Here is a 56,779-nt window from a genome sequence, read left to right as displayed (position 1 = left end):
GAGATCGCCGACCGCCACGGCCTGCCCGCCGACATACGGGAGACCGTCCGGCTCGTGTCGATGGTGCTGCCCTTCCGGGTCAACGAGTACGTCCTGTCGCAGCTGATCGACTGGGACCGCATCCCGGAGGACCCCATGTTCCAACTGGTCTTCCCCCAGAAGGGAATGCTGACCGAACAGAACGAGCGGGATCTCGCCACCCTCTCCGCCGACCCGGCCCGGAAGGTCGCCCTGCGCGCCCTGGTGCAGCAGATCCGCGGGCGGCTCAACCCGCACCCCTCCGGGCAGAAGGAGCTGAACGTCCCCACCCGCGAGGGCGTCGAGATCCCCGGACTCCAGCACAAGTACCGCGAGACGGTCCTGTACTTCCCGAGCCAGGGCCAGACCTGCCACTCGTACTGCACCTACTGCTTCCGCTGGGCCCAGTTCGTCGGTGACTCCGAACTGCGCTTCGCCGCCCCCGACCCGCGCGGTCTCGTCTCCTACCTGGAGGCCCACCCGGACTCCTGCGACGTGCTCGTCACCGGCGGCGACCCGATGGTGATGTCCACCGCACGGCTGCGCACCCACCTGGAGCCGCTGCTCTCCCTGGAGAGCGTGCGGACCATCAGGATCGGTACGAAGTCCGTGGCGTACTGGCCGCAGCGCTACGTCACCGACCCGGACGCGGACGACGTCCTGCGGCTGTTCGAGAAGATCGTCGCCACCGGCCGCAACCTCGCCGTGATGGCCCACTTCAGCCACCCGCGCGAACTGGAGACCGACCTCGCGAAGCGGGCCGTCGCCCGCATCCGGGCCACCGGCGCGCTGGTCTACTGCCAGGCGCCGCTGATCGCCAAGGTCAACGACGATCCGGACGTGTGGAGCCGGATGTGGCGGGCGGAACTCGCCGCCGGCGCCGTCCCGTACTACATGTTCGTGGAGCGCGACACCGGCCCGCACGACTACTTCCGGGTCCCCCTCGCGCGGGCGGCGGAGATCTACCGGGACGCCTACGCCACCCTGCCAGGACTGGCCCGCACCGTCCGGGGCCCGGTGATGTCCGCGACCCCCGGCAAGGTGGCCGTGGACGGGGTCATCGAGAGGGACGAGGGGCTGTTCTTCCAGCTGCGCATGGCGCAGGCCCGCGACGCCTCGCTCGTCGGACGCCCCTTCCTCGCCCACTACGACGCCGACGCCGCCTGGCTGGACGAGCTGCGCCTCGACCGCTCGGTGCCCGCCGACATCGCCCGCGCGATCGCCGGACCCGCCTGGTCGCGCGAGCCCGAACTCTTCGGCAGCCGGGCCGCGGCCGGGGTGGGGAGCCAGGCATGAGCGGCATGCGGATGTCCCCGAACCTGGCGCTCAACCAGCTGGTCGCGGAGCGGCAGGCGGCCGGCGAGCGGATCGTCCACCTCGGCTTCGGCGAATCCCGGCTGCCCGCCTTCGCACCGCTCGTGGAACGCCTCGCCGCGGGAGCCAGGCGCAACGCCTACGGTCCGGTGGCCGGTTCGCCCGGCGTACGGGCCGCCGTCGCCGGGTACTTCGACCGGCGTCGCCTGCCCACGACACCGGACCGGATCGTGGTCGCCCCGGGCAGCAAGCCGCTGCTCATGGCCGTCGACCTGACGGTCCCCGGCGATGTGCTGCTGCCCCGCCCGGCGTGGAACACCTACGCCCCGCAGGCCCGGCTCGCCGGCAAGCACCCGATCGCCGTGCCGATCCCCGAGGAGTGCGGCGGGGTCCCGGACCCCGCCCTGCTGCGCGAGCACATCCGGGCCGCCCGGACCCTCGGCCACGACCCGCGGATCATGGTCCTGACCCTGCCGGACAACCCGACCGGCACCCTCGCCCCGCCGGCGATGATCCGCGAGCTGTGCGCGATCGCCGAGGAGGAGGACCTGCTCATCGTCTCGGACGAGATCTACCGGGACGTCATGCACGACCCGGACGCCCCCTACCTCAGCCCCGCCGAGGTGGCGCCCGCCCGCACCGTCGTCTGCACCGGCCTCAGCAAGTCCCTGGCCCTGGGCGGCTGGCGCATCGGCGCGGCCCGCTTCCCCGAGGGCCCGTGGGGCGAGCGGATACGCGCCGGGGTCGCCTCCGTGGCCAGCGAGATCTGGTCGACCCTGCCGGGGCCGATGCAGGAGGTCGCGGAGTACGCCTTCGGGGAGCCCGAGGAGATCCGGGAGCGGCTGCGGGCCAGTGCCCGGCTGCACGGGGCCGTCGCCCGCGAGGTCCACCGCATCGTCGTCGGCGCCGGGGCCCGCTGCCGGCCGCCCACCGGGGCGTTCTACGTCTACCCGGACTTCGAGCCGGTCCGCGAGGAGCTGGGCAAGCACGAGGTGACCGACTCGGCGTCGCTGTCCCGGCGGATGCTGGACCTGGGCACCGCCGTCCTCGCCGGGCACCTGCTCGGCGACGAGCCCGGGGCGCTGCGCTTCAAATGCGCCACCAGCATGCTCTACGGCGAGAACGCCGAGCAGCAGGAAACGGCGCTGGCGGCCGATGACCCGGTCGCGCTGCCCCATGTCCGGTCGGTGCTCGACCGTATCGAGGAAAGCTTCCAGCACCTCTTATGACGTGTATGGCGTGTACGGCGTGTGTGACGTGTATGACGCGTCCTGCAACGGGAGCGGCCCGACTCGGATATTGAATCCTTGTCGGGCCGGGCGGTGGGTCCGCTTTCTCACGCGGCGGTTTCCGTCTTGGTTATCAGAGTATTCCAGAGGATGTCCGGGCTGGCGAAATTCTCCAGCTTGAGCGCGTCATCCAGGAAGCGCACGCAATAGGCGCTCTCCAGTGCGGCGAGCAGCTCGACCGTGCCCATCGAGTCCAGTCCGAGGTCCTTGAGCCGGGAATCGTCGGACAGTTTTTCGCCCGGCGAGAGATAGGGCAGGAACGGGCGGATGACGGCCTCGAAGGTTTCGTCCCAGGTGTGATTCGTGAGTTCTGGCATAAGGGAATGATGAGGGCGTCCGCCGACGGCTGTCAATGTGTCCCCGAAATGTGCCGGGAAATGAGGAGGGGAAATGGAATCAATGGCGTCACAGGCGCTTCACGCACGTTTCCTGCGGGGCCTGGAGAAATCCCCGGGCGGGGTGGCCGTCCGTGTGGGCGGGGACACCGTCGACTACACGACGGCCCATGAGACGGCCCTGGCCTGGGCGGGCGCGCTGCTGGCCGCCCCCGGCGGACCGCCGAAGGCCGTCGGCATCCTGACCGGCCGCAGCACCATCGCGTACGTCGCCATCCTGGCCAGCCTGTACGCGGGGCTGCCGGCGGTACCGGTCCCCGCCGACTTCCCGGCCGGGAAGGTCGTCGCGATGCTCGGCGCGGCCGAGGTCTCCGCCCTGGTCGTGGACGAGGAGGGCGCGGCGCTGCTGGCCGGGGGTACGGGAGCGGAGCTGGGCGGCCTGCCCGTGCTGGCGCCCCACCTCGGGGAGGACGGGGCCCGGGTGCTCGCCGAGGGCACCGGGCTGCGGGCGCTGTTCGCCGGCCCGGACACCGCGCTGGCGGAGCCCAGGAGCGCGGCGCCCGAGGACGTGGCGTACATCCTGTTCACCTCGGGCTCCACCGGCCGCCCCAAGGGGGTCCGGCTCACCCACGGGAACATGGCGCACTACTTCGCGCTGATGGACGCCTGGTACGACTTCACCGCCGACGACGTCTTCTCCCAGGCCGCGGGCCTCAACTGGGACTCCGCGGTCTCGGACCTGTGGTGCGCCTGGGCGGCCGGTGCCCCGCTTGTATCGGTCCCCCCGCACGCCTACCGCGACCTGCCCGGATTCGTCTCCGAGCACGGCATCACCGTGTGGTTCTCGGCGCCGAGCGTGATCTCGCTGTCCCGGCGCACCGGCCGGCTGCTGCCCGGGACGATGCCCTCGCTGCGCTGGACGTACTTCGGCGGCGAGGCCCTGCAGTTCGAGGACACCGACGCCTGGCAGCGGGCCGCGCCGAACTCGGCGGTGATCAACGTCTACGGCCCGACCGAGATGACGATCACCACCCACCGCCACCGCTGGTCGCCCGAGGAGTCGACCCGGCTCGGCGTCAACGGAGTCGTCCCGCTGGGCCTGCTCCACGACGGCCATGCCGAGCTGCTGCTCGACGAGCGGGGCGAGGAGGCGGCGGACGAGGGCGAACTGTGGCTCGCGGGCCCGCAGTTGTCGGCCGGCTACCTCGACCCGGAGGACGGGGCCGGCAAGTACCTGGAGCAGGACGGCGTGCGCTGGTACCGCACCGGGGACCGGGTGCGCCGACTGGCCGGCGGTGAGCTGGTCTACCTGGGCCGGATGGACTCGCAGGTCCAGGTGCAGGGCTACCGCGTCGAGCTGGCCGAGGTGGAGCACGCGCTGCGCGCCGCGTCACCGGTCTCCGGGGCGGTCGTGGTCGGCGTACCGGTGGCGAACAGCACCGAACTGGTCGCCTTCTACCTCGGTGAGGAGCGTGCGCCGAGGGAGTTCCACCGCGACCTGGCACCCGTGCTGCCGCCGCAGCTGATCCCGCGCCACTACCACCGCCTGGACGAGTTCCCCCTCAACACCAACAAGAAGACCGACCGGCTGGCGCTCACCGCGCTCGCGGCCGAACGGCACGGCACGAAGGCGCCGGAGCCAGCGCCGGTGACCGCCCCCGCGCCCGCCGCGTGAACCCGGACCGGTAGCCCGAGGGCCGTCACGGCCCCCAAAGACCCCACAAGCATCACCAGAACGACAAGAACCACCGGCACCACAAGCATTACCAGCACCACAAGAACCACCAGCACCACCAGCAACGACAGCACCACCAGCACCACCAGCACCATCGACACCACCATCACCACCGTCCTCAGGAGGACAGTCAGTCATGTACTCAAGACCCTGGTCGCCGCGGAAGACGGCCCGCAGGTTCACTCTGTTCGCCGCCCTGGCGATGGCGGCCACCCTCGGTATGGCTCCGTCCAACGCCTGCGCGCCGAAGGCCGAGTGGCCGACCGGCGGGCACGACCTGAGCAACAGCCGCTCCGCCTCCCAGGAGCGGGCGATCACCAAGAACAACGTGAGCCGGCTGAAGGCCAAGTGGACGTTCGCCACCCACGGAGACGTGTCGGCGACCCCGGCGGTCGTCGGCGGTGCGGTGTACTTCCCCGACTGGGGCGGCTACCTGCACAAGGTGAACGCGAAGACCGGCAAGAAGATCTGGACGCACAAGGTCTCCGAGTACACCGGGAACCCGGACTCGGTCTCCCGGTCCAGCCCGACGGTCGTGAACGGCAAGGTCTACATAGCCGACTGGACCAAGGCCGTCCTGATGGCGGTCGACGCGAAGACCGGCAAGAAGGTCTGGACCCGCGAGATCGACACCCAGTACGCGGCCGTGCTGACCCAGTCGCCGGTCGTGCACAACGGGGTGATCTACCAGGGCGTCTCCTCCCGTGAGTCCGAGGGCGCCTACGACCCCACCTATCCCTGCTGCACCTTCCGCGGCAGCGTGAACGCGATCTCCGCGGCCACCGGCAAGGTGCTGTGGCGGCAGTTCACGACCCCGGACAACGGCGGCACGACCGGCGGCTACAGCGGTGTCGCCGTGTGGGGCACCCCGGCCCTGGACCCGTCGACCAACACCGTGTACTTCACCACCGGGAACAACTACACCGTCCCGCAGTCCGTCTCCGACTGCCAGACGGCCGGCGGCACCCCCGCCGAGTGCTACCAGGACGACAACTACGTCGACACCGTGCTGGCCCTGGACATGACCACGGGCCGCATCAAGTGGCACACCGGCGCCAAGCGGTTCGACGCCTGGAACACCGGCTGCCTGCCCGGTCTCCCGCCCAACAACTGCCCGCCGAACCCGGGCTACGACTACGACTTCGGTGACGGCGCCCACCTGTTCACCATCAAGGGCCCGAACGGCCGCCCCCGCAAGGTGATCGGCGCGGGTGAGAAGAGCGGCGAGTACTGGCTGATGGACGCCACCAACGGCGAGGTCATCTGGAGCGCGGCGGCCGGACCCGGCGGACACGTCGGCGGCATCGAGTGGGGCACGGCCAACGACGACAAGCGGATCTACATCGCCGAGGCCAACTTCAACAGGCTGGACTACCAGCTGGCCGACGGCACCACCACCACGCGCAGCTCCTTCGCCGCGCTCGACCCGCAGACCGGCGAGATCATCTGGCAGGTCGAGGACCGTACCGACGGACTCGCCTGGGGCGCCCTGACCGCCGCCAACGGCGTCGTCTTCGGCGGCTCCACCAGCGGCCACATGTACGCGCTGGACGCGGCGACCGGCGCCTACCTGTGGGAGTTCGTCGCCCCGTACTCCTCCAACGCGGGCCCGGCGGTCGTCGACGGCACCGTCTACTGGGGCAACGGCTACGCCCGGTTCGCCGACGGCGCCGGCACCACCGGCAGCAGCACCGAGGGCACGTTCTACGCCTTCACGGTGGACGGCAGGTAACGGACGGACGGAAGGGGCCGGTGCCTTCGCGGGCACCGGCCCCTTCGTCGTACGAGCCCCGAGTTCCGTCGTACGAGCCCCGAGTTCCGTCGTACGAGCCCCGAGTGGGTCAGGCCGCCACCGGCATCCGCCGCCGCACCGGCCGCATCGCCGACCTGGGCGTCACCGGCACCACCTCGAAGTTCCGTGTGGTGCACGCGACCCGGGTGAACAGCCCGTCCGCGCCGGACACGCAGAGCCGGCCCACCCCCGCCGCCTTCAGCGAGGCCACCACGTCCGGCCACCGCACCGTACGCACGAAGCCGTCGAGCAGCATCCCGCGCACGCCCGCACCCGTGGTCACCGTACGGCCGTCCTGGTCGGCGATCACCGGCAGCCGCGGGTCCGACCAGGTCAGCCCGGCGAAGATCTCCTCGTCCACCCGGTCGCGCAACCCGTCGAAGAGGTACGAGTGCATGGGCGGCTTCATCGTGTACATCGCCATCCCGCCGAGCGAGCGGATACGGCGCTGGAGCCAGTCCAGGACCGATTCGTGGACGGTCAGCATGGTGAAGTCGTGGTCCACGACACAGGCGATGTCGCTCCACTCGCCGCGCTCCTCCAGCTCCCTGCGCAGCTCCGACACGCCCTCCTCGTCCACCCGGGCGATCGACTGGGTGACCAGGGCGGGGTGCTCCCGGGCGAAGTAGTCCTCCATCGTCTCCGCCAGCCGGGCGGTCATCGTCACGGCGTCGCCGAAGTCGAGGACCCCGGAGTGGACGGCGGCGGCGCGGGCGCCGAAGCTCGGCCCCGTCACACAGGACGGGTCGATCTCCAGCCGCTCACCGGCCCAGCGCGCCAGGGCCAGGCAGTTCACCACGAAGGAGATCTGGCCGTAGAGGGAGTAGTCGCCCTCGGTCTCCTGGTAGCGGTCGGCCAGCCGGTAGCCGAGGGCGTCGTCCGCGAGCGCGTACAGCTCGCGCGCGTACGGGTTGACCAGCATGAAACGGGAGACCTCGGAGAAGGCCGTCGGCTGCATCCCGGGGAAGACGAGCGCCGTCCGCGTCGCCGGGGCGGGTTCGGTGTGAGTGTCCATGGGCCGAGGGTCACCCGTACCCCCTCCCTCGGGGCCACCCCTGCCACCCCCTGAGTTGGGGGGCGTGAACGGGGCGCGCAAGCGAACCTTAAGGGCCTTTGCGGAGGATCGGCGGGAACGAGGGCCGCACCATCCACGGGCCCGCAGACGCGAGGGGATGCCGCGGATGTCAGAGTCACGCTTCGCCACCTTCACCGAACTGCTCCGCGCCCGGACGGCCGAACTCGCCGACGAGGACGTCCACGTCTTCCTCCGGGACACCGCGGACGGCCCGGTGGCCGAGCACCTCACCTACGGAGAGCTCGACCGGGAGGCGAGACGCATCGCGGCCTGCCTCCAGAGCTACGGAGTGACCGAACAGCCCGTGCTGCTCGCCTACTCCTCGACCGTGGAGTTCCTCAAGGCCTTCGCGGGCTGCCTGTACGCGGGAGCCGTCGCGGTCCCCGTCCCGCTGCCGGGCGAGGCCGGCCGCGACAAGCGCCTCAACCGCACCACCGCCGTCCTCAAGGACACCGGCGCGGCCGTCGTCCTCACCGAGACCTCCGCCGCGCCCGAGGTCGCGCTGTGGCTCGCCCGCAACACCCGCTCCACCGCCGAGTGCCTGGTCACCGACGTGGCCGAGATCGGCGACCCGGAGGTCTGGCGGCCCGTCGCCGCGCGCCCGGACGACCTGGTCTTCCTCCAGTACACCTCCGGCTCGGTCTCCGAGCCGCGCGGAGTGACGGTCTCGCACCGCAACCTCCTCGCCAACCAGGCCACCCTGCGGAACCTGCTGCACACCACCCGCGAGGACGTCTTCGGCAGCTGGCTGCCCTACTTCCACGACATGGGCCTCGTCGCCCACCTGCTGCACCCGGTCTACCTCGGCAGCCACAGCGTCCAGGTCACCCCGCTCTCCTTCGTCAAGCGCCCCCTGCGCTGGCTCCAGGCCATCGACCAGTACGGCGTCACCGTCGGAGGCGGCCCCAACTTCTGCTACGACCTGTGCGTCCACCGCGTCAAGGACGAGCAGATCGCCGCCCTGGACCTGTCCCGCTGGCGGCTCGCCCTCAACGGCGCCGAGCCGGTCCGCGCCGAGAGCCTGGACGCCTTCGCCGAACGCTTCGCGCCCGCCGGCTTCCGCTCCGAGGCGCTGCGCCCCTGCTACGGCCTGGCGGAGGCCACGCTCGTCGTATCCGGCGGCGAGCCCGGCACCCCGCACGTGCGCAAGGAGTTCGACACGGCGGCGCTTGAGCAGGACCGGGCCGTCGGCGCCGACGGTACGGAGGAGGGACGCCGCACCCTCGTCGGCTGCGGTGTCCCCGTGGACATGGACGTACGGATCGTGGACCCGCTGACCCACCACGAGCTGCCGCCCGGCGCCGTCGGCGAGATCTGGATGCGCGGCTACAGCGTCGCCCGCGGCTACTGGCGGCGCCCCACCGAGACCGTGCGCACCTTCCGCGCCAGCCTCAACGACGAGGAGAGCAACTTCCTGCGCACCGGCGACCTCGGCATGCTGGTCGACGGGGAGCTGTTCGTCACGGGGCGGCTCAAGGAAGTCATCATCATCAACGGCCGCAACGTCTACCCGCAGGACATCGAGTGGGCCGCCCGGACCGTGAGCCCCGCCCTGACCTTCGGCGCCGGGGCCGCGTTCTCCGTGGACGCCGGACGCGAGCACCTGGTCCTGGTCCAGGAGGTGCGCGGCGTCGGCAGCACCGAACTGCGCACCGTCGCCCAGAAGATCCAGGCCCTGATCGGCCAGGAATTCGAGATCCCGGCCGGCAACATCCTGCTCGTACGCCCGGGCGCCGTCCGCCGCACCAGCAGCGGCAAGGTCCAACGCACCCTGATGCGCACGCTCTTCCTCGACGGTGTGGTGCGCGGCGAGTACGAGGTGCTGACCCCCGACGTGTGGGCGCTGGCCCGCGCCGAGGACGTGCTGTTCGGGGGCGATCTGCTGCGGCCGGAGGGAGCCGACGGGGGAAGGCGGTGGTGACGACCCTGCCCACCGGCCTGACCGCCGACCCGCGCACCGGCCTTCCCGCCGAGCCTTCCGCGGCGCCCGAGGTCGCCGCGCGGCGGCGTGAGAGCGCCGTCCGGGCCCGGGTCGCCGAACTGGAGGACCTGCTCGGCGACCCCTCCGACCCGGCCAACCCGGCCGGCTACACCGCGCTCCTCGAAGCCGACCGGGCCGCGGTGCCCTTCGCCGAGGGGGAGGCGCTGCTCGACCGGTTCGGGATCGTCGACGAGTACGTGCCGCGCTCGCTCGGCGGCCGGCTCGACGCGATGGACACCCTGGTGAGGGTCATGCGCCCGGTCATGCGCCGGGACGTGGGTCTGGCCATCGGGCACGGCATGACCACCTTCATGGCCGCCTCCGACGTCTGGACGACGGGCAGCGACCGGCAGCGGAAGTGGCTGGCCGGGCTGCTGCGCAAGGGCGGCCGGGCGGCCATCGCCCAGCACGAGACCGCGCACAGCAACGACTTCGTCCGCAGCCAGGTCACCGCCCGCCGCAGCCCCGGCGGTTACCTGATCAGCGGCGGCAAACCGCTCGTCAACAACCTGGAACGGGCCGGGGCGCTCGTCCTGTTCTGCCGCACCGACCCGGCCCCCGGCAGCCGCAGCCACTCCGTGCTGCTGCTGGAACCCGGGCAGCTGTCGGACGCCCGCGCGGCCGTCACCGCCCGCAGGACCCCCGTCGGGCTGCGCGGCTGCCGGTTCGCCGGGGTGGAGTTCGACGACTGTCCGGTGCCCGACTCCGCCCTGCTGGGGCCCGAGGGCAGCGGCATCGAGACCGCGCTGCGCTCCTTCCAGATCAGCCGCACCGTGATCGCCGGGACCGCCGTCGCCGCGCTCGACACCAGCCTGCGCACCGCCGTCCGCATCGACCGCGAGCAGTCCGGCGGCTGGCAGGGCCGGGGCATCGACGGCAGCCGCACCGGCGCCGCCCTCACCAACGCCTTCGTCAGCCTGCTGCTGTACGACGCGCTCGCGGTGGTCGCCGCCCGCGCCCTGCACCTGCTGCCCGCCGAGACCAGCGTCAGCTCGGCGGCGCTCAAGTACCTCATGCCGCGCGTCCTCAGCGAGACCATGTACGACCTGTCGATCGTCCTGGGCTCCGACTTCTACACCCGCGAAGGCACCCTGGGCATCTTCCAGAAACACGTCCGGGACGTGCCCGTGATGAGCCTCGGCCACGCCGGGACCGTCGCCTGCCAGGCCACCGTCATCCCGCAGATGCCCCGGCTCGCCCGCCGCTCCTGGTTCATCGAGGACGAGGCGCCCGCCGGGCTCTTCCGGCTGGACGGGGACCTGCCGCCGCTGCGCGCCGACCGGCTCGCCCTGGCCTGCGGCCGGGACTCGCTGAGCGCGTCGCTGCTCGCCGTCGCCGCGCGCATCGAGGGCCACGGCCCCGTGGAACGCGCCCTGCGCACCCTGGCGGGCCTGCTGGTCGAGGAGTTCCGGGACGTGCGCGGCCGGGTGCTCAGGCTGGAGGCGGCGGGCGGGGCCAGCAGCGCGCAGCCCGCGAAGTTCGCCCTCATGGACCGGTACACGCTGCTGCTGGCCGCGGCCGCCGTGCTCGGTGTCTGGGACCAGGCGCGGTACGGCCCCGACCCGTTCCTCGCCGACCCGTCCTGGGCCGCCGCCGCGCTGCACCGCATCTGCCGCCGGCTCGGCACACGTGTCACCGACCTCCCCCCGGAGTGCGAGACGCGCATCCGGCACGAGGTCCAGCTCCGCTTCTCCACCCGGGCCAGCTACGACCTCTACTCGACCCCGATTCCGGGTTGACCGAAGGAGTCCGCCATGACCATCCCCACCGGCCGGCACGCCGTGGCCGCCGACACCGCGAAGGCCGACGGCGTGTACGAGTGGCTGTCGGCACGCCTCTCGCTCTACCTGCGGCGGGCACCCGAGACCATCGACCCCACCGTGCCGCTCGCCGAGTACGGCATGGACTCGGTGGCGGCCCTCAGCCTCTGCGGCGACCTGGAGGAGGAGTTCGGGCTCGACGTCGAGCCGACCCTGCTGTGGGACTTCCCGACGGTCACGAGCCTGGTGCGCCATCTGACCGCCGTGCTGCCGGACGCCCCGGTGGACGCGGTTCCCGTGCGGGACCCGCGCTGATGGGGGACATCGCCGTCGTCGGTATCGACTGCACGTTCCCCGGAGCGGCGGGCGTGCAGGCGTACTGGGACCTGCTGACGGGGGGCAGGGCCGGCATCGGCCCCGTCCCCGCACAGCGCTGGGAGGCGCGGGAGCACCCCGCGGTCGGCGACAGCGGCGGTTTCATCGACGACGCCGATGTCTTCGACAGCGACTTCTTCTCCATCACCCCGCGCGAGGCCGCCGCCATGGACCCGCACCAGCGGCTGCTGCTGCCGTGCGCCTGGCGGGCCCTGGAGGACGCGGGCCGCGCCCCCGGCGACCTCGCGGGCACCGGCACCGGCGTGTTCGTCGGCGTGATGGGCGGCGAGTGGGGCCGCCTCACCATGAGCGACCTCGCCCGCGTCACCCCGCTGCTCGGCGCGGGCAGCAGCGCCGGGATGGCCGCCAACCGGATCTCGTACCACTTCGACCTCACCGGGCCGAGCCTCGCCGTCGACACGGCCTGCTCCTCCTCGCTCGTCGCCGTCCACCTCGCCGCCAACTCCCTGCTCGCCGGGGAGTGCGACACTGCGCTCGCCGGTGGCGTCAACATCGTGCTGTCGCCCTCGCTGGGCCTGGTCTACGGGCAGCTCGGGCTGGCCGCCGCCGACGGGCGCTGCAAGCCGTTCAGCGCCGACGCGGACGGCATCGGCCGCAGCGACGGCGTCGGCCTGGTCGTGCTGCGCCGGCTGGAGGACGCCCTCGCCGACGGATCACGGATCTACGCCGTGCTGCGCGGCAGCGCCGTCAACCAGGACGGCCGCAGCAACGGGATGATCGCCCCCAACCGCTGGTCCCAGGAGCGCGTCCTGAACGCCGCCTACAAGCGGGCCGGTGTCAGCCCCGCCGAGGTCGCGTTCGTGGAGGCCCACGGGACGGGGACCGTGCTCGGTGACGCCATCGAGTGCGCCGCCCTCGGTTCGGTGCACGGCGTCCCGCGCGAGGCGCTCTGCGCGATCGGCTCGGTCAAGGGCAACCTGGGCCACACCGAGGGCGCCGCCGGTATCGCCGGGTTCATCAAGACCGCGCTGGCCCTGCACCACCGCATCGTCCCCGCCAGCCTCTTCGCGGAGCGCGAGAACTCCCGGCTGCGCCTGGGCGAGCGCGGCCTGCGGCTGATGAAGTCGGCCACCCGGCTGCCGCGCGGCGAGATCCTGGCCGGGGTCAGCAGCTTCGGCATAGGCGGTACGAATGCCCACGCCGTCCTCGCCAGCGCCCCCAGGGCGCCGCGCGCCGTCCCCGCCCGGGCCCGCGCGGACGCCGGGGCGGCCGGGGTCTTCACGGTCAGCGCCGACACCCCCGAGGCCCTGCGCCGCAACCTCGCCGCCCAGGCCGACGCGCTCGCCGCCCGGCCCCGGGGCGGGGCGGCCGCCCTGTGCCGGAGCAGCAACCGCGTCAAGACCGGGCTGCCGCACCGGTTCGCGGTCACGGCGCGCGACACCGGCGCACTCGTGGACGCGCTGCGCCGGGCCGTGGAGCAGCGGACCCCCGCGCCGGGCGAGGTGCGTCCGGCGGGCGACCGCCCGTGGGGCCGGCCGGTGGTGGCGTTCCTCTTCACCGGCCAGGGCAGCGAGTTCCCCGCGATGACGGCGGGCCTGTACCGCGAGTCCCCGGCCTACCGCCGCCACCTGGACGAGGCCGACCAGGCACTGGCCGTACACCTGGGCGCCTCGGTGCGCGAGGCGATCCTCGGCGGCGAGGAGTGGGCCGGCCGGCCCGAGCTGGTCCAGCCCGCCCTGTTCGCCGTCGGCTACGCCCTCGCCCGCACCCTGACCGGGCTGGGCGTCATCCCGGCCGCCGTGCTCGGCCACAGCCTCGGTGAGTACGCCGCAGCCGTCACGGCCGGGGTCCTCGAACCGGACGAGGCCGCCCGGCTCGTGGCCCTGCGGGCCCGGCTGACGGCCGCGCTGCCCGAGGGGGGCTCCATGCTCACCGCCGCCGCCGGTGCGGACGTGGTGGCCCCGGTCCTGGCGGCGGAGCCCGAGGTGGTGGCCGGTGCGTTCAACGGGCCGGCCGACACCGTGCTCTCGGGTCCTGTGGATGCGCTGGCCCGGGTCGGCAAGAAGCTCGCCGGACTCGGGGTGCGGACCAGGGAGCTGGCCTCCCCGTACGCCTTCCACTCACCCCTGATGGCCCCGGTCGCCGCCGGACTGCGCGCCGGTCCCGTGCGCTGTGCGCCCGCCGCGCTGCCGGTGGCCTCGACCCGGTACGGGCGGATGCTGCGCGAGGAGCCCATGGACGCCGGCTACTGGGCCGGTCAGACCGAGGAGCCCGTGCTGTTCGACGCCGCGCTCGGCGCACTGGTACGCGACATCGCCCCGACCCACCTGATCGAGATCGGCCCGCAGCCGCAGCTCACCCGGATCGCCGCCCGCGCCGGAAGCCTGGGCGGCGCCGAACTCCTGCACCCCGCACCGGGCCCCGAGGGCACCGGCCGGGACCTGGCGGAGACGGTCGCCGCCCTGTACCGCTGCGGACTCGACCCGTCCTGGGACGAGTTGTACGCGCCGGGGCACCGGGTGACCGAACCGCTCGCCCCGTACGTGTTCTCGTCCGCGCAGCGCTACTGGGACCGGCCCCCGACACCCGCCGCCCCCGAGGTCGAGCGGCGGCCCGTGTCGGAACCGGGCCCCGTGGTTTCACGTGAAACAGGCGGCGAGGACCCGGTGCTCGACGCCGTGGTCGAGGCCGTCACCGAGGTCGGCGGCTACCCCGTGGAACGGGTGGTGCGCGAGGCCCGTTTCCACGAGGACCTGGGCTTCGACTCGGTGATGATCATGCAGCTCAAGAACCGGGTGGAGGCCCGGCTCCCGAGGGTCGGAGAGGTGTCGGTCCAGCAGATGCTGCCGGCGCTGCGCTCGGTCGGTTCGCTGGCCGAGTTCCTGGACGGCGTGATCATGGCGAGGTCGGCATGACGGATGTCCATATCGCCGCGACCGGCACGGCGCTGCCCGGCGACCCGGTCGACAACACCACGCTCGCCAAGATGCTCGGCGCCAGCAAGGAGTGGATCGACCTCTTCGTCGGCACCCGGACCCGCTACTTCGGCTGGGACCCGGCCACCGGCCAGGTGCACGGTTCGCTGGCCGACCTGTGCGCCGAGGCCGCCGCCCAGGCCGTGCAGGCGTCCGGGCTGGGCCTCGCCGACATCGAGTTCCTGGTCCTCGCGACCGCCACCCCCGACACGCTGCTGCCGACCACCGCGACCGAGGTCGCCGACCGGCTCGGCCTCGACCACCTGCCCGTCTACCAGATCCAGGCCGGCTGCTCCGGCGCCGTCCAGGCCCTCGACCTGGGCCGCAGCCTGATCCTGGGCGGCCGGCACGCCGGGCTCGTCATCGGCGGCGACGTCACGCACCGCTTCCTGTCGCCCAGGCAGGACGCGGCGAAGATCCCCACCGGGGAACTCGTCAACTACGTCCTGTTCGGAGACGGGGCCGGCGCCGCCGTCCTCACCGCCGAACCGGAGGGCGAGCGGATCGCCGTACGGTCCGTGCTGAACTCCTGGACCGGACGCGGCCGGCGCCCCGGTCAGCTCCTCGACTGGTACGGCACCACCGACCGCGACTCGGACCGGCCGATGCTCGCCGAGGACTACAAGGCGATCGAGGAGCACGTGCCGCCGATCGCCTCGGAAATCCTCTGGGAGCTGCTCGGCGGCCTCGGCTGGAGCCTGGACGACATCGGCTTCCTGCTGCCGCCCCAGCTCTCCGAACGGATGACCGCCCGCATCGTGGACCGGCTGCCGCAGAGCCCCGCCCGGACGATCTCCTGCGTCGCCGACACCGGCAACACCGGCAACGCTCTGCCGTTCCTCCAGCTCGACCGGCTATTACCCGAACTCGGGGAAGGCGACCGGGCAGTGGGCCTGTGCGTGGAATCCAGCCGGTGGATCAGAGCCGGGTTCGCCCTGGAGAAGGTATGAGGTGGGGATGACCACGGGACTGGACCAGCTGCGCGACCTGCGTAGACGCGGTCTGCTGGAGAAGGCGTACGACCAGGTCGCGACCGCGCTCGCCCAGGAGGAACCGGGTGGCGCACGGGCCGACGCCGCGGCGGCGGGACGGCTGCTCGCCGGCCTCGACCCCGGTGCCGTACTGAGCCACCACCCGGCGACCCCGGTCGTCACGGTCGCCGTCACCGGCCAGTCCACGGTCGGCCAGGTGCTCGACCCGCTGCGGGGCGAACTGGCCCGCCACGGACTGCTCCTGCGCCCGGTACTGGGCGAGCACGGCACGTATCTGCGCGACCTGACCGACCCCGCCGGGGAGCTGCACGCGGCCGGGCCCGACCTCACCCTGTGCCTGCTGGACGCCGAGACCGTCTTCTCGCAGGTACCGGGGGTGTGGCGGCCCGAGGACGTGGAGGTGGCTGCCGCCGACGTACTGGCCAGGTGCGCCACGCTCGCGGACGCGGCGCCGGGCACCCTGGTCCTCAACACCCTGCCGCTGCCGTGGACGTACAGCAGGCAGCTCATCGACCACCGCTCCCGGGCCCGGCTCGGCGCGGTCTGGCGGGAGTTCAACGCCCGCCTCCTGCGGCTCACCGAGCGCTCGCCGGCACCGGTGGTCATCGACCTCGATCCGCTGGTGGCCGAGGGCGGGCCGGTCACCGACCCCGGCCTGGCCCGGTACGCCAAGGTGCAGCTCGGCGCGCCCCTGCTCGCCGGGTACGCCCGCGAGGTCGCCCACCTGGCCCGCGCCCTGCGCGGCGCGACCCGCAAATGCCTGGTGCTCGACCTCGACCACACCCTGTGGGACGGGGTACTCGCAGAGGAGGGGCCCGACGGCATCGCCGCCGCGGGCACCCTGCGCGGGGAGGCCTTCGGCGCCTTCCAGACCTGCGTCAAACAGCTCGCCTCCCAAGGCGTGCTCCTCGCCGTGAGCAGCAAGAACGACCCCGACGAGGTGACGCGGGTGCTCACGGACCACCCCGATCTCGTGCTGCACGAAGGGGACTTCGTCGCGGTCAACGCCAACTGGGAGCCCAAGGACGGAAACCTCGCCGACATCGCCCACCAGCTGGACCTGGGCACCGACGCGCTGGTCTTCGCCGACGACTCACCGGCCGAGCGGGCGCAGGTGCGCCACGGTCTGCCCGAGGTGGCCGTGGTGCCGCTCGACGGGGAGCCCGCGACGCATGTGGCGCGGCTGTTGGCGGACGGCTGGTTCGACGCGCCGAGCCTGACCGAGGAGGACCGGGCCAGGACCGGCGAGTACCGGGCCCGCCGGGAACGCCGGGAGCTGCATGCGGGCGCGGGCTCGCACGAGGAGTTCCTGCGCGCCCTGGACGTCCGGCTGGAGGTCGGCCCGCCGCAGCCCCACGAGGCGGCCCGGATCGCGCAGCTGACCCTGCGGACCAACCAGTTCAACCTGGCCGGGGGCGGTCTCACCGAGGCGGCCGTGGCCGAGGTGGAGGCCGACGCCGCACGGCAGGTGCTGGTGGCCCGCTGTGCGGACCGGTTCGGGGACAACGGCCTGGTCGGCGCCGCGCTGATCACCGAGTCCGGGGGGCGGTGGCACCTGGACAACCTGTGGCTCAGCTGCCGGGTGCTCGGCCGGGGCGTCGAACACGCCTTCCTCGCCGTACTGTTGAGTAGAGCCAGGCGCCTCGGACTGAACGCGGTGGGCGCCCGCTACGTACCCACCGCCCGTAATCACCGGGCCCGGGACCTCTATCCGTCCTGTGGGTTCGCCGCCCGTGAACTGCCCGAGCCGGGGGAACGCGGGGACGGGGCATCGGAGTACCGCCACGACCTGACGGTGCTGCCGGAGATCCCCGGCCACATGTGTGTCACCGAGTCCGGAAAGGCACCCCGATGAGCGCCGTAGACCTGGTGGGCCTCGACGCGTTCCTGCGGCTCGTGGGCGACGACCTGGGCCTGGACGTGGAGGGCCCCGCCGGAGCGGACCTGGCCCTCACGGACGTGCCCGGCTGGGATTCGCTGAACCTGCTCCGGCTGGTGGCCCTCCTGGAGGAGTCCGGCCACCACGTTCCGGTGCACCGTCTGCTGGAGGCGCGGAGCCTCCGGGACATTCACACCCTCGTGAAGGAGTACGCATGACCGCCCCGGGCAGCCTCACGCTCGGTTCACCGCTCGGTGAGCCCGTCGCCGTGATCCCCGGAGGCGACTCCTGGAACAGAGTCAGGGACGACCTCGCCACCCACGGCAGCGCCCTGGCCTACGCCTGGCTGAAGGACCTGGAGCCCGCGGTGCCCGCGGGCGACGACCTGCGCGAACTGCTCGGCCGGGACTGGACGCGCTACCTCGACCTCACGCACTCCGACGTACGCAACCGGTACGTCGCCTCGCGGATGCTGCTCAAGCACGCGGCGGGGGCCGTACTCGCCAGTGAACCGGCCGACCTGGAGCTGGCGTACGGGCCCACCGGCCGCCCGTATCTGCGCGGCTGCGACCAGATCGACATCAGCCTCAGCCACACCGAGGACCTGCTGCTCGTCGGGCTGACCACCTGCGGGCTGATCGGCGTGGACGCCGAGCGGGCCGACCGCGACATGTACGGCGGCGGGCTCGTCCGGCACATCTGTACGCCGTACGAGGCGGTGCTGCTGTCCGGGATGCCGGAGAAGGAGCGCAACGGCGCCCTGGTGCGGCTGTGGACGCTGAAGGAGGCCTACAGCAAGGCGATCGGGCAGGGCATGCAGTTCCGCTTCACCGAGTTCGGCTTCGGACCGGACGGCCGGCCCGTCCGTGTGCAGCGGCCCGACGGCACGGCGGGCACCGGCGAGGAGTGGGCCTTCCGCACCTTCCCGCTGGAGGACGGTTACGTGGTCAGCGCGGCGGTGTACGACGCGGGGTTCGGCAAGCTGCAGGACGCCCATGTCACGACGATGCTCGACCAGGACTGCGTGGACGCGATCACCCAGGCGCTGGACGAGGAGGAGGACACCGGCGCGTGAGGTGCGGTGCGGCGGTGCCCCGGTCAGAACGGCCGCGTGGCCCTGTCGCCGGTGAGCATTTCCTGCCGGGCGGCGTTGTACCCCGCCTGGAACCGGCTGGTGGCCTCCAACTGCTCGGTGATCTCCGCGATATGGCGTCGGCAGGTGCGTACGGACATGCCGAGCCGGCGGGCGACCATCTCGTCCTTGTAGCCCTTGGTCATCAGCCGGATGATCGACCACTTCAGCTCGTCGGTGGAGGTGGGGGAGCGCTGCGACTCCACGACGTACGGGGACGCGCCCTCCCACAGGTATTCGAAGACGGAGCAGAGGAACGCCACGAGGGTGGGCTCGCGGACGACGGCCGCGCCCGGGGTGCTGCCCTCCTGGGCGGACCGTTCCGGCAGGAAGGCGACTTCTCTGTCGTAGATGATCAGCCGGTCGATCACCTCGTCGGCGGTCCGGACCTCCGCGCCCTGCGTCGTGACGTCGCGGACGTAGGAGCGGGTGGGCAGGTCGTTGCGCGCGGTGTGCTGGTAGATGGTCCGGATGCGGACCCCGCGCGACAGGATGGACAGGGCGCTCGCCCGGGCGTCGTTGAGGATGTCCGCCCGGCGCGCGCCGCCCGGCTGGACGGTGATCAGCTCGCTCTTGCAGTTCTGCCCGAGGTGGTCCAGCAGGGCCTGGATGCGCGACGGGTCGCTGATGACGTCGAACGCCTCCAGGTGGTTGCGCACCCGGCGGCCCTCGAAATACAGCGGGGTCAGCGACATCAGCTTCGCGCGGACCTCGGTGACGGCCTGCTGGAGGTCGCGGATCTGGCGCTCGGCGGGGCCCACGAGGGAGGCGGCGGCGGCGTCGGGCGTGACGGGGGTCAGCTGGTGCGAGTGACCCGGCACCGACTGGAGCAGCCGGACCCCTGACAACACGCTCTCGACCCGGGCGACCTCGTCGTGCGTGAGCGACAGGTCCTTGGCAATCCGTTCCCGGTCGAAGCGGCCGCACTCGACGGCGAGACCGTATGCCGCAGCGCTCACGTCATCCAGTTCGGCAAAGCCCGAATCTGCGTACTCCCCTTGGAACACGCCAGCCCCCACTGGTCGGTGTAATTGCTGCAACGTAACTTTACGCCAACGTGAAGCACTTGGCGCGAATGATCGGTATCCGAGACTCTTTTCCCGTAGCCGGGGGCCTCCAAAGGCGGAGGTTTCGGGTGAAGGAGTAGGCAGAGGGAAGTCTCATTCGTCGACCGAGGGGAGTCGCAATGGCAAGCTATGGCAAAGAATCTATGGTTCTCTTGACTTTGCTGATGGGTGTACTTCTGGCCGTTTTGGGGGGGCAGTTCATGTCGGGCCTGTCGCAGGGGACGTCCGTCCGCACCGGCGTGAGCGCGGCGGGCACGGCCTCGACGGGGCTCCTCCAGGTCAACCTGGACAGGCCGCAGGACGACCGCTGGGACTGACCATCCCGCCGGTCGCGACGACTCAGCCGATGCTCCCCGCAGCGCACATGCGGGGAGCATCGCCGTGTGCGGCCCCGGCCGGCCTGCGGGCGGGCACGGCGATGGCGCTCACCAGCACCCCGTTCTGGGCGGACCAGCGCCCGCTGAACGTGGTGGGACCGGCCGGGGAGAGCTCGTCGGGGCCCGGCAGCAGCCGGGCGTGGAAGGTCTCCTGCGCCGCGTCCATGCTCACCAGCGCGTCGGTGAAGTCCAGTTCCTGCCCGGTGAGCGGGAACCATGCCTTGTACACGGCCTCCTTGACGGAGAACAGCAGCCGGTCCCAGGCGATGCCCGGCACCGCCCACTCCAGCTCGCGGGTCCGGCGCAGCTCCTGCGGCAGCGCGATCGACTCCAGCACCCCCGGCCGCAGCGGCGCGTTGGGCTCCGCGTCGATCCCCACCGACAGGAAGTCCCGCTCACGGGCGAGCGCCACGCCCCGGAAGCCCGTGCAGTGCGTCATGGACCCCACCACCGAAGGGGCCCACTGCGGAACCCCGCGCCGACCCGGCAGTACGGCGGCCGGTGCCACCCCGAGCGCCCCCATCGCCTGCCGGGCGCACCACCGCACCGTGCCGAACTCCAGCCTCCGCTTGGGGACGGCGTTGCTGATCAGGGACTCCTCCTCCGGGAAGAGGAACACGTCGGCCGGGTCGGCGGTGGCCTCGGCGGTGGCGACGGTCGAAGGCAGGAGCTTCGTGAGCACGGCAGGTCCTTCAGGTCGGGGCGTCGGGTGGACGCTTCCCACGCTCCCGCCGCCGCCCCGCACCGGCCGGCGCGAAGGCCCCCGGCCGGCCGGACCGGCCCGCTGAACCGGCGTTTCCTGCCAGCCCGCTGCCATCCGCGCACCCGGGCCCGGCCCGCCTGCGGGCCTGCTGCCACCGGGCGGCACCCCCCTTGCCATGGCCCTGCTATCCGTCCGCCCCCTGGTAACGTCCCGTCAACTGAGGGGTCGGGGCGGGGTGTTCGCGGCGGAGCCGGCCGTCCAGCCTGGGTGAATGGCGCACGGAAACCTCATGGGCATCAGCGATCTCCATGTCGCATTCCCGGAGAACCGCCGGATCGTCGAGGGGCTGTATCCCGACACCCCCGCCGACTGGCTCATCGTCGCCGGCGACGTGGGGGAGTCCCCCGACGATCTGCGGTGGGTGCTCGATTTGCTCACCCGGCGCTATGCGGCGGTGATCTGGGCACCGGGAAACCACGATCTGTGGACGCTTCGCGATGATCCTGTGTCGCTGCGTGGAGACTCTCGGTATCGGAGATTGGTCGAAATCTGCCGCTCGTACGGAGTGCACACCCCGGAAGACCCGTACCCGGTCTGGTCCGGACCGGACGGCCCGCTGGTCGTGGCCCCCCTCTTCCTGCTGTACGACTACAGCTTCCGCACGCCCACCGCCGCCACCAAGGAACAGGCCCTGGAACAGGCGTACGAGGCCGGCGTGGTGTGCACCGACGAGTTCATGCTGCACCCCGACCCGTACCCCTCCCGCGAGGCCTGGTGCCGGGCCCGGGTCGCGGCCACCGAACAGCGCCTGGCCGCCTGCGACCCCGAGCTGCGCACCGTGCTGGTCAACCATTTCCCGCTGGTCCGCACACCCACCCGGATACTGCGGCACCCCGAGTTCGCCCAGTGGTGCGGCACCGAGCTGACGGCCGACTGGCACACCCGCTTCCGGGCCGCCGCGGTCGTCTACGGGCACCTTCACATCCCGCGCACCACTTGGTACGACGGAGTGCGCTTCGAGGAGGTCTCCGTCGGCTACCCCCGCGAGCGGCGCCAAAGGGGCCAGACACAGGTCGGGGCCCGCCGTATCTTTCCGGCCGTCGCAGGGGATTGCTGACTGGCAGGTTCCGGACACCGTGAGAGCGGCGGACCGGACCCTAGACTGAAGCTGGATTGCTTCTCAAGCACTGCTCGATCGGTCCTGTATCCGGTTGCATTCCATTTTATTTACCAAACGCCGGAACATGGGCATGGGGGATCTCATGGTGTTGTTCCGTCGCGCCGAAGAACTATCTCTACTGGAAAAACTGATCGAAGGGTGCGGGGAAGGGAATTCCGGACTGCTCCTCATCGAAGGGGCGGTCGGCTGCGGGAAAAGTGAATTCCTGGAAACCGTGGCGGTAAATTCCGAGAAACGTGGCGGAATCGTGCTGCGGGGAATGGCCACCGCCGAGGAACGGCGCCATCCGCTGGGCGTGCTGCGCCAGCTGACCGCCGACGCCCCGGCCGGCGCCCTGCCGCCCCTCCCCTCCTCGCCCGCCGAGGCGGGCCGGGTCGGGGCCATGCGGCAGTTCGCCTCCGCCGTACGCGAGCTGAGCTCCACCGCGCCCGTGGTGGTCTGCGTGGACGACCTGCACCACGTCGACGAGCTCTCCGGCCGCTACCTGCTCCACCTCGCGCGCGGCACCCGCGAGGCCAAGGTGCTCCTCGCCCTCACCGAGTCCGTCCACGAGCACGGCGACGACCCGCTGCTGCGCACCGAACTGCTGCGGCTGCCCCACTTCTCGCGCCTGCGGCTGGAGCGCTTCACGCCCGAGGCGGTCCGGGCGATGCTCCCCGACCGCACCGAGGCCGAGACCGCCCGGCTGCACCGGGCCGGCGGCGGCAACCCGCTGCTGCTGCGCGCCCTGCTCCAGGACCCCGGCGCCCACCCCGGCGAGGCCTACACCCAGGCGGTACTCGCCTGCCTGCACCGCTGCGGACCCGCCACCACCGCCCTGACCGAGGCCATCGCCGTACTCGACGCCCTGGCGGGCGCCCCGCACGTCGCCCGCCTCGCCGGCACCACCGAACCCACCGCCGCCCGTGCGCTCGCCGCCCTGGAGGACGCCGGACTGCTGAGGCGCGGGCGCGGCTTCTGCCACCCCGCCGCACGGGCCGCCGTCCTCGAACGGATGGAGCCCGACGCCCGCCGCGCCCTGCACCGGGAGGCCGCCCTGCTGGCCCGTGCCGCCGGCGCCCCCGACACCGTTGTCGCCGCCCAGCTCCTCGCCGCGCGGCACACCGGGGAGGACTGGGCCCTGCCCGTCCTGCGCGCCGCCGCCGACCAGCTCGCGGCCGACGCCGCCCTGGACGAGGCGACCGCCCTGCTGACGCTCGCCCGTGACGGGTGCGCGGACGATGCCCGCCGCACCGAGCTGAGCGTCCGGCTCGGCGTCGTCACCGGGCGCACCGACCCGGCCGCCGCCGAACTCCATCTGGCCGAACCCCTGGCCGCCCTCGCCGCCGGCCGGCTGGAGCCGCGCGCGCTGGGCCCGCTGGCCCGCACCCTGGCCGCGCAGGGCCGCATCGACGAGTCGACGGAGGTGCTGGAACGGCTCGCGGCCGGTGAGGGCAGGCACCCGGGCGCCGAGCGCAGGCACGGCGACATCCCGGGCGACGACCCGCTCGACGGGCTCTCGGCGTTCCCCCAGTGGGGCGCGGCCGGGCGTCGCGGCGCCGGCGCGCCCAAACCGCACCCGGCGGGCCGCGCCGTCCGGGGGGCCGTCCACCCGGCGGCCCTGTGGGCGCTGCCCGCCGAGGCCGAGGAGGGGGCCGCCGCCCAGGCCGCCGAACTCTTCCTGCGCGGCGCGACCCTGGCCGAGGGCATGGTGGAGCCGGCCGTGCAGGCCCTGCGCACCCTGCTGTACCTGGAGGGTGCCGAGCGGGCGCTGCCGTGGTGCGAGACGTTCGCCGGTCAGGCGGCGGAGCGCGGCGCCACCGGCTGGCAGGCGGTCTTCGCGGGGCTGCTGGCCGAGGGCCGGCTGCGTCTCGGCGATCTGACCGGCGCCGCCGGCACGGCCGAGGAGGCCCTGCGCGCGGTGCCCGCCCGGGGCGGCGGGGTGCAGCTGTGCGCGCTGACGGCGACCCTGGTCCGGGCCCGCACCGCGATGGGGCGGCCCGAGGCGGCTGCCGCCGTGCTGAGCCGGCCCGTCCCCGACCGGCTGACCGGCAGCATCCACGGCCTGGCCTATCTGCGGGCCCGGGGCCACTACGCGCTGGCCACGAGCCGCTTCCACGCGGCGCTCGGTGACTTCCTGGACATCGGCCGTCACATGAAGCGCTGGGGCCTGGACCGGCCGAGGGTCCTGCCGTGGCGGGCCGACGCGGCGGAGGCGCTGCTCAGACTGGGCGAGACCCACCAGGCCGACCGCTTCCTGGCCGACCAGATGACCACGCGCGACGCCAACGACCCCTGGGTGCGGGGGATGTCGCTGCGGCTGCGGGCCTCCCTGCGCGAGCCGAAGGAGCGGCAGGCGATGCTCACCAAGGCCGTGGACGACCTGCACCGCTCCGGTGACCAGTACGAACTGGCCCGCGCGATGAGCGACTTCGGGCAGGTCCTGCGGGTGCTGGGGGAGCCGGCCCGCGCCGCCATGGTCAACCGCCGGGCCTGGCACGTGGCGAAGGCGTGCGGGGCCGAGGCCCTGTGTGTGAAGATCCTCCCCGGCCACACCGGCGAGGCCCCCGAGGCGGCGTCGGCGGCCGAGGCCCCGCACGCCGACCTGGTGGCGAGCCTCAGCGAATCGGAGAAGCGGGTCGCCCTGCTGGCCGTGCACGGCCACACCAACCGGGAGATCGCGCAGAAGCTGTACATCACGGTGAGCACCGTCGAGCAGCACCTCACCCGCGTCTACCGCAAGCTGGAGATCCCGGGCCGGCAGGCGCTCCCGGTCGACTTCCACCTGGGGGTGGCGGAGTTCATCTGACGGCATGGCAAGGTCGTAGCAGTCCGGCGCCGTGGTCCACCCGGCCATGGCAGGCAACTGGTATGCCCCGACCCCACATTCGCCGTGCGGACCCCCTGCCCGCGGGCCGAAGAGGTTCACCGGGGGCGGTGCCTGGAAGGTCGGTCATGAGGCCGTAGCCCACCAGGGAGGGCACCATGACCACCACACCCACGCATGGCCGGCCGGGGAGCGCGGCGACCCCGGGACAGCTGCGTGACGCCATGCTCGACCGGGTCGAGGAACGGCTCGCCCGCCTCCTCGCGGACGAGTCCCGGAGCCGCCGTACGGCCGATCCGCGCAGCGCGGTGCTGGTGGCGGGCGTGGCCGAGCTGGTCCAGGCCGGGGCCGAGCGGGCCCACCCCGTCATCTGCCTCACCGGCTACCTCGCGGCCGGCGGCGACCCGGCGGGCGAGGACGTGGTGGCCGCCTGCGCCGCCCTCGAACTCATCGACACCTGCCTGATGATCCGGGACGACGTCCGCAAGAACGCGACCCTGCGGCGGGGCATCCCCACCCTGCACATCAGCCACGCCGCCGAACACGAACGCAACGGCTGGCGCGGCGAGTCCCGCCGCTTCGGGGAGGGCACCGCCGTCCTCGCGGGCGACCTCGCCGTGGCCTACGGGGACCGCATCGCGGCCCGGCTGCCGTACCCGGCCCGGGAGTTGTGGGACAGCCTGCGCACCGAACGCACCATCGGCGCGCACGCCGAGGCCGCCGCCGCGACGGAGTACCTGGACGACGCCTGGCCGGGGCAGTGTCTCGACGGCTGCGGCGACGGCTGCGCGGCAGGCTGGTACGGGCTGCGCCACGCCCTGCTGATCGGCGCCGCTCTCGCGGGCCGGGACGATCTGCGCGAGCCGTACGAGGGGTACGCGCGCGCCCTGCACGCGGCCTGGCGGATTCGCGGATTCCTGCGGGGCGGGCCGGGCTTCGACGGCGACGCCCAGTTCCTGCGGGACATCTTCTTCGACGCGGAGGCCCGGGAGAAGGCCGAGGAGACCATCGCCGGGCTCCTCGCCCGCGCCGACGCGGCGGTGGCCGCCGCCCCCGTCTCCCCGCGCTGGCGCACCGAACTCGTCGCCTTCGCCCGCCGGGTGGCCGGCTGCGAATGACCTTCCTCACGCGGGGGACGGCCTCGGGCTGCCCGGGTGGGCGCGGAGCAGCCAGGAGCGCAGGGCGGCCCGGCGCAGCCTGCCGTGCTCGTCGCGGGGCAGCGCGCCGACGATCTCGAGGCGCGTCGGCAGGAACGCCTCGGCGATGCCCAGCGCGGTGAGGTGTTCGCGCAGCTCGGCCGGTCCGGGCGGCCGGTCCCAGGCGGCCGGCACCACCACCGCGCAGGGCAGCTCCCCGTGCTCCGGGTCGGTGTAGGCGACCACCGCCGCCTCGCCCACCCGGGGGTGGGTCAGCAGGCCCTCCTCCACCTCGGCGACCGGCACCATGAAGATCGCCCCGGTCCGGGTCCCCGCCCTGGCCAGGACCCGGATGCCGCCCCCGGCGTCCGTCGTCGCGAGGTCGCCGGTGTCCAGCCAGCCGTCCCCCTCCTCCCAGGTGGCCACGGGTGCCGCGACCCCGTGCCGCCAGGTCGCCAGGGCCACGGAGGGGCCGCGGACCCGGAGCGTAGCGGGGTCCGTACCGCCCTCGGCCAGCACCTCCAGACCCCGCAGCAGCCCGGCGCCCCCGGCCCCCTCCGACAGGGCGCCCATGCCCAGCTCCGGCGCCCCCCACGCGGAGAGCACCGACACCCCGAACACCTCCCGCAGCTCGGCCGCCAACGGTTCCGGGGTGCTGGTGCGGCCCCCGGAGAGCACCAGCCGCAGCCGGTCCAGGTCCCGGGGCCGCTGGCGCCGGGTGGTGAGCAGTTCGGCGAAGTAGGCGGGTTCCGCGTACACCTGGTCGACCCCGGCGTCCGCCATCAGGTCCAGGCACCGGCCGGGGTCCCACACGTCCTGCCAGACACCCGTACCGCCGACCGCCAGCGGCCAGCACACGGTGTAGATCAGCGAGGCCAGCGAGGTCAGCGGCAGGGTGCTGAGGAAGACCTCGCCGGGCCGTTGCCCCGGCCCCTCGGGGTGGTGCTGGGCGGAGATGTTGGCGTACAGCGTGTCGGGGGAGTGCAGCACGGAGGTGTAGGCGTCCCGCAGCCCCATCACGCTGATCAGCAGCGCGGGCCGGTCGGCGCGCCCCGGCAGCGGCCGGCCGCGCCGGCCCGCCCCGGTCCGTTCGTGCGGGGTGCGGGCGAAGTACGCCGTGAAGTCGATGGCCCCGGTCGCCGCCGCGTCCCCCAGCACCACCCGGTGGCGCAGCCAGGGCAGCCCGGGGGCGAGATCCGCCAGGGCCTCGGCGTGCGCGAAGCCCTCCCAGGTGTCGGGGACCACGCACACCCGGGCCCGGGTTCCGTCCAGGATTCGCCGGAGCCCGTGTGCCCGTACGGTCGGCAGTACGGGCACGGCGAGCGCCCCGGCCCGCCAGCAGGCCAGGGTGAGGGCGGCCGTCTCCCACCAGTTCGGCAGCTGGTAGGCGACCGGATCGCCCGGCGCGACCCCGAGCGAGGCCAGGGCGGCGGCGAACCGGTCGACGTACACGGCGAGCTGTCCGTACGTCACGGTGGTCCGGCGCCTGCCCTCCGGGCGCAGCACCCGCTCCGCGACGATCGCCGGCCGCCCCGGCGCACCGGCCGCGGTGCGGCGCAGGTCGTCCAGGAAGGTTTCCTCGCGCCACCACCCGGCCGCCCGGAACCGCCGGACGACCTCGTCGGGTGCGGTCAGCTCCAGGACGCGGCGCTCCGCCGTGCCGGTGCCCCGGGTCAGGCCCATCGCCCCACCGCCCCGGCCACCTGCACCCGCGAGCTGCACCCGAGCCGCCGCATCACCTGGCGGACGTGGTTGACCACGGTCCACTCCGAGATGTCGAGCCGGGCCGCGATGTGCCGGTTGGTCAGGCCCTCCGCGACCAGGAGCGCCACCTGCGCCTGGCGCGGGGTGAGGGACTGCGCCTCGGCCGCCGCCCCGGCGACCGGGCGGCGTGAGGGGGCGGGCGAGGACAGCGCCTCGGCCACCGCCGTCGGCGCGGACATCCGCACCCCCTCCGCCCAGGCGGTCGCGAAGTCCGGCCAGTCCAGCCGGGCGCCCAGTTCCGTACGGGCCTGCTCCGCCTTCGAGCGCCACTCCTGCGGGACCTCGGCGCCGGTCCGCTGCCGCAGCACGTCGGCCGCCGCGAGCAGCCGCACCGCCCGGGGCCGCTGCGCGGGCTGGGTGCGGAGTAGCAGCAGCGCGAACTCCTCCAGCAGACCAGGGAGTTCGGTGCGTTCGTCGATGGCCTGGTACAGCCGCAGGGCTTCCCTCAGCGCGGTCTCGGCCCGCTCCGGCTCGTCGCCCTCCAGCGCCGTCGCGGCCAGCGCCCGCAGCGTGGCGGCGAGCCCCCGCCCGTCCCGGATGCGGCGGAAGGTCTCCTCGGCCCTCTCCAGCATGTCCTGCGCCTTGCGCCGGTCGCCCTCGGCGTGCAGGGCGGCGGCCAGCGCGACCGCCGCCTCGGCGGTGGGCCCGGTGACACCCATCGTGGACAGCGCGCTGTGCGCGGTGACCAGCACACTCCGCGCCGCCGCCGCGTCACCGGACCGCAGCAGGGCGGTGCCCAGGCTCAGGGAGGCGAGCGCGTTCTGCCGGCGGTCGCCCACGCTCTTGCCGAGGGCGAGGGCGCGCCGGTGGCGGCGTACGGCCTCCTGCGGGTCGCCCAGCGCCAGCGCGAACACCCCGGACAGGTCGGCGAGACGGGCCCGCAGCGCCTCCGGGAGCTGCTGCCCCCGCCCTTCGGCCACCGCGTCGCACCACTCCAGGCCCTCCCGCAGCCGCCCCTGCGCCAGCCAGGGCAGCCGGCAGCCCAGCACCAGCACCGCGGCCGCCTCGCCGTCGCCCCGCTCGTGCAGGCGACGCAGCGCCGCCAGGACGTTCGGGCTCTCGGCCGCCGCCTCCCGCAGCACCCGGTCCTGGCCGGTCCCGGCGAGCCCCGGCAGCGCGGCGGCCACCAGCCGGCGGTAGCGCTCGGCGTGCGCGTCCGCCGCCGCGTCCGCGCCGTCCGCCTCCGCCGCCCGGGCGCGCGCGTGGGACCGTACGGGCTCCGGCACCGCGAGCCGCAGTTCGCCGCGCTCCTCGCCGACCACCGTGAGCAGCCCCCGGTCCATCAGGGGCTCCAGGCCCTCCTCCTCGGCGAGCCCGGCGGCGGCCAGGCCGAAGCCCGGCTCGTACACCGAGAGCCGCCCCAGCAGCGCGCCGGCCGCCGGGTCGAGACCGCGGCAGCTCCACTCGGCGAGCGCGGCGAGCGAGCGGTGCCGGGCGGGCGCGTTCACCGGGCCGCCCGCGAGGACGGTCGTACGGCCGCGCAGCCGGGCCGCGAGCAGATGCGGCGGAAGCAACCGCAGGCGCAGCGCGGCGAGTTCGAGGGCGAGGGGCAGGCCGCCGAGCAGGGTGCAGATCTCCGCGACGGCCCCGCTGTTCTCCAGGGTCAGCGCGAACGACGGGTCGGCGTCCCGGGCCCGGCGCACGAAGAGCGCCACCGAGGCCACGCCGTGCGGGTCCTCGCGTTCGCCGTCCCCGGGCACCGGCAGCGGGTCGAGCGGCAGCAGCTGCTCCCCGTAGACCCCGAGCGGTTCGACGGCGGTGGCCAGCACCACCACGCGCGGGTCGTCGGCGAGGTCCACGACGGCCCCGGCGGCGGCCTCGCGGGCCTCGTGGTCGCAGCCGTCGAGCAGCAGGAGGACCCGCGAGCCCGGGGCCTCGCCGGCGCGGCCCCCGGTGCGTGCCCGCACGAGCGCCCGCAGCGCGTCGGGCCCGCTGTCGCCGGGCGCCGCCGCGTCGAGCGCCACCACCCGGCCGAAGGCGTCGCCGAGTTCCCGTACGGCCTCCCGGGCCAGCCGGGTCTTGCCCACACCGGCCCGTCCGGTCAGCGTCACCAGCCGCACCGACGGGTTCAGCAGCCGCTCCCGCAGCGCGGCGGTTTCGAGTTCCCTGCCGACGAGACCCGTATCCGGGCCGAGCGCTACCGACATGGTTCTCCCCAGGTGGGGGACGGCCCGGTGAACGGGCCGCCCTGATGAATCCGCCAGAGCCCGGGCCGTATCTCCACGGCCCCGAAACCCGCCCCCGGGCCCTCGGCAGGGGTGTCCAGCGCCCGCAGCGAGCGCCGCGCGTACATCCGCAGCCGGGGGTCGTCCAGCGCGCCCGCCAGCGTCAGGCACTCGTCGAACCACACCCGGGCCGCCTCCGGGCCGTCCTGGGCCAGCGCCACCAGGGCCCGTGCCCGCGCCGCCTCGTAACGGCCCCTGGGGTGGCCGGGCGCGGACAGGACGGTTTCCAGCAGCCCCGCCGCCTCACCGGCCGCCCCGCCGTCCAGGAGGAGTTCGGCCAGGCCCACCACCGCCTGCCCCGCCTCCTCCTCGTCGCCGCACTCCCGGGCCAGCTCCAGGGCCCGCGCGAACAGGTCCCGGGCGCGCTCGGAGCGCCGGTAGCGGGAGGCGAGTTCGGCGAGCAGCCGCAGCATCCGGGCCTCGGCCGAGCGGTCGGCGCACCGCCGCGCTGCGTCCAGGGCCAGCGCGTAGCACCCCTCCTCGGCGTCCGCGTCGGGCTGCGCGCACCCGGCGAGGCCGTCCGTCAGCCGTACCGTCAGCCCCCACAGCCCGGCGTCGTACGCGGTGCGGGCCAGCCGGGCGAGGCCGGGCGCGTCCGGCCCGGTGGCGCGCCGGGGCTCCGCCGCGTCCCGCGCGTACGCGAGGCACACCCGCCGCACCGCGGCCCGGACGCTCACCGGGTCCTCCTCGTCGGCCAGCCGTTCGGCGGCGAGCAGCCGCAGCAGCTCGGGCAGCCGCCACGCGTCCCGGTCCGCCTCCACCAGCCGGTCGTCGGCCAGCCCTTCGAGCGCGGCGAGCGCCCGCGCCTCGCTCAGGTCCAGGGCGGCGGCGGCCCGCGCGGCGTCGAAGGGGCCCGGCGGCAGCAGGGACAGCAGCCGGAACTCCCGGCGCCGCCCGTCCGCGCTCTGTTCGTACGCGGCCAGGAGCCGGGCCCGTACGTCGATGTCGCCGGTGCGCAGCGCGTCGAGCCGGCCGTCCTCCGCGCGCAGCCGAACGGTCAGCGTGGCGCAGGTCCAGTGCGGCCGGGCCGCGAGCTGGGCGGCGGCGGCCCGCACGGCGAGCGGTAGCCGGCCGCAGAGTTCGGCGACGGCCCCGGCCTCCTCGGCGGTGACCCGGCCGCTCTCGCCGTGCCCGTCGAACAGCCGCACCAGCTGCCGGGTCTCCTCCGGGCGCCACGGCCCGAGGAGCACCGTGCGCAGCCCCGGCAGCCCGGCCGGCACCCGGCGCGCGGTGAGCAGCACGGTGTACCCCAGCGGCAGCAGCGGCCTCACCTCGGCCTCGGAGGTCACGCCGTCCACCACGAGCAGCGCCCGGCGGCCCTGCGCGGGTGCGGGGCGCGTCGGGCCGGCGCCGCCGCCCAGGTCCCAGAAGCGCAGGCCGCCGGGGAAGGCGTCGGCGGCCCGGTGCGCGGCCTCGACCGCCAGGGCCGTCTTCCCGGCGCCCGGCATGCCCGTCACGGCGACGACATCGCCGCCCGTGTCCGAGGCCGACCGCAACAGCCGCTCCACGGCGCCGAGTTCGTCGGCCCGCCCGACGAACAACGGGTCGCGGGCGGGCAGCGCGGTGTCCCCGCCCGGAACGCCGCCGCCCGGGCCGCCGACGCCACCGGCCGGCTCGGGCCGCGCCAGAGCGGGGTCGCCCTCCAGGATGAGCCGCTGGAGCCTGCGGGACCTCGGGCCCGGTTCGATGCCCAGCTCCTCGACCAGGGTCTGCCGCAGCTGCGTGAACACCCGCAGCGCCTCGGCCTGCCGCCCGCACCGGTAGAGCGCCACCATCAGGTGCGCGTGGAACTCCTCGCGCAGCGGGTACTCCGCCGCCAGCTCGTGGAGTTCGGGTACGAGTTCCCGGTGCATCCCGAGGTGCAGCTCGGCCCGGACCCGCTCGTCCAGCGCCGTGGTCCGCGCCTCGTCCAGCCGTACCGCCGCGCCCTCCAGCAGCGGCCCGTGCGGGATGTCCCCGAGCAGCGGCCCCCGCCACAGGACGAGCGCCCGGCGCTGGAGGTCGGCGGCGGCGGCGAAGTCCCCGTCGTGCAGGGCCCGGTGGCCACGCCGGGTCAGGTCGAGGAAGGCGGTGGCGTCGAGCTCGTCCGGGGTGACCCGCACCAGGTACCCCGGGCGCCGGGTCAGCAGCGTCTCCGCGCCGTGGTGCGGATCGGCGGTGCGCAGCGCCTTGCGCAGGTGGGACACGTACACCTGGAGCGTCGTCGGGGCGGTGCGCGGCGGGGAGTCGGGCCACAGCTCGTCGATGAGGCTGTCCACCGACACGACCTCGTTCGCGCGGACCAGCAGCGTCCCCAGGACACCCCGCAACTTGGCGGCCTGCGGCGCACCGCCGCTGACCTCCAGAGGACCCAGGATGCCGAAACGCACCGCGCTCATGGCGTCAGTAGTCCTGCACCACGCAGGTGCGGGCCTCCGCGACCGCCCACCGCTGCTGCGTCAGCGTCAGCGTGACCGGCACCGACGGCCGCCCCTCGGCGTCCCGCCCCAGCGGACCGGCCACCGCCACACAGCGCAGCGGCAGCCCCCGCTCCGCCTGCCCCCGGAAGTGCACCTGGCAGGCGTCCAGGGTGCTGCGCTCCGGGTCGAGCCCGTGGGCGCGGCCCGCCGTGAGCAGGGAGCTCTGGCGCAGCGCCTCCAGCAGATGCAGACCGGAGAACTGCCCCCGCTGCCGCCCGTCCGTGTCGTCGAACACCGGGCTGACCGGCGCGGACAGCACCCAGGTGCTGATCCGGCCGCGCGAGGCGTCGACGGGCTCGCTGATCACCACGTTCTCACCGGCGCGCCGGCCCACCTCACCGGCGTCGGCCGGGCGCGGCGGCCCGTCCGGGGCGTCGTTCAGCTCGGGCACGGCCCGCATCGCCTGCCGGGCGTGCGCCACGTGCTTGCGGTACAGCTTCGGCATCAGGAAGACCATCCCGGCCGAACCGATCGCGCACGGACGGCCGTCGATCTTCACGTCCAGGTGGAAGTCCAGCCCGCGCGGCACCTCGGCCACCACGTTCGCCGGCCGGGCCCGGATCTGCGTCTCCATGACGACGCCCCGGCCGCCCGGGTCCGTGCGCCACGCGGAGAGGTCCGTGAGGTCGAGCGCGAAGCGGTAGAAGAGGCCGGGGCGGTCCTCGGGCACGCCGAAGTAGCGGTGCCCGACGAGTTCGCCGACGTCCCGCACGCTCCCGGTGGCGATCTGTGGGTCGTGGAAGCGGCCGGGGCCGTCGTTGAGGAGCGGATGGGTGACGGGGGTCTCGCCGACGAGCGTGAAGAACTCCTCGCCCAGACTCGGCGCGTCCAGACCGTAGTAGGACCGCGCGGCCGGGCGGTGGATCAGATGCTGGGCGATGCCCGCGCTCCCCGCAGTCGCTGTCGCAAGCCCGTGGATGGCGGGAGCCGAGGTCGTGCGGTTGTCGACTGTCATGTCCCTCCCCTTCTCTCAGCACATGGTGGAGCGCCCTGACAAGCCCCAGCCACCCATCGCCGTTGGCCACAAAGTGCATGGCATGAAGGTGCGTCCGGAAACGGCGAAGACTTAAGCGATGTCCATGGATGCTGGGTGACGCTGTGCCCCGACAGCCCCGCCGAGGGACATCCCCCGCGCTTTCGGCGGGGCTTTCCCAGGAAGGCACCCGATGGCCCTCACCGACACCGGCGACGACCGTTCCGCACCGCCGGGCCGTGCCCGCAAGGCCCCGCCCGGTCCGCCCGGCCCGGCACGCACCGGCGGGCCGGCCCGCCGCGTGCGGTTCGGCTACGCCTCGGGCTCGCTCGTCTCGGGGACGTTCACCACGCTCCCCGGCCTCCTCCTGCTCCCGTACCTCACCGACACGCTCGGGGTCGGTGCCGCGCTGGCCGGGGCGGTCGTGTTCCTGCCCAAGGCGTGGGACGCCGTCCTCAACCCGTTCGTCGGCCGCGTCAGCGACCGCACGCGCACCCGCTGGGGCTCGCGCCGCCCGTACGTCCTGGTGGGCGGGCTCGCCGTGGCCCTCGGCTTCGCGCTGACCTTCGCGGGCCCGCTGCCCGGCTCCGCCGGCGCCTGGTTCACCGCCGCCGGCTACCTGCTCACCGCCACCGCCTTCGCCTTCTTCCAGGTGCCGTACGTCGCCATGCCCGCCGAACTCGCCGACCGCGAGGAGGACCGGATGCGCCTGGTCGCGGGCCGGGTCGCCGTCATCGGGATCGCGGCCCTGGTCACCGGTGCGGCCGCCCCCGCCCTCGTCGACGCGGGCGGCGGCGGACTCACCGGGCACCGCTGGGCCGGGGCGTTCGGCGCGGCGGTCGTCGCCCTGGGCGCCCTCTGGGTCTTCGCCGGCACCCGTACGGCCAACGCCACGTCCCACGTCCCGGCCGCCGAACCGACCCTGCGCGAACAGTTCGCCGCCGCCCGCGCCAACCCGCCCTTCATGGCGCTGCTGCGCTGCGTGGTCCTCCAGTCCGTCGCCACCGGCGTCCTCCTCGCGGGCGCCCCGTACTTCGCCGACCACGTCCTGCACGACTCCTCGGGCGTCGGCGTCCTGGTGGCCGCGTTCGTCGCGCCGAACCTGCTGACCATGCCGCTGTGGTCCCGGCTGCGCGGCCCGCGCGGATACGCCCTGGCCTCCGCGCTGTTCACCGCCGGCTGCCTGCTCTTCCTCGCCTCCCCGTTCCTGCCCCAGGGCGCGGTCCTGGTCACCATGGCCCTGGCCGGCACCGGTCACGCGGGCCAGCTCCTCTTCCTGTACGCGATGCTCCCGGACTGCATCGCCCGCGACACCAGCAGGACCGGCCGCCGCCAAGGGGGCGTGCTCTCCGGCGTGTTCACCACCGCCGAGGGCCTGGGCGTGGCCCTCGGTCCCTTCCTCTACGGCCTGGTCCTCCAGCTCTCCGGCTACGTCTCCTCCGGCACCGGCGACGCCGCCGAGCAGTCCCTCACGGCCCGCATCGGCATCCTGACCGGCTTCGGAGCCCTCCCCGCCCTGGCCGCCGTCGCGGCCGTCCTGCTGCTGAGGTCGTACAACCGCCCCTACTGAAGCCCCTAGGGCACATAACGGGTAGGCGCCACCGCGTCCCCGCAGCATGATGGGCACGGTCATGACGCGCGCATCGGGGGGCTTTCGTGACGTATACGCGGGACAGGTACACCACCCAGGTCGGCTTCGGCCCGGAGACACGCGAACTGATCGCCCGAGCCCTCGCCCCCCAGGAGCCCGCCCTCGTGGTCCGGGCCGGCACCTACGTCGTCGACCCGCCCTTCTTCGGCAACGGCGACATCGGCCGGCTCGCGGTCTGCGGTGCCGTCAACGACCTGGCCGCCACCGGCGCCGACCCCCGCCACCTCGCCCTCGGTATCGTCCTGGAGGCCGGGCTGCCGCTCGACCTGGTGCACCGGCTGACCGCCTCGATCCGGGCCGCCGCCGCCGAGGCCCAGGTCACCGTCGCCGCCGTCGACACCCAGGTCGTCCGCGCGGGCGAGGCCGACCGGGTCTACGTCACCGCCGCCGCGTTCGGTGAGCGCGACGGGCCGCCGCTCGGCCCGGACCGGGTCCGCCCCGGCGACCGCGTCGTGGTGACGGGCCCGCTCGGCAACCACGCGGCCCACCTGGTCTCCCTGCGCGACGGCCTCGGCTACGAGCACCACGTGCCCAGCGACTGCGCCCCCCTCGGCGGCCTCCTGCGCGCCGTCCGCGCCGACCTCCACCACGCCCGGCCCGTGGCGGCCGGCGGCCTCGCGGAGGTGCTGCGCCTGACCGCCGCCGACCGGGGGCTGACCCTGCGCGTGGACGAGGCCGCACTGCCCGTGCGGTACGAGGCCCGGGTCGCCCTGGCCACCCGGGGCCTCGCCCCCCTGGACGCGGCCTGCGCGGGCTGCCTGTGCTTGTTCGTCCCGTCCGACCGCACCGCCCCGGTGCTCGCCGCCCTGCGCGCCCACCCCCGGGGCCGCCACGCCGCCGTGGTCGGGGAGGTGACGGCCGACCCCACGGGCGACGTCGAGTTCATCACCCCGGACGGCACGCACGCCCGCATGTTCAGCGCCGGCCCCCTCCCCGAACGCCTCCTCTGACTCCGAGGGCCCCGCTCACCCCCGCTCGGCGGTCGCCGGGGCCTGCTCGGTGCGCGGGACGACCGGGTGGCGCCGGACCGGGACGCCGACGGTCGGATTGGCCACGCCCCAGGCCGCGCCCTTGCAGACGACCTCCTTGTAGACGGCGGCGACCCGGCCCGTCAGGACGGCGCGCACCGAGCGGTCGTCTGCGGTGACGTACTGGATCAGGCCGTCCTTGCGGCCCAGCGAGACGCACTGGTTGAAGTAGCGCAGCGGGGTGTGCGGGAGCTTGCGGCCGGTCAGCCGGGCGGCAAGGGCGTCGGCGGCCTGCCAGGCGGTCGGGATGCCCGAGGCGCAGGACATCCGCAGCGGCTTGCCCCCGGGGCCCGCGACCAGGGCCGCGTCCCCGACGGCGTACACGTCGGGGTGCGAGACCGAACGCATGGTCGCGTCCACCACGATCCGGCCCGTGTCGTCGGTCTCCAGGGCGGTGGCCGCCGCGAGCGGGTGGACCGCGAAGCCCGCCGTCCACACGGTGACCGAGGCGGGGAACGAGGTGCCCTCGGCGGTGGTGACGTGACCGGCACCGACCTCGGTGACGGCGGTGTGCTCGTGGACGGTGATGCCGAGCCGGTCGCACACCTCGCGCACGTGCCGGCGGCCTGCCGGGGACAGCCAGTCACCGAGCCCGCCGCGTGCGGCGAGCGCGATGTCCAGGTCCGGGCGGGCCTCCGCGAACTCGGTCGCCGCCTCAAGACCGGTCAGTCCGGCGCCGACGACGACCACGGACTGCCCGGGTGCGAGCGCGGCCAGCCGGTCGCGCAGCCGGAGCGCCCCGGGGCGGCTCGCGATCTCGTGGGCGTGCTCGGCGGTGCCGGGGACGCCCTGCGGGTTCCAGGCACTGCCGAGGGCGTGGACGAGGGTGTCGTACGCCAGCTCCTCGGGCCCTTCGGCCCCCTGGACGGTGACGGTCTTCAGCTCCACGTCCACGCCGGTGACCGTGCCGAGCCTCAGCTCCACGCCGGTACCGGCGAACATGTCGGCGAAGGGGCGCGGGGCGAGTTCCCGGCCCGCCGCGAGCTGGTGCAGGCGGACGCGCTCGACGAAGTCGGGCTGCGCGTTGACGAGGGTGATGGTGGCGTCGCCGCGGCGCAGCCGCTTGGCGAGGCGGCCTGCGGCGATGGCTCCGGCGTACCCGGCTCCGAGGACGATGATGCGGTGCTCCATGTGCCTGCTCCTGTCTCGCGCGGGTTCGCCCCTTGAACCGGACAGCCCGCCGTTTCCTGACAGGAGAGGAGTGTGACGTGCACCACACGGCGGCTAGAACGCGGTGAGCAGGGGCTTCCCGTGCTCCATGGCCGCCCATTGCCGGGTCGCCCGTTCGAGCTTGTCCGGGTTGGCCTGGTTGCGGAGCGCGTGGATGCCCTCGGGGGTGATCTCCAGGCACATGACGCCGATGACCCGCTCGCCGACGGCCGCGACGACGGCGGTGGAGCCGTTGGCGTTCGTGACGTACAGGCCCACGGAACCGCCGGTGATCGCGGTCTTGGCCTTGCCCGGCTTGAGCAGGCCCCGCATGAACGTCGCGACGGCCTGCGCGCCCTCGAACGGCTTGGCGCGGGCCGGCACCTTTCCGCCGCCGTCCCCGACCGAGGTGGCGTCCGAGGTCAGCAGCCGTACGAGCGGTTCGGTCCGGCCCCCGGCGGCGGCGAGCAGGAACTCCTCGATGACGCGGCGGGCGGCGGCCTCGTCCACCTCGGTGCGCGCCCTGCCGTCCGCGATGTGCTTCTTCGCCCGGTGGTGGACCTGCTGGGCGGCGGACTCGGTGAGGTCCAGGATCTCCGCGATCTCCCGGTGCGGGTAGCCGAACGCCTCGCGCAGCACGTACACCGCCCGCTCGCTCGGTGTCAGCCGCTCCATGAGCGTGAGGACGGCGTACGAGACCGATTCGCGCTGTTCGGCCGTGTCGGCGGGGCCGAGCATGGCGTCCCCGGCGAGCAGCGGTTCGGGAAGCCACTGGCCCACGTACGTCTCGCGCCGGGCGCGGGCCGAGGTGAGCTGGTTGAGGCACAGGTGGGTGAGGACCTTCGTCAGCCAGGCCTCGGGGACCTCGATCCGCCCGGTGTCGGCGGCCTGCCAGCGCAGGAAGGTGTCCTGCACGGCGTCCTCGGCCTCGCTCGCGGAGCCGAGGAGGCGGTAGGCGATGGCCTCCAGGCGGGGCCTGGCCGCCTCGAACCGGTCCACGTTTCGCACCGTCAGGTCCATGCCCGGGATAGTAGTCGGCGCCGGTTGTCAGTACCCGGCCGTAAGGTGCGCGCATGGAATGGCAGTGCACCGGCCTCCGGTGGCCCGAGGCCACCGGAGGGCCCGCCCTCGGCTGGCGCAAGGGGACGCGGGTGCGGGGGAGTGCGCTGGCGTACGGGGCGGAGTTCGGCTTCCGGGCCGCCGGCCGGCGGCGCTGCTCCGGGGCCCGGGGCAACGCGTGCCCGGTGGGGGCCGCGGTCCCCGCGCACAGCACGGGCGGGCGCTGCCCGGAGTGCGGGCGGCTCGACCGGGCGCACTCGGTGGCCGCCGACACGATCCCGGACGACCCGCGCACGTACCGCGTGTACCTGGCCTGGTTCGGGACCGGGATGGTGAAGGTCGGGATCACCGCCGAGGAGCGGGGCGCGGCCCGGCTGCGGGAGCAGGGGGCGGTGGTCTTCAGCTGGCTGGGGCGCGGCCCGCTGATGGCGGCGCGCCGGGCCGAGGAGGTGCTGCGGGCGGCGCTCGGGGTGCCGGACCGCATCCCGTACGCGCGCAAGCGGGCGGTGCGGGCGGACCTGCCGGCCGAGGCGGTACGGGCCGCCGAGCTGGCGGAGATGTACGGGAAGGCCGCGGCGCTCGAAGACGGCGGCGGCTGGCCGGAGGCGCTGGAGCGGCTGCCGTTCGAGTCGGTCGACCACGCGGGGATCTTCGGGCTCGGGCGCGGGGCCGTGTCCGGTCCGGGCAGGGCGGTCACCGGCCTCGCGGACGGCGGCGCGGTCGCGGGGAGGCTGGTCGCGGCGGCCGGCCCCGACCTCCACCTCGACACGGGTACGGACGGCGTCGTCGTGGTCGACACCCGGCTGATGACCGGCTGGGCGCTGGCGGCGGCCGGTGCGGGCGCCGGGGTGAGCGTGCCGACCGTGGCGGTGGGGGGTGGGGCCGCGCAGGACGGGCTGTTCTGAGAGGGTCGACCGCATGGGTGACGATCACGACGACGTGGTGCGGTTCCGGCAGCGGCTCGGGCTGTCCGGGCTCATCGACGTCCACACGCACTTCATGCCGGAGCGGGTGCTGCGCAAGGTCTGGGCTTACTTCGACTCGGCGGGCCCGCTGACCGGCCTGGAGTGGCCGATCGCCTACCGGCACGAGGAGGACGAACGCCTGGCCCTGCTCCGTTCGTTCGGCGTGCTCCGCTTCACCTCGATGCTCTACCCGCACAAACCGTCCATGGCGGCCTGGCTGAACGGCTGGGCGGCCGATTTCGCCGCCCGCACCCCCGACTGCCTGCACACGGCGACCTTCTACCCCGAACCGGACGCGGAACGGTACGTACGGGAGGCCGTCGAGGCGGGGGCGCGGGTCTTCAAGGCGCACCTCCAGGTCGGCGCGTACGACCCGAACGACCCCCTGCTCGACCCGGTCTGGGGCCTGCTGGCGGAGGCGGGCATCCCGGTCGTGACGCACTGCGGCTCAGGACCCGCCCCCGGCAAGCACACCGGCCCGGGCCCCATCGGCCGCGTCCTCGCCCGCCACCCCCGCCTTCCCCTGATCGTGGCGCACATGGGGATGCCGGAGTACGCGGAGTTCCTGACGCTCGCGGAGACGTACCCGGAAGTGCGGCTGGACACGACGATGGCGTTCACCGACTTCACGGAGGAGTTCTCCCCGTTCCCAAGGGCGGAGCACGGGCGGCTCGCGGCGCTCGGGGACCGCATCCTGCTGGGCACCGACTTCCCGAACATCCCGTACCCGTACGCCCACCAGCTGTACGCCCTGGAACGGCTGGGACTCGGTGACGACTGGCTGCGGGCGGTCTGCCACGACAACGCGAAGGCGCTGTTCGAGATCTGAGCGGCGCCGGTGGGGCGGTGGACAGCGACCTACCTTTGAAGTACCTTCCAAGTCATGACCCTCATGTCGGCTGAAGCGAACTTCTCGGAGCTGATCCAGAAGCCGAAGGACACGGTCGCCCGGATGCAGGAGACCCACAGGAAGGGCATCACCCTGCACCGCAGGGACGACGAAGACCTGTACCTCACGACTGCGGCACGCGCTGCCGCGGCCGCGGAAGTGGTGGACTCGACGACGCGCATGTTCATGGCGCTGATGAAGAGCGACCCCAAGGCGGTGTCCATGCTGACCGGGGTCCTTCCCGAGGCTTTCCCCTGGGTCCGCTTTCTGCCCGATGCGGCCGTGCGGGAGTTCCTGATCGAATTCATGGAGACCGCGCGCGCTGCCTCGGACCTCGGAACCGTCGATCCTCTGGCCCCCCTCATCGCCTCCTGGAAGTCCACGGCGGAGATCCACTCCGACCCGGCGCTTCGCTCGAAGTTGCTCGAACCCGTGGAGGACGACCTGGGACCTGTGGAAGCTCCGGCTGCCGAAGCCGAGTGAGGTATCGCCCACGTGCCACCGAAGAGGGGTGACTCGGTCGCGCCGCCACCCGGCCGCGACGAGTTCGAGATCAAGTACGCCACCAAAGAGGCGGTCGACGGGTGGCGGGAACTCGGTAAGCAGGCGCCCGGCAACACGAGGGCGGCATGGGAGGAGATGCGGACCAACCCGGCTCCTTCGCCCTCGACGGAACGACATCACCAGTTGAAGTTCGACCTGGCTACCGCTGTCTACAACGGGCGTGAGCTGCCTCAATGGCAGATCGAGGTCACCGGCGGCGGCCGCGTCCGGTATCTGTACGACGAAGAGAAGAGGGTCTGCTGGTTGAAGGTGGCCAGGACTGGCCACCCGCGGCAGACCGACAGGCAACGCACCGCTCGCGCCAACCGGCAGGACTACGTGAGCGAGTCAGGAGCCCCGACCTCCGCTCGTGGCTTTCTCAGGAAATTCACAGAAACGAAAAAGAACTCTCTCAGAGCCGTCTCACAGGCTTGGGCGTATGACGACGACCTCGCCCCAGGGGCGTACCGAACTGCTCAGGCCGGACCGCACCCCCGTCCGGGTCCTGGTCGTGGACGACGAGGCCCCGCTCGCGGAGCTGCTGTCCATGGCGCTTCGTTACGAGGGCTGGGAGGTGCGCAGCGCAGGGGACGGAGCCGACGCCGTGCGCACGGCCAGGGACTTCCGGCCCGACGCGGTGATCCTCGACGTGATGCTGCCCGACATGGACGGCCTCGCCGTCCTCGGCAGGCTGCGCCGGGAGCTGTCCGACGTGCCGGTGCTGTTCCTGACCGCGCGGGACTCCGTGGAGGACCGGATCGCCGGGCTCACGGCGGGTGGCGACGACTACGTCACCAAGCCGTTCAGCCTGGAGGAGGTCGTGGCCCGGCTGCGCGGCCTGATCCGGCGTTCGGGCACGGCGGCGGTGCGCAGCGAGTCGCAGCTCGTCGTGGGCGATCTGATGCTGGACGAGGACAGCCACGAGGTGAGCCGGGGCGGGAAGAACATCCACCTGACGGCGACCGAGTTCGAGCTGCTGCGGTTCCTGATGCGCAATCCGCGCAGGGTGCTGAGCAAGGCGCAGATCCTGGACCGGGTCTGGAACTACGACTTCGGCGGCCAGGCCAACGTGGTCGAGCTGTACATCTCCTACCTGCGCAAGAAGATCGACGCGGGCCGCACGCCCATGATCCACACCCGGCGCGGGGCGGGATACCTGATCAAGCCCGGTGAGTAGCCGCGCGGGCCGGCCCTGGACGCTGCGCACCCGTCTCGTGGTCTCGGCGGTGACCCTGATCGCGGTCGTCGCCGCCGTGATCGGCTCGGTGACCGCCATCGCCTTCCACAGCTACATGTACGGGAAGCTGGACGACCAGCTGCGGGACATCGCGGTCCGCGCGGAACGCGTGCCGGGCGCGCCGAGCCCGGGAGGCCCCAAGAGCCCGCAAGGCTCTTGGGACCGCGACCCGCTCGCCTTCATCGGCATGGGCGGCCAGCCCCTCCAGACGTTCGGCGCGCTGGTGGAGGACGGCGGCATCACCGACTCCGCGGTGGTGAAGGACGGCGGCCCCGACGCCGCCGAGAACACCCGGCCGCTGACCGAGGCGCAGCGGAAGGCCCTCACGGCGGCCGGTGTCACCGCGGACAACAGCGCGCACGACGTCGAGCTGCCCGGCCTGGGCGGCTACCGGGTACGGGCGGTGCCCGCGGGCGACGGCGGGTCCGTCCTGGTCGGCATCCCCACCACGGAGGTGAGCCGCGCGCTGGGCACCCTGATCCTGGTCGAGGTCTGCGTGACCGGCGCGGGGCTCGTCGCGGCGGGGATCGCGGGCGCGGCGATGGTCGGGGTGGCTCTCCGCCCCCTGCGCCGGGTGGCCGCAACGGCGACCCGGGTCTCCGAACTCCCCCTGCACAGCGGCGAGGTGGCCCTGTTCGAGCGCGTCCCGGAGGCCGAGGCGGACCCGCGCACGGAGGTCGGCCAGGTCGGCGCGGCCCTCAACCGCATGCTGGGCCACGTCGGCTCCGCGCTGGACGCGCGGCAGCGCAGCGAGACGCGGGTGCGCCAGTTCGTCGCGGACGCCAGCCACGAGCTGCGCACCCCGCTCGCCTCGATACGCGGCTACGCCGAACTCACCCGGCGCGGCAGCGAGGAGACCGGCCCCGACACCCGGCACGCGCTGGGCCGTATCGAGTCCGAGGCGCAGCGCATGACGGGCATGGTCGAGGACCTGCTCCTGCTGGCCCGCCTGGACGCGGGCCGCCCGCTCTCGTACGAGAGCACCGATCTCTCGCCGCTCGTCGTGGACGCGGTGAGCGACGCCCGAGCGGCGGACCGCGCCGCACACCACTGGCGGCTGGACCTCCCCGACACCCCCGCCACCCTCCACGCCGACCCCACCCGCATCCAACAGGTCCTGGTCAACCTCCTGGCCAACGCCCGCACCCACACCCCACCCGGCACCACGGTCACCACCCGCGTCCTGGCGGCCCCCGGCAACCCGTGGGTCACCCTGGAGGTCCAGGACAACGGCCCCGGCATCCCGCCCGACCTCCTCCCCCACGTCTTCGAACGCTTCGCCCGAGGCGACGCCTCCCGCTCCCGCAACGCCGGCTCGACGGGCCTCGGCCTCGCGATCGTGCAGGCGGTGGTGGCGGCGCACGGGGGCGTCACGGAGGTCCGGTCGGTCCCGGGGGAGACGGTGTTCGCGGTGCGTCTGCCGGCGGACGGAGCGGTGGCTCCGTGAGGCGCCCGCCCCGGGGGCGACGCCGCCCGCCGACGCGGCGTCACGAGGGTGCGGCGTACTGACCCGTGCCGCTCTGTTGGGGCAGCCTGTTGCGGCCGAGGCGTTCGTGGGCGGCGGCGAAGTCTCCCGACACGGCGGCCGACACGGTCGACAGGTCCAGGGCCAGGGCGAAGCCCGCGATGATCTCCGCCAGCCGGACGGCGCTCCCCGGGCCGGTGCAGCCCATGAGGTCCAACAGCTCGTGCTGCGTGGGCAGATGGGTGCCGCCACCGACCGTGCCGAGTGCCAGACCGGGCAGGGTCATGCTCGCGTGGACGCCGTCCGGTGTGCGTTCGAGGAGGAAGTGCCCCGAGCCCGACTCGTGGACGCACGCGATGTCCTGCCCGGTCGCGGTGAAGATCGCCGCCACGATGTTGGCGGAGTTCGCGTTGGACCCCAGCATCGCGCTGTGGACCGCCCCGGCCGCGAGGTGCTGGTACCCCCGTACCAGCTCGTCGGGGGTGGTCCTGAGGACCCGTTCGATCACTCCGGCCGGCAGCACGCAGTCGGCGGCCACCCTGGTCCCGCGGCCCTCCGCCATGGCCAGGGCCGACGCCTTCTTGTCGCCCGACGAGTTGCCTTCGATGATGAAGGATTCGAGCGCCCCGTCCGCGAACAGCCGCGGTTGCCGCAGAAGCCACTGACACGCGTGCCACGTACAGGCGGTCGTCATGTTCTGCCCCGCCGCGTCCCCGGTGGTGTACCTGAACCTCAGGTGAACGGTCCTGCCCAGGACCACGGGTTCGATCGAGCCGAGCACGGCATGGCCGGAGACCTCCCGGACGGCGGTACGGAGTTCACCGAGGTACCGGGGGACCGCCGAGGCGAAACGGCAGGCGTCCGCCAGGCGGGCGAACGCGAATACGGGGGCACGCGTCATCGCCTGCGAGACGGCGTGCGTACTGACGCCACCCGCCATCGTGACGGCCAGCGCCCCACGTGTCGCCGACGAGACCAGGGCGCCTTCCGTGGTCGCCAGCGGCGCGTAGACCTCGCCCTGAACGTTCGTCCCGCGAAACAGCAGGGGCCCGGCCACCCCGACCGGGATCTCGACGGTGCCGACGAATCCCTCGATGTTCCCGGTCAGCCTTCCGGCATCGAGCCGGGTGTGCTGAAGGGATTCCAGCGCCGACCGGGCCCTGGAACGGAGCCAGCCCAGCCTTTGCAGGCGCGCCGCCTCCGTATACACCCCACGCGCGGGCACGAACCGCCCCGGAGGACGCGGTGAACCGGGCAGGCCGGGGCTCTCTTCGGAACTCATACAGCATTCCCCTTCTCCTGCGGCGACCCGGCCCGGGTGCGGAGTTCCCGCCACCGTTCGCAGCCGGGCCGATTGGTGACCGAGCCCACCGCGACAGCGCCCACGACGAAACGGCCCCGGCCCGGCCGGCCGGACGCGATGGCTCGGCAAGGGGCCCTGCCTCGGACGGGCCCACGCCGCTCCCCCACCTCGACACCCGCCGGCACCCACCCCCGGTCCCAGCTCAACGACACGTCGCGCGATTGGTTACGCACACCCACTGCATCGTGTGAACGCCCGACACCGAGCGCGGCGCGGCACCCGGCCGGCCGGTGCCGGGGGAGAGGGTGTTCTCGGTGCGCTTTCCGGGGGCTTGGGGGATACGGAAGGCCCCGCCGCGTGGCCAGGTCTGGTTACTCGGGATGGGCCGGACGCGGCCGATCTCAGCTGGATCCGATGCCGTCCTCGTACCCCGCCAGACACATACGGATCAGGGACACGCTCTCCGCGCCGTCGAGGGCCTTCGACCGGGCAACGTCCAGGAGATTCGTCAACTCCACGACCCGGGCGGGGGTGTTCGCCGACGCGCCGGACGCGAATGACTCGACGTAGGCGAAGGTCTCACCGTCCTGAAGGGTGAGCAAGCTCAAGCTGCCGCCCAGCAGGGGGTGCACACCACGCGAGAAGGGGATCACCTGCACTCGGACCGCGCTGTTCCTCTCGATCACATCGAGGATGCGCCGGAGCTGGCCGGCCATGACCGCCGCACCGCCCACCGGCCGACGCAGGGCGGCTTCGTCCATAAGGGCCCAATACTGCGGGGGCGTGGCAGAGTCCAGCATTGCTCGTCGGTGCGAGCGCGTGGCCACATGGAGCGCGACCTTCTTGGCGTCCTTGCCCGGCATGGACTCAGTGAAGAGTGCGGACGCGTAGTCATCCGTCTGCAACAGGCCCGGAACAACGCTGCTGTTGAACGTCCGGATGCACGCGGCCCGCTTCTCCTCCTCAAGCACTCTGCGCCCGTACGGCGGAACTTCGGCCGCGGCGGCGACAGCAAGCAGGTCGGCGAACAGCTCCTCCGTCCGGTAGAAGTCGTCGAGAGCTTCGGCCAGCGCCTCCGAGGGAAGCTGCTCCCCTCGTTCGACCCTGCTCAGGTAGGTGTGCGGATACCCCAGCTTCTCGGCGAGCGCACGCAGAGAAAGACCCTGCCTGGCCCGTGCGCGTCCCGCACGGGCGGCCAGCATCCCCGCAGGCGTAGCGGGCGTCGCGTCGTCCCCCGGCTCCAGATCCACCGTGCTGCCCCTCTCCCAACAGCATGTCCACTGACGGCACAGAGTATTTGGTTACGCACAGCCTGTGTACCCGCCTCGTTCTTCTGACAAGAGTGGAGAGAGCGGAGTCACCGCCCCACTGGGACAGCGGCCAAGGTTCGGAGTTGGCATGAATACAGCAGGCAAGCGGCAATCGGCAGACGGCAAGGTCAAGGACGCGGAGCGGGCCCGCGACGAGTTGCGCGACGCGCTGCGGTCGGCTGGCGTGAAACTGCCCTCGCTCGGGCTCGATATCGCGTCGTGCGCCGGGTCCGCCCCGCTCGCGTTGATCGACCTGGGGCGCTGCAATGTGGAGACCGCCCGCGCGCTGGCCGTGGCGGTGCGTTCCGACCAGGACGCGCCACGGTGAGCCGGCGAACCTTCCGCTACGTGCCGTTCACGATCGAGCAGGATCCCGTGGCCGAACCGGAGTACGCGGCACGCTGCGTGTCCGGCGACGAGACGGAGTGCGGCGCGGACTCGACCACGTACAGCTGCCCGGAGCCGGTGGAGGAGTGGCAGCGCCTGCACGCGCAGGAGACGGGCCACTGGCGTTACCGCCGGAACTTCGGGGACTACGCGGTGATGCGGCCCCCGGCGGGGCCGGCCGTACGGGAGTACGGCGGCGTGACGGCGACCGCGACGTGCGAGCACCGGCAGACCGAGAAGCACGACGGCAAGACGTGCTGCCGTGACTGCGCACGGCAGCTCTACCTCTGAGACTCCGCCCCGGCCGGGGCGGGCACCGCAACACCAGCACTGTTCGAAGCGACCAAGGAGACGACGTGGAAATGAGCCCCGCGCACACTCAGAAGCCCACCGCAACCCCGTGGGGGCTGCGCCGTATGACTCCGCTGCGCAACGGTTCGCCCTCGCCGTGGCGTTACGCGGGCATTGACCCGGTCACGCAGACCGGGCGATGGATCGGGGAGGCCGGCGTGATGACACCGGCCGAACTCGGCAAGCACGGCACGAGCGTGAACACCTACCCGCCCACGCAGGTCGGCAAGGACGGCAAGGTGGATGCCGACTCCGGCCACGACGCGACGCAGGACGAGGGGTAGCACCGTGGACGGACGCCCGGTGCTGGTCTGCACGGAGCACGAGGACGCGACCGCTGATCTGGTGATCGCGGAATTGAACCGGCGCCGGGTGCCTGTCCTCCGGTTCGACCCGGGCCGCGACTTCCCGGCGCCAGTCACGCTGACGGCTCATCTGAAAGCGAGCGGCTGGGGAGGGCGGCTGGCGGCCGGGGAACGTGTGGCGGGCCTGTCTGCGGTGCGCGCTTTGTACCACCGTCGGCCGAGTCCCTACCTGATGAGGGACGGCGAGCAGGCTGCTCGGTTTGCCGCGCAGGAGAACCGGCGAGGCTTGGGCGGCGTGCTGGGCGCGCTGCCGGGGTGCCTGTACTTGAGCCACCCGCAGGCCATCGCGCGGGCGGAATACAAGCCCGCGCAGTTGGACGTGGCGGCCCGGTTGGGACTCAAGGTTCCAGCCACACTGATCACGAACGACCCGGGGGAGGCCAAGGCGTTCTGCGCCGAGTACCCCGCGATCTACAAGCCGTTGCATGCCGGGGCGTACGAGGCCGGGGGCGAGCCCGCCGGTATCTGGGCTGCCCCGGTCGAGGCGGGCGAGGTCGACGGAGCAGTGAGTCATAGCGCTCACCTGTTCCAGGCAAGGGTGCCCAAGGTGGTGGACGTGCGGGCAGTTGTCGTCGGGGAACAGGTGTTCAGCGCCCGGATCACCGCGCCGCCCGGGGTGGTGGACTGGCGGGCCGAATATCAGAACCTCACCTATGAGCCGATCACTTGCCCGACCGGGATGCGCGGGGCGCTGCTGCGGTTCCTGGCCGCTTTCGGGCTGCACTTCGGTGCGTTCGACTTCGCGGAGACCGGCGACGGCGCATGGTGGTTCCTGGAGTGCAACCCCAACGGACAGTGGGCGTGGCTCGAAGACGCGGCCGGACTGCCGATCACGAACGCAATCGCGGACCTGTTGGAGAACGGAGCCAGTCAGCATGAATGACCCCCTGTCCTCGGAACACCACCGGGCGGACCTCACTCGGCACCTGTCCGCGACCGGCATTCTGCGCAGCCCCAACTGGGAAGCAGCCGTCATGTCGGTACCCCGTGAGGCATTCCTCGCACGCGGCTGGTTCGAGTACGAAGAGGGCGGCTGGTATCGCCCGGCGGCCGCGGACCGCCCGGAAGGGCTCGCGCGGATCTACGAGGACGACACGCTCGTGACCCAGGTGGCCGGGGGAGTATTCCCCGACCAGGTCGAAGGACGCATCGCTGCGGCCCCTTCCTCGTCGTCCACCCTGCCGGGCCTGGTGGTGCGGATGCTGGAGGACCTGCGCGCTGCCGCAGGATCGCGCGTGCTGGAGATCGGTACGGGCACCGGATACTCGACCGCGCTGCTCTGCCATGTCGTCGGTGAGGCGAACGTGACCACGGTCGAGGTCGACGCCGAAGTGTCCGCCCGAGCCGAAATCGCGCTGGCGGGCGCCGGGTACCGGCCGACTCGTGTGGTCGGTGACGGCTTGGCGGGCTGCGGGGAGGGCGGCCCGTACGACCAGGTCATCGCGACATGCGGCGTGCATACGGTGCCGGCCGCCTGGCTGGAGCAGACCCGGCCCGGTGGCGAGATCCTGGTGACGGTCGGGGGATGGATGCACGCATCTGAACTCGTACGGCTCACGGTCGCGGACGACGGCACGGCGGGCGGTCCGGTCCTCGGCGGACAGGTCTCTTTCATGATGGCCCGCCCTCACCTCCCGCCCCCGCTCGGCATCCTGCCGAATCTCGACAAGGGCGATGCCCTGCCCACCGATCTCGGCGCCGATGCGCTCGATGACTGGACGGCGCGGTTCGTCGCGCAGTTCGCCGCGCCGCGTGCGCAGCGGATCGCCCTCGAACGGAATGGACGCGTGGAACACGTCGTGATCGACGTGGAGGCGGCCTCATGGGCGGTGCTTTTCCAGGACGACGGGCGTTGGATGGTCCGGCAGGGCGGCGCGGCACGCCTGTGGGACGACATCACCGGATGCATCACCCAGTGGCGGGCGGACGGCCGACCGGCCGCCCACCGTATGTGGCTGCACGTGGGCCCCGGGGGGCAACGACTCAGCTGGAGGTGAGTTGGTGCCCGTACCCGGCCCACCGCACCTGCTCGACCGGCTCGTCACGCCGCTCCGGTACTCCCGCCGCGACCAGTCGGAGAGGCGCCGCGTGGAGAGCATGGTCCACCGGGTCGTGCGTCCTGCGCGACGGCTTCGGCATCGTCGAAGCCGGACGAGGCCACCGCGTCCTGCCGCCTCGAGCGTACGAGCGATGCGGTGGGCGCCGGCCCCGTCCGGCCGGAGAGTGCCCGCCCACTCACAGACGTCCCACAGCCTCACCACACACCCGTGACAGCGCGGTTGGCGAGTGTCGGTGGCATGCGAACAGAGACTCCTCGGAGCACCCTGCCGGCCCGGGACCACCTCCTGGCCGATGCGGGCGGTGCGGGCGGTGCGGCGGGTGCGCCCGTAATCGATGTGGTGGTCCCCGTCTACAACGAGGAGAAGGACCTCGAACCGTGTGTCCTGCGGTTGCACGAGCACCTGGCGCGCACCTTCCCGTACGCGTTCCGGATCACCGTCGCGGACAACGCGAGCACCGACCGTACGCCCGAGGTGGCGCGGCGGCTGGCCCGGTCGCTGCCGGGGGTGCGGTCGTTCCGGTTGGAGGAGAAGGGGCGCGGGCGGGCGTTGCGTACCGTCTGGACGCACTCGGACGCGCCGGTTCTCGCCTACATGGACGTGGACCTGTCCACCGACCTCAACGCGCTGCTCCCGCTGGTGGCGCCGCTCATCTCGGGGCACTCGGACCTCGCCATCGGCTCGCGGCTGGCGCGTAGTTCGCGGGTGGTGCGGGGGACGAAGCGGGAGCTGATCTCGCGGGCGTACAACATCGTCCTGCGCTCGTCGCTGGCCGCCCAATTCAGTGACGCGCAGTGCGGGTTCAAGGCGATCCGCCGGGAGGTCGCGCAGCGGCTGCTGCCGATGGTGGAGGACACCGGGTGGTTCTTCGATACCGAGATGCTGGTGCTGGCCGAGCGGGCCGGGCTGCGCATCCACGAGGTGCCGGTCGACTGGGTGGACGACCCCGACTCCACCGTTCACATCGTGCGCACCGCCACCGATGACCTGAAGGGTGTGTGGCGGGTCGGGCGGGCGCTCGCCGTCGGCGCGCTGCCGCTGGACCGGCTGGCGCGGCCCTTCGGGGACGACCCGCGCGACCGGGGCATCGGCGGGGTGCCGGGCGGGCTGGCCCGGCAGCTCGTCGGGTTCTGTGTCGTGGGCGCCCTGTCCACGCTGTTCTACCTGGCGCTGTACTCCCTCTTCCGGCTCGGTGCCGGCCCCCAGCTCGCCAACGGGGCCGCGCTCCTCGTCTCCGCCGTCGCCAACACCGCGGCGAACCGGAGGCTCACCTTCGGCGTACGGGGCCGGGGCGGCGCCGTCCGCCACCAGGCGCAGGGCCTCGTGGTCTTCGCCATCGGCCTCGCCCTGACCAGCGGTTCGCTCGCGGCCCTGGGCGCGGCGTCCGGATCGCCCTCGCACACCACCGAACTCGCCGTACTGATCGCGGCCAACCTCGCGGCGACCGTGCTCCGTTTCCTGCTCTTCCGCGCCTGGGTCTTCCCGGACCGCGACGGGGCCAGTGACCGGGCCGCTGACCGGGCCGCTGATCGGGCCGCTGATCGGGCCGCTGACCGGGCCGGTGACCGGGCCAGTGACCGGGCCGGTGACCGGTGCGGCGAAACGGCCGGCCCCGCGCACGCCGTGGGGCCCCCGGCCCCCGCAGCCGTCCCCGTCCCCGCACCGGCCGCCGAAACCACCCACCACCTGAGGAACGCCCGATGACCACGTTCGACCCCGCCTACGCCCCGGCCAGGCCGGACACGCCCCCGGGGCACGCACGGGCCGGCACCTCGCTGCCGCGCCGCGCCTGGCGCGGGCGGCCCGAGGACGCGCCCTGGGTGCGCCCGGCCTTCCTCGCCCTGCTCCTCGTCATCACGCTGACGTACTTCTGGAACCTCGGCGCCTCCGGCTACGCCAACTCCTTCTACTCCGCGGCCGTGCAGGCCGGCAGCCAGAGCTGGAAGGCGTTCTTCTTCGGCTCGCTGGACTCGGCCAACGCCATCACCGTCGACAAGCCCCCGGCCACCCTGTGGCCGATGGCCCTGTCCGTGCGGGTCTTCGGCCTCGGCTCGTGGGCGATCCTGGCCCCGCAGGTGCTGATGGCCGCGGCGACGGCCGGGGTGCTGTACGCGGCCGTACGCCGCCGGTTCAGCGCCGCCGCCGGGCTGATCACCATGGCGGTGTTCGCGCTCACGCCCGTCGCCGCGCTGATGTTCCGCTTCAACAACCCGGACGCGCTGCTCGCGCTGCTGATGACCGTCACCGTCTACTGCGTGCTGCGCGCGTTGGAGCACGGCCGCACCAAGTGGCTGGTGTGGGCGGGCGTCGCGGTCGGGCTCGCGTTCCTGTCCAAGACCCTCCAGGCGTTCCTGATCCTGCCTCCGCTGGCAGTGCTGTACGCGGTGTTCGCACCGGTCTCCGTACGCAAGCGGTTCGGGCAACTGGGGCTCTCCGCGCTCGCCATGGTCGTCGCGGGCGGCTGGTGGGTCGCGATCGTCGAGCTGTGGCCCGCCTCCTCGCGCCCGTACATCGGCGGCTCGCAGAACAACTCCTTCCTGGAGCTGACCTTCGGCTACAACGGGCTCGGCCGGATCAACGGCGACGAGACCGGCAGCGTCGGCGGCGGGGGAGGAGGGGGCGGCGGTGGCGGCGGCGGTCAGTGGGGCGATACCGGCATCGGGCGGATGTTCAACTCCGAGATCGGCTCGCAGATCTCCTGGCTGCTGCCCGCCGCCCTGATCCTGCTCGTCGCGGGCGTCTGGCTGACCTGGCGGGCCAAGCGCACCGACACCGCCCGCGCGGCCTTCCTCGCCTGGGGGAGTTCGCTGCTGATGACGGCGGCCGTGTTCAGCTTCATGGCCGGCATCTTCCACCAGTACTACACGGTGGCCCTGACCCCCTACCTCGCCGCGCTGATCGGCATGGGCGTCACGGTCCTGTGGGAGGAGCGGTCCCGCTGGTGGGCGGGCGCCACGCTCGCCGCCGTGGTCGCGGTGACGGCGTACTGGGCGTACGTCCTGCTGGGGCGGACGCCCGACTACCAGCCGTGGCTGCGGACCACGGTGCTCGTCGCCGGGCTCGTGGCGGCGGTGGGCCTGCTGCTCGCGGCCCGGCTGGGGCGCCGACTCGCCCTGGCCGCGGTGGTGCTCGGCTTCGCCGCGTCGCTGGCCGGCCCGGCGGCGTACACCGTCAGCACGCTGAACACGGGCCACCAGGGCTCGATCGTCACGGCGGGCCCGTCCTCCGGCGGCATGGGCGGCCCCGGCGGCGGTGGTGGCCGTGGCGGCGGTCCGGGCGGCGGTGGCGGTGGCGGGGGCATGGGCCAGCCCCCGGGCCGGCAAGGTACGAACCAGCAGGCCACCGGCCAACAGCAGGGCAACCAACAGCAGGGCACCGGCATGGGCCAACCCCCCACCGGCACCCCGCCCGGCCAGGGCCAGAACCAGGGCCAAGCGCCCTCGCAGAACAGCCAGGACAGTCAGAACGACCAGAACGACCAGAACAGCCAGAACGGCCAGCAGCGCGGCACCCCGCCCGGCACGGGCGAACGCGGCGGCCCCGGCACGGGCGAACGCGGCGCCCCCGGCGGAGGCGGCGGCATGGGCGGGCTGCTCAACGGCGCATCCGTCGGCTCCCAGGCCAGGAAGCTCCTGGAGGCGAACGCCGACGACTACACCTGGGCGGCGGCCGCCATCGGCTCGCAGAACGCGGCGAGCTACCAACTTGCCACCGAGAAGCCCGTGATGGCGATCGGCGGCTTCAACGGCAGCGACCCGTCCCCGACGCTCGCGCAGTTCAAGAAGTACGTCGAGGACGGCCGCATCCACTACTTCGTCTCCAGCGGGGAAGGCGGCGGACAGGGCGGCGGCGGAATGGGCGGCAGCAGCGGCACCGCCTCGCAGATCTCCTCCTGGGTCGAGAAGAACTTCAAGGAGGCCACGGCGGGCAGCGCCACGTTCTACGACCTGACCCAGCCGGCGACGGGCAACTGACCGTCCCCGAACTCAGCCGCGCGGCTCCAGGTCTGCGACGACAGGGCGGTGGTCCGAGGCAAGTGTCTCGGCCACCGCCGCGTCGCGTACCCGCACGGTGTCCTTCGAGACGGCCACGTAGTCGATCCGCCGCACCGGCCCCAGACCCAAGTACGTCCAGTACGAGGGCCTGGGCCCGGCACGCCGAGAACTTGGGGAAGCACCTGACGCCGCGCGGCCCGCCCTCCGGGCGAACGACGGGAATTTGACGACAGGCCCTCGGGGTCGCCGTCCTCGGCGCGGTCCTCAACTCCCGGTTCGCCGCGCTCGTCCCGTCGGCCGTCGGCGCCGCCTCGCTGCCCGCCGCCCTGGCCGCCGCACGCGGCGAGGGGGAGCGGTCGCGCATCACGGACGCGTTCGCCTCCGGCCTGGAGACCAGCATGCTGGGCGGGGCCGTCGCCGTCGTGGCCGGCGGTCTGCCGGCCGCGCTGCTGCTGCGCCGGGCCGAGCGGGGAGAATCGGCACAGGCTGATCCGGCCGCGACAGCGGCATAGCATCAGGCGGGACCTACCGGACCGTGCGCCTCCGTTTCAGGGGTACGCGGCATGCGGACGGTCCGTCCGTCCCGCCGGCGAGACGAGGGAGTGCGCCATGGTGTCCGCGGCCGACCGCGTGAAGAACCCTGCCCGGACCAGCGTGTGGCTGAACCACCGGCCGCCCTCCCGCTCCCGCAGGACGGACCAGCCGGCCGGTCTGGACCGGGAGAGGATCACCGCGGCCTCGGTCCGGCTGCTGGACTCCGAGGGTCTGGCGAAGTTCTCCATGCGCCGGCTCGCCGCCGAGCTGAACGTGACCGCGATGTCCCTGTACTGGTACGTCGACACCAAGGACGACCTGCTGGAACTGGCCCTCGACTCGGTCTACAGCGAGATCGAGCCGCCGCCCGGGGACGCGCCCTGGGAGGACCGTCTGCGCGCGGTGGCGACCGCCTACCGCACGCTGCTGGTCCGGCACGTCTGGGTCTCGCCGCTCGCGGGGAAGTTCCTGAACCTCGGGCCGTACTCGCTGCTGGTGACCCACACCATCCAGGACGTGATCCGTTCGACCGGCCTGCCCCTGGAGGGCCGCAGCGGAGCGCTCTCGGCGGTCTTCCAGTTCGTGTACGGCTTCGGCACGGTGGAGGGCCAGTTCGCGCAGCGCAGCGCGGAGGCGGGGCTCACCCAGGACCAGTACTTCCGGCAGGCGATGTCCGCGATCCAGGAGCAGCCCCGGCTGGAGGAGTTCGTGGAGGAATCGCGGGACCTCATGGCGGCAGGCGGCGGCGTCACCATCGAGGAGATGCGCGAGCGGGACTTCGGCTTCGCGCTGGACCTGTTGATCGCCGGCATCCACGCGATGCGCGAGCGCGCCGGGCGGGAGCGGTCCCACGACGCCGAAGGCGCCCGCGGTCAGTAGCCGCGTGCCGTGTCCACGGCGAGCGGCGGTACGCGCCCCGCCGCCAGCTCCCGCAGGCACGCCGCGAAGTCGGTGACGACGTCGTCGTCCGCCGTGATGCCCGCCGAGTGCGAGGTGATCACCGTACGCGGCAGCCGCCAGCACGGATCACCGGGCGCGGCGGGCTCGTCGGCCAGCACGTCGAGCACCGCCCGCCCCACCGCCCCCGAGCGCAGCGCCGCATCCAGCGCCCCCAGGTCCACGGTCGCGCCCCGCCCCACGTTGAGGAACGTCGCCCCGCCCATCGCGGCGAACCGGTCCGCCCCGAAGTACCCGGAGGTCGATCCGGTCAGCGGGAGGGCGGCGACGACCCAGCGGGCGGCCACCGGTTCGTCCGGGGCGGCCAGCGCGTCGAAGCCGGGCGGCGGTTCGCGCGGGGTGCGGGCCACGCCCACCGTGCGGATGCCGCAGGCCCGCAGCAGCGCGGCGACGGCGGAGCCGATCCGGCCGGTGCCGTGCACCACGGCGGTCTGTCCGGCGACGAGTTCGCCGGGCAGCCGGCGCCACTCGGCGCGGGCGTGCTGCGCGGCGAACTCCGGGACCGACTGGCACTCGGCGAGTACCCAGCCGAGCACGTACTGCGCGATCCGCTCGCCCATCCGGCCCACCGTCCGGGTGAGCAGCGCGGTGGGCGGCCAGGGACCGGCGTCGAGCAGGGCGTCCGTGCCGGCGTTCACGCTGTGGAACCAGACCAGGTCCGCCCCGCGCAGCGCGTGGGGCAGCGTGGCCCCCACGTACACGAAGGGGCCGTCACCGGGGCCGCCGCGCTCCACCGGGCGCCCGGCGGCCCGTGCGAGGGCCTGCGCGGCGGCCTCGCCGACCTCGGGCCCGGCCAGCAGCCGGGCCCGGTCCAGCAGTCCGGGGGAGGGGAGGGCGGGGGTCACGGGGCGAGGTGGGCCGGGAAGCCGCCCGTGGCGACCGGTCCCCAGCGCTCCGGGGTGATCCGGATGATCGACTTGCCCTGCTTCAGCATCGCCGCCCGGTACTCGTCCCAGTCGGGGTGCTCACCGGAGATGTTGCGGAAGTACTCCACGAGCGGTTCGACCGAGTCCGGGGCGTCGATGACCTCGGCCGATCCGTCGATCTGCACCCAGGGCCCGTCCCACTCGTCCGACAGGACGATGACACTGACCCGCTCGTCGCGCTTGGCGTTGCGGGTCTTGGCGCGGTCGGGGTACGTGGAGACGACGATCCGGCCCGCGTCGTCCACGCCGCAGGTGAGCGGGGAGCCCTGGGGGCGGCCGTCGGCCCGGGTGGTCAGCAGGATCGCCCGGTGCCGGGGCCGCACGAAGGCCAGCAAGTCGTCGAGTTCCACGGCGGTGTTGGTCGCGATGTTGGGTGCCATGGAACAGACCCTACGGCCAGGGACCGTCAGACGGCGGGCAGGGAATCGCCCTGCACGGCCTGGATGTCGAGCGCCACCCGCAGCGTGGTGCCGATCGCCGAGATGCCGGCCTGGACCACCTGGTTGTAGTTCATGGCGAAGTCCTCGCGGCGCAGCTCGGCCGTCGCGCTGAACGCCGCGCGCACCCCGCCCCACGGGTCGGGCCCGGTGCCGAGGTAGCTCAGGTCGAGGTCGATGGGCCGGCGCACCCCGCGCAGGGTCAGCTCGCCGTGCACGGTCCAGCGGTCGGGTCCGGCCGGGGTGAGCCCGCTGGAGCGGTAGGTGATCTCGGGGAACCGGTCGACGTCGAGGAAGTCCGGCGAGCGCAGGTGCTTGTCCCGCATGCCGTTGCCCGTGTCGATGCTCGCCGCGTCGATGACCGCCTCCACCCGGGAGTTCTGGACGTCCTCCGCGATCTCGATGCGGCCGGAGAAGTCGGTGAACCGGCCGTGCACGCTGGAGATCCCCAGGTGCTGCGCGACCGCCCCCACCGAGGAGTGCGCCGGGTCCAGCGACCAGGTGCCCGGCGGCGGCAGCTCCACGCCGCCCTGGCGGTTCAGCACGACCGTGCCGGCCTCGACGAGGCCGCTCGCCGTGACGAGGGCCGTGGAGGCGGCGGGGGCGTATCCCACCGCCGTCACGATCACCGTGTACGCGCCCGCGGACAGCGGGGTCTCGGTCCGTACCGTCCCGGCCTCGTCGGCGGCGGCCCGCAGGACCTGGGTGCCGGTCATGTCGGTGACCGTCACGACCGCGTGCTGGACGGCCCAGCCGTCCCGCGTCCGTACCTGTGCGCGAAGTCCCATCCCGTTCTCTCTCTCGTTGCTCAGTGGCCCGCCCGGTCGCCGGGCCCGGCCACTCAATGAGTCGGGCCCCGGGGCGG

Annotated in this window: 46 protein-coding genes and 2 pseudogenes (1 of these 48 cut by a window edge); 32 read left to right on the top strand and 16 right to left on the bottom strand. The window is 73.4% G+C overall.

The annotated features are described in order from the left end of the window. Positions 1-1,314 carry the 3' portion of a lysine 2,3-aminomutase gene (locus tag E6P78_RS04020; protein WP_136202101.1) on the top strand. 69 nt of this gene lie to the left of the window's left edge, so 1,314 of the gene's 1,383 nt are visible here — the last part of the coding sequence; its start codon lies beyond the left edge, outside the window; it ends in the stop codon at positions 1,312-1,314. Then, positions 1,311-2,561 (top strand): aminotransferase class I/II-fold pyridoxal phosphate-dependent enzyme, encoded by a 1,251-nt coding sequence (locus tag E6P78_RS04015; RefSeq protein ID WP_136202100.1) that lies wholly within the window; start codon positions 1,311-1,313, stop codon positions 2,559-2,561. The genes E6P78_RS04020 and E6P78_RS04015 overlap by 4 nt, the downstream gene beginning before the upstream one ends. Before the next feature lie 107 nt (positions 2,562-2,668). On the opposite strand, the gene E6P78_RS04010 is transcribed toward E6P78_RS04015, so the two are convergent. Beyond that, entirely contained in the window at positions 2,669-2,938 is a 270-nt protein-coding gene (locus tag E6P78_RS04010; RefSeq protein ID WP_136202099.1) for a phosphopantetheine-binding protein, read from the bottom strand. A gap of 73 nt (positions 2,939-3,011) precedes the next feature. Here E6P78_RS04010 and E6P78_RS04005 point away from each other — a divergent pair, with 73 nt between their 5' ends. Continuing rightward, positions 3,012-4,631: an AMP-binding protein gene (locus E6P78_RS04005; protein ID WP_346765551.1), complete on the top strand. Its 1,620-nt coding sequence runs from the start codon at positions 3,012-3,014 to the stop codon at positions 4,629-4,631. Positions 4,632-4,827: 196 nt separating this feature from the next. Beyond that, the gene (locus tag E6P78_RS03995; RefSeq protein WP_136202098.1) at positions 4,828-6,423 is read left to right on the top strand and encodes a PQQ-binding-like beta-propeller repeat protein; all 1,596 of its coding nucleotides are present in this window, start codon (positions 4,828-4,830) and stop codon (positions 6,421-6,423) included. Positions 6,424-6,532: 109 nt separating this feature from the next. Here E6P78_RS03995 and E6P78_RS03990 read toward each other — a convergent pair whose 3' ends face one another. After that, complete coding sequence (locus E6P78_RS03990) at positions 6,533-7,498, bottom strand: ACP S-malonyltransferase (RefSeq protein ID WP_136202097.1); 966 nt, start codon at positions 7,496-7,498, stop codon at positions 6,533-6,535. 166 nt (positions 7,499-7,664) lie between these two features. On the opposite strand from E6P78_RS03990, the gene E6P78_RS03985 reads away from it, so the two are divergent. The 8 genes from E6P78_RS03985 to E6P78_RS03950 are packed head-to-tail and all read left to right on the top strand — an operon-like array spanning position 7,665 to position 18,556. Then, a complete protein-coding gene (locus E6P78_RS03985; RefSeq protein WP_240799038.1) occupies positions 7,665-9,479 on the top strand; it encodes a fatty acyl-AMP ligase in 1,815 nt (604 codons plus the stop codon). Further along, positions 9,476-11,278 carry an acyl-CoA dehydrogenase gene (locus tag E6P78_RS03980; protein ID WP_240799037.1) on the top strand — a complete coding sequence of 601 codons (1,803 nt, stop codon included), beginning with the start codon at positions 9,476-9,478 and terminating at the stop codon, positions 11,276-11,278. Before E6P78_RS03985 ends, E6P78_RS03980 begins: the two co-directional genes overlap by 4 nt. A gap of 15 nt (positions 11,279-11,293) precedes the next feature. Continuing rightward, complete coding sequence (locus tag E6P78_RS03975; RefSeq protein ID WP_136202095.1) at positions 11,294-11,614, top strand: acyl carrier protein; 321 nt, start codon at positions 11,294-11,296, stop codon at positions 11,612-11,614. Continuing rightward, the gene (locus E6P78_RS03970; protein WP_136202094.1) at positions 11,614-14,550 is read left to right on the top strand and encodes a type I polyketide synthase; all 2,937 of its coding nucleotides are present in this window, start codon (positions 11,614-11,616) and stop codon (positions 14,548-14,550) included. The genes E6P78_RS03975 and E6P78_RS03970 overlap by 1 nt, the downstream gene beginning before the upstream one ends. Then, a complete protein-coding gene (locus E6P78_RS03965) occupies positions 14,547-15,560 on the top strand; it encodes a 3-oxoacyl-ACP synthase III family protein (protein ID WP_136202093.1) in 1,014 nt (337 codons plus the stop codon). Before E6P78_RS03970 ends, E6P78_RS03965 begins: the two co-directional genes overlap by 4 nt. A gap of 7 nt (positions 15,561-15,567) precedes the next feature. Continuing rightward, positions 15,568-17,457 (top strand): HAD-IIIC family phosphatase, encoded by a 1,890-nt coding sequence (locus E6P78_RS03960; RefSeq protein WP_136202092.1) that lies wholly within the window; start codon positions 15,568-15,570, stop codon positions 17,455-17,457. Beyond that, positions 17,454-17,699: a phosphopantetheine-binding protein gene (locus E6P78_RS03955; RefSeq protein ID WP_136202091.1), complete on the top strand. Its 246-nt coding sequence runs from the start codon at positions 17,454-17,456 to the stop codon at positions 17,697-17,699. Before E6P78_RS03960 ends, E6P78_RS03955 begins: the two co-directional genes overlap by 4 nt. Beyond that, positions 17,696-18,556, top strand: coding sequence for a 4'-phosphopantetheinyl transferase superfamily protein (locus E6P78_RS03950; protein ID WP_136202090.1), 861 nt, complete (start codon positions 17,696-17,698; stop codon positions 18,554-18,556). The genes E6P78_RS03955 and E6P78_RS03950 overlap by 4 nt, the downstream gene beginning before the upstream one ends. A gap of 23 nt (positions 18,557-18,579) precedes the next feature. On the opposite strand, the gene E6P78_RS03945 is transcribed toward E6P78_RS03950, so the two are convergent. Then, a complete protein-coding gene (locus tag E6P78_RS03945) occupies positions 18,580-19,572 on the bottom strand; it encodes a LuxR C-terminal-related transcriptional regulator (protein WP_240799036.1) in 993 nt (330 codons plus the stop codon). Between the two features lie 272 nt (positions 19,573-19,844). Between E6P78_RS03945 and E6P78_RS32655 the strand changes: the two genes are divergently transcribed. Next, positions 19,845-19,997, top strand: coding sequence for a hypothetical protein (locus E6P78_RS32655; protein WP_168712554.1), 153 nt, complete (start codon positions 19,845-19,847; stop codon positions 19,995-19,997). A 22-nt stretch (positions 19,998-20,019) separates the two neighbouring features. On the opposite strand, the gene E6P78_RS03940 is transcribed toward E6P78_RS32655, so the two are convergent. Further along, positions 20,020-20,739: a 4'-phosphopantetheinyl transferase superfamily protein gene (locus E6P78_RS03940; protein WP_136202088.1), complete on the bottom strand. Its 720-nt coding sequence runs from the start codon at positions 20,737-20,739 to the stop codon at positions 20,020-20,022. Positions 20,740-21,031: 292 nt separating this feature from the next. On the opposite strand from E6P78_RS03940, the gene E6P78_RS03935 reads away from it, so the two are divergent. From E6P78_RS03935 to E6P78_RS03925, 3 genes are all read left to right on the top strand, one after another. After that, positions 21,032-21,877 carry a metallophosphoesterase gene (locus E6P78_RS03935; RefSeq protein ID WP_240799035.1) on the top strand — a complete coding sequence of 282 codons (846 nt, stop codon included), beginning with the start codon at positions 21,032-21,034 and terminating at the stop codon, positions 21,875-21,877. 127 nt (positions 21,878-22,004) lie between these two features. After that, positions 22,005-24,728 (top strand): LuxR family transcriptional regulator, encoded by a 2,724-nt coding sequence (locus E6P78_RS33810; protein ID WP_346765550.1) that lies wholly within the window; start codon positions 22,005-22,007, stop codon positions 24,726-24,728. A gap of 176 nt (positions 24,729-24,904) precedes the next feature. Further along, positions 24,905-25,864, top strand: coding sequence for a polyprenyl synthetase family protein (locus E6P78_RS03925; RefSeq protein WP_240799034.1), 960 nt, complete (start codon positions 24,905-24,907; stop codon positions 25,862-25,864). A 6-nt stretch (positions 25,865-25,870) separates the two neighbouring features. Here the strand turns inward: E6P78_RS03925 and E6P78_RS03920 are convergent, their stop codons facing one another. From E6P78_RS03920 to E6P78_RS03905, 4 genes are read right to left on the bottom strand one after another with little or no spacing between them, the layout of a single operon-like run. Further along, a complete protein-coding gene (locus tag E6P78_RS03920) occupies positions 25,871-27,565 on the bottom strand; it encodes an AMP-binding protein (protein WP_240799033.1) in 1,695 nt (564 codons plus the stop codon). After that, on the bottom strand, positions 27,556-29,793 hold the full coding sequence (locus tag E6P78_RS03915; protein WP_136202087.1) for a LuxR C-terminal-related transcriptional regulator: 2,238 nt from the start codon (positions 29,791-29,793) through the stop codon (positions 27,556-27,558). Before E6P78_RS03915 ends, E6P78_RS03920 begins: the two co-directional genes overlap by 10 nt. Next, positions 29,784-32,249 carry a BTAD domain-containing putative transcriptional regulator gene (locus E6P78_RS03910; protein WP_136202086.1) on the bottom strand — a complete coding sequence of 822 codons (2,466 nt, stop codon included), beginning with the start codon at positions 32,247-32,249 and terminating at the stop codon, positions 29,784-29,786. The genes E6P78_RS03915 and E6P78_RS03910 overlap by 10 nt, the downstream gene beginning before the upstream one ends. Positions 32,250-32,253: 4 nt before the next feature. Beyond that, positions 32,254-33,285: an AfsA-related hotdog domain-containing protein gene (locus E6P78_RS03905; RefSeq protein WP_136202085.1), complete on the bottom strand. Its 1,032-nt coding sequence runs from the start codon at positions 33,283-33,285 to the stop codon at positions 32,254-32,256. 211 nt (positions 33,286-33,496) lie between these two features. On the opposite strand from E6P78_RS03905, the gene E6P78_RS03900 reads away from it, so the two are divergent. Together E6P78_RS03900 and E6P78_RS03895 are read left to right on the top strand one after the other, a co-directional pair. Further along, a complete protein-coding gene (locus E6P78_RS03900) occupies positions 33,497-34,873 on the top strand; it encodes an MFS transporter (protein WP_136202084.1) in 1,377 nt (458 codons plus the stop codon). Positions 34,874-34,959: 86 nt separating this feature from the next. Then, positions 34,960-35,904 carry an AIR synthase-related protein gene (locus E6P78_RS03895; RefSeq protein WP_136202083.1) on the top strand — a complete coding sequence of 315 codons (945 nt, stop codon included), beginning with the start codon at positions 34,960-34,962 and terminating at the stop codon, positions 35,902-35,904. Between the two features lie 15 nt (positions 35,905-35,919). Here E6P78_RS03895 and E6P78_RS03890 read toward each other — a convergent pair whose 3' ends face one another. Together E6P78_RS03890 and sigJ are read right to left on the bottom strand one after the other, a co-directional pair. Then, on the bottom strand, positions 35,920-37,113 hold the full coding sequence (locus E6P78_RS03890; RefSeq protein ID WP_136202082.1) for an FAD-dependent oxidoreductase: 1,194 nt from the start codon (positions 37,111-37,113) through the stop codon (positions 35,920-35,922). A 93-nt stretch (positions 37,114-37,206) separates the two neighbouring features. Further along, the gene (gene sigJ / locus E6P78_RS03885) at positions 37,207-38,151 is read right to left on the bottom strand and encodes an RNA polymerase sigma factor SigJ (protein WP_136202081.1); all 945 of its coding nucleotides are present in this window, start codon (positions 38,149-38,151) and stop codon (positions 37,207-37,209) included. 53 nt (positions 38,152-38,204) lie between these two features. Here sigJ and E6P78_RS03880 point away from each other — a divergent pair, with 53 nt between their 5' ends. The 5 genes from E6P78_RS03880 (at position 38,205) to E6P78_RS03855 (ending at position 43,271) form a co-directional block, all read left to right on the top strand. Continuing rightward, the gene (locus E6P78_RS03880; protein WP_136202080.1) at positions 38,205-39,095 is read left to right on the top strand and encodes a DUF2797 domain-containing protein; all 891 of its coding nucleotides are present in this window, start codon (positions 38,205-38,207) and stop codon (positions 39,093-39,095) included. A gap of 13 nt (positions 39,096-39,108) precedes the next feature. Continuing rightward, positions 39,109-39,984, top strand: a complete 876-nt coding sequence (locus E6P78_RS03875; RefSeq protein ID WP_136202079.1) for an amidohydrolase family protein — start codon at positions 39,109-39,111, stop codon at positions 39,982-39,984. Between the two features lie 54 nt (positions 39,985-40,038). Beyond that, on the top strand, positions 40,039-40,527 hold the full coding sequence (locus E6P78_RS03870; RefSeq protein ID WP_136202078.1) for a hypothetical protein: 489 nt from the start codon (positions 40,039-40,041) through the stop codon (positions 40,525-40,527). Positions 40,528-41,026: 499 nt separating this feature from the next. Next, positions 41,027-41,764 carry a response regulator transcription factor gene (locus E6P78_RS03860; RefSeq protein ID WP_168712556.1) on the top strand — a complete coding sequence of 246 codons (738 nt, stop codon included), beginning with the start codon at positions 41,027-41,029 and terminating at the stop codon, positions 41,762-41,764. Then, positions 41,757-43,271 (top strand): HAMP domain-containing sensor histidine kinase, encoded by a 1,515-nt coding sequence (locus E6P78_RS03855; RefSeq protein WP_136202076.1) that lies wholly within the window; start codon positions 41,757-41,759, stop codon positions 43,269-43,271. The genes E6P78_RS03860 and E6P78_RS03855 overlap by 8 nt, the downstream gene beginning before the upstream one ends. 40 nt (positions 43,272-43,311) lie before the next feature. Here E6P78_RS03855 and E6P78_RS03850 read toward each other — a convergent pair whose 3' ends face one another. Both E6P78_RS03850 and E6P78_RS03845 read right to left on the bottom strand, forming a co-directional pair. Then, positions 43,312-44,571 carry a hydroxymethylglutaryl-CoA reductase gene (locus tag E6P78_RS03850; protein WP_136202075.1) on the bottom strand — a complete coding sequence of 420 codons (1,260 nt, stop codon included), beginning with the start codon at positions 44,569-44,571 and terminating at the stop codon, positions 43,312-43,314. Positions 44,572-44,993: 422 nt separating this feature from the next. Further along, positions 44,994-45,842: a helix-turn-helix transcriptional regulator gene (locus E6P78_RS03845; protein WP_240799032.1), complete on the bottom strand. Its 849-nt coding sequence runs from the start codon at positions 45,840-45,842 to the stop codon at positions 44,994-44,996. A gap of 148 nt (positions 45,843-45,990) precedes the next feature. Between E6P78_RS03845 and E6P78_RS03840 the strand changes: the two genes are divergently transcribed. The 7 genes from E6P78_RS03840 (at position 45,991) to E6P78_RS03810 (ending at position 53,039) form a co-directional block, all read left to right on the top strand. Further along, the gene (locus tag E6P78_RS03840; RefSeq protein WP_136202074.1) at positions 45,991-46,230 is read left to right on the top strand and encodes a hypothetical protein; all 240 of its coding nucleotides are present in this window, start codon (positions 45,991-45,993) and stop codon (positions 46,228-46,230) included. Continuing rightward, entirely contained in the window at positions 46,227-46,580 is a 354-nt protein-coding gene (locus E6P78_RS03835) for a hypothetical protein (RefSeq protein WP_240799031.1), read from the top strand. Before E6P78_RS03840 ends, E6P78_RS03835 begins: the two co-directional genes overlap by 4 nt. 71 nt (positions 46,581-46,651) lie before the next feature. After that, positions 46,652-46,924 (top strand): putative ATP-grasp-modified RiPP, encoded by a 273-nt coding sequence (gene tgmA / locus E6P78_RS03830; protein ID WP_136202073.1) that lies wholly within the window; start codon positions 46,652-46,654, stop codon positions 46,922-46,924. Between the two features lie 4 nt (positions 46,925-46,928). Continuing rightward, positions 46,929-47,888: an ATP-grasp ribosomal peptide maturase gene (gene tgmB, locus E6P78_RS03825; RefSeq protein ID WP_136202072.1), complete on the top strand. Its 960-nt coding sequence runs from the start codon at positions 46,929-46,931 to the stop codon at positions 47,886-47,888. Beyond that, positions 47,881-49,002, top strand: coding sequence for an ATP-grasp peptide maturase system methyltransferase (tgmC, locus tag E6P78_RS03820; protein WP_136202071.1), 1,122 nt, complete (start codon positions 47,881-47,883; stop codon positions 49,000-49,002). The genes tgmB and tgmC overlap by 8 nt, the downstream gene beginning before the upstream one ends. A 300-nt stretch (positions 49,003-49,302) precedes the next feature. Continuing rightward, positions 49,303-50,769 (top strand): bifunctional glycosyltransferase family 2/GtrA family protein, encoded by a 1,467-nt coding sequence (locus E6P78_RS03815; RefSeq protein ID WP_240799030.1) that lies wholly within the window; start codon positions 49,303-49,305, stop codon positions 50,767-50,769. Beyond that, positions 50,766-53,039, top strand: coding sequence for a glycosyltransferase family 39 protein (locus E6P78_RS03810; protein WP_136202070.1), 2,274 nt, complete (start codon positions 50,766-50,768; stop codon positions 53,037-53,039). The genes E6P78_RS03815 and E6P78_RS03810 overlap by 4 nt, the downstream gene beginning before the upstream one ends. A gap of 12 nt (positions 53,040-53,051) precedes the next feature. Here E6P78_RS03810 and E6P78_RS03805 read toward each other — a convergent pair. Beyond that, positions 53,052-53,177, bottom strand: a pseudogene (locus E6P78_RS03805) (metal-dependent hydrolase); the annotation flags it as partial. Between the two features lie 119 nt (positions 53,178-53,296). On the opposite strand from E6P78_RS03805, the pseudogene E6P78_RS33985 reads away from it, so the two are divergent. Together E6P78_RS33985 and E6P78_RS03795 are read left to right on the top strand one after the other, a co-directional pair. Further along, positions 53,297-53,572 (top strand): annotated as a pseudogene (locus E6P78_RS33985) (MFS transporter); the annotation flags it as partial. A gap of 97 nt (positions 53,573-53,669) precedes the next feature. Further along, positions 53,670-54,473: a TetR/AcrR family transcriptional regulator C-terminal domain-containing protein gene (locus E6P78_RS03795; RefSeq protein WP_136202069.1), complete on the top strand. Its 804-nt coding sequence runs from the start codon at positions 53,670-53,672 to the stop codon at positions 54,471-54,473. On the opposite strand, the gene E6P78_RS03790 is transcribed toward E6P78_RS03795, so the two are convergent. The 3 genes from E6P78_RS03790 to E6P78_RS03780 are packed head-to-tail and all read right to left on the bottom strand — an operon-like array spanning position 54,467 to position 56,702. After that, a complete protein-coding gene (locus E6P78_RS03790) occupies positions 54,467-55,396 on the bottom strand; it encodes an NAD(P)-dependent oxidoreductase (RefSeq protein ID WP_136202068.1) in 930 nt (309 codons plus the stop codon). The two genes, E6P78_RS03795 and E6P78_RS03790, sit on opposite strands and share 7 nt — an antisense overlap. Continuing rightward, positions 55,393-55,857 (bottom strand): PPOX class F420-dependent oxidoreductase, encoded by a 465-nt coding sequence (locus tag E6P78_RS03785; RefSeq protein WP_136202067.1) that lies wholly within the window; start codon positions 55,855-55,857, stop codon positions 55,393-55,395. Before E6P78_RS03785 ends, E6P78_RS03790 begins: the two co-directional genes overlap by 4 nt. A 26-nt stretch (positions 55,858-55,883) precedes the next feature. Then, a complete protein-coding gene (locus E6P78_RS03780) occupies positions 55,884-56,702 on the bottom strand; it encodes a YceI family protein (RefSeq protein ID WP_136202066.1) in 819 nt (272 codons plus the stop codon). Between the last annotated feature and the right edge of the window lie 77 nt (positions 56,703-56,779).

This window comes from Streptomyces sp. A0958 (assembly GCF_004795035.1).
Taxonomy (GTDB): Bacteria; Actinomycetota; Actinomycetes; order Streptomycetales; family Streptomycetaceae; genus Streptomyces.
The sequence above is the reverse complement of the archived record's forward strand: the minus strand, read 5'-3'. Positions and strand labels throughout refer to the sequence as shown.

Excerpts from the sequence above, each read along its gene's own strand:
- E6P78_RS04015 (WP_136202100.1), top strand. The coding sequence starts at position 1,311 with ATGAGCGGCATGCGGATGTCCCCGAACCTGGCGCTCAACCAGCTGGTC.
- E6P78_RS04010 (WP_136202099.1), bottom strand. The coding sequence starts at position 2,938 with ATGCCAGAACTCACGAATCACACCTGGGACGAAACCTTCGAGGCCGTC.
- E6P78_RS04005 (WP_346765551.1), top strand. The coding sequence starts at position 3,012 with ATGGAATCAATGGCGTCACAGGCGCTTCACGCACGTTTCCTGCGGGGC.
- E6P78_RS03995 (WP_136202098.1), top strand. The coding sequence starts at position 4,828 with ATGTACTCAAGACCCTGGTCGCCGCGGAAGACGGCCCGCAGGTTCACT.
- E6P78_RS03990 (WP_136202097.1), bottom strand. The coding sequence starts at position 7,498 with ATGGACACTCACACCGAACCCGCCCCGGCGACGCGGACGGCGCTCGTC.
- E6P78_RS03985 (WP_240799038.1), top strand. The coding sequence starts at position 7,665 with ATGTCAGAGTCACGCTTCGCCACCTTCACCGAACTGCTCCGCGCCCGG.
- E6P78_RS03975 (WP_136202095.1), top strand. The coding sequence starts at position 11,294 with ATGACCATCCCCACCGGCCGGCACGCCGTGGCCGCCGACACCGCGAAG.
- E6P78_RS03970 (WP_136202094.1), top strand. The coding sequence starts at position 11,614 with ATGGGGGACATCGCCGTCGTCGGTATCGACTGCACGTTCCCCGGAGCG.
- E6P78_RS03965 (WP_136202093.1), top strand. The coding sequence starts at position 14,547 with ATGACGGATGTCCATATCGCCGCGACCGGCACGGCGCTGCCCGGCGAC.
- E6P78_RS03960 (WP_136202092.1), top strand. The coding sequence starts at position 15,568 with ATGACCACGGGACTGGACCAGCTGCGCGACCTGCGTAGACGCGGTCTG.
- E6P78_RS03955 (WP_136202091.1), top strand. The coding sequence starts at position 17,454 with ATGAGCGCCGTAGACCTGGTGGGCCTCGACGCGTTCCTGCGGCTCGTG.
- E6P78_RS03950 (WP_136202090.1), top strand. The coding sequence starts at position 17,696 with ATGACCGCCCCGGGCAGCCTCACGCTCGGTTCACCGCTCGGTGAGCCC.
- E6P78_RS32655 (WP_168712554.1), top strand. The coding sequence starts at position 19,845 with ATGGGTGTACTTCTGGCCGTTTTGGGGGGGCAGTTCATGTCGGGCCTG.
- E6P78_RS03935 (WP_240799035.1), top strand. The coding sequence starts at position 21,032 with ATGGCGCACGGAAACCTCATGGGCATCAGCGATCTCCATGTCGCATTC.
- E6P78_RS33810 (WP_346765550.1), top strand. The coding sequence starts at position 22,005 with ATGGGCATGGGGGATCTCATGGTGTTGTTCCGTCGCGCCGAAGAACTA.
- E6P78_RS03925 (WP_240799034.1), top strand. The coding sequence starts at position 24,905 with ATGACCACCACACCCACGCATGGCCGGCCGGGGAGCGCGGCGACCCCG.
- E6P78_RS03920 (WP_240799033.1), bottom strand. The coding sequence starts at position 27,565 with ATGGGCCTGACCCGGGGCACCGGCACGGCGGAGCGCCGCGTCCTGGAG.
- E6P78_RS03915 (WP_136202087.1), bottom strand. The coding sequence starts at position 29,793 with ATGTCGGTAGCGCTCGGCCCGGATACGGGTCTCGTCGGCAGGGAACTC.
- E6P78_RS03910 (WP_136202086.1), bottom strand. The coding sequence starts at position 32,249 with ATGAGCGCGGTGCGTTTCGGCATCCTGGGTCCTCTGGAGGTCAGCGGC.
- E6P78_RS03905 (WP_136202085.1), bottom strand. The coding sequence starts at position 33,285 with ATGACAGTCGACAACCGCACGACCTCGGCTCCCGCCATCCACGGGCTT.
- E6P78_RS03900 (WP_136202084.1), top strand. The coding sequence starts at position 33,497 with ATGGCCCTCACCGACACCGGCGACGACCGTTCCGCACCGCCGGGCCGT.
- E6P78_RS03890 (WP_136202082.1), bottom strand. The coding sequence starts at position 37,113 with ATGGAGCACCGCATCATCGTCCTCGGAGCCGGGTACGCCGGAGCCATC.
- sigJ (WP_136202081.1), bottom strand. The coding sequence starts at position 38,151 with ATGGACCTGACGGTGCGAAACGTGGACCGGTTCGAGGCGGCCAGGCCC.
- E6P78_RS03880 (WP_136202080.1), top strand. The coding sequence starts at position 38,205 with ATGGAATGGCAGTGCACCGGCCTCCGGTGGCCCGAGGCCACCGGAGGG.
- E6P78_RS03875 (WP_136202079.1), top strand. The coding sequence starts at position 39,109 with ATGGGTGACGATCACGACGACGTGGTGCGGTTCCGGCAGCGGCTCGGG.
- E6P78_RS03870 (WP_136202078.1), top strand. The coding sequence starts at position 40,039 with ATGACCCTCATGTCGGCTGAAGCGAACTTCTCGGAGCTGATCCAGAAG.
- E6P78_RS03860 (WP_168712556.1), top strand. The coding sequence starts at position 41,027 with ATGACGACGACCTCGCCCCAGGGGCGTACCGAACTGCTCAGGCCGGAC.
- E6P78_RS03850 (WP_136202075.1), bottom strand. The coding sequence starts at position 44,571 with ATGAGTTCCGAAGAGAGCCCCGGCCTGCCCGGTTCACCGCGTCCTCCG.
- E6P78_RS03840 (WP_136202074.1), top strand. The coding sequence starts at position 45,991 with ATGAATACAGCAGGCAAGCGGCAATCGGCAGACGGCAAGGTCAAGGAC.
- tgmA (WP_136202073.1), top strand. The coding sequence starts at position 46,652 with ATGAGCCCCGCGCACACTCAGAAGCCCACCGCAACCCCGTGGGGGCTG.
- tgmC (WP_136202071.1), top strand. The coding sequence starts at position 47,881 with ATGAATGACCCCCTGTCCTCGGAACACCACCGGGCGGACCTCACTCGG.
- E6P78_RS03815 (WP_240799030.1), top strand. The coding sequence starts at position 49,303 with ATGCGAACAGAGACTCCTCGGAGCACCCTGCCGGCCCGGGACCACCTC.
- E6P78_RS03810 (WP_136202070.1), top strand. The coding sequence starts at position 50,766 with ATGACCACGTTCGACCCCGCCTACGCCCCGGCCAGGCCGGACACGCCC.
- E6P78_RS03795 (WP_136202069.1), top strand. The coding sequence starts at position 53,670 with ATGGTGTCCGCGGCCGACCGCGTGAAGAACCCTGCCCGGACCAGCGTG.
- E6P78_RS03785 (WP_136202067.1), bottom strand. The coding sequence starts at position 55,857 with ATGGCACCCAACATCGCGACCAACACCGCCGTGGAACTCGACGACTTG.
- E6P78_RS03780 (WP_136202066.1), bottom strand. The coding sequence starts at position 56,702 with ATGGGACTTCGCGCACAGGTACGGACGCGGGACGGCTGGGCCGTCCAG.